This window comes from Luteolibacter rhizosphaerae, from assembly GCF_025950095.1.
Lineage (GTDB): Bacteria > Verrucomicrobiota > Verrucomicrobiia > Verrucomicrobiales > Akkermansiaceae > Haloferula > Haloferula rhizosphaerae.
This window is the reverse complement of record NZ_JAPDDR010000007.1, coordinates 57,153-114,823: the sequence shown is the minus strand read 5'-3', so window position 1 is coordinate 114,823 and position 57,671 is coordinate 57,153. Positions and strand designations below refer to the sequence as shown.

Sequence of the window (57,671 nt, the reverse complement as noted above, 5' to 3'; positions counted from 1 at the left end):
CGCCACCAACTCCTGCAGGTTGCCACCCTTGCAGAACTCCATCGCGTAGTAGAAGTAGCCCTCTTCCGGGCGGTCCTGGTACTCGAACACCACCGCGATCCCGTGGTGATGCATGTTCGCCAAGGCCTTCACCTCGGCGAAGAACCGCGCCGTCTCGCGCTCGGCCCCTTCTCCGGAACCATGGACCAGCGAGTCGCGGATCACCTTCAGCGCGCAGATCCGCCCCAGCTTCTGGTGCTGGACTTTGTAAGTCGTGCCGAAGGATCCTTGGCCCAGGATCCACGGCTCTCCCTTGTCGTTTTGAAGAACCTCGAAGGGGTCGAAATGCAGCGGTCCGGTTGCCATGTTCCTTCCTGAAGAGCAGCTTTCGCTCGCTGTTCATCTTAGAATCCGGGTTTTCGAGGTCAAGGCAACCCTTGGCCCGGGGGGCAGATGCCCGTTGACGGCGGCCCTCCCCACATGTTAGGCCAATGACTCGGGAGTTGTGCCTTTTCCGCCAGTGGCGGCAGGGTGCGACCTCTGCGTCTCCACTAACCACTTCCTCCCTCAAGACCTATGAAAATGACACTCTGCAAATGCACGGCTGCCTCTCTTGGGGTGGCAATCATGCTGCCTTCCTGCGCGGATCCCGCGGTCACATCCCTGATCGGAGCCGGTGCCGGTGCCGTCATCGGCCACCAGATCGGCGGACACCGCGGCGCCGTCATCGGCGGTTTGGTGGGTGCCGGAATCGGCTATGCCATCGGCAAGGCGAATGCCGAACAGAAGCGCCTCGCGGAGCAGCGCGCCGCCGTCGCGCTTAGCAAGCCGAAGGTCCGCCAGCAGGTGAAGACCAGCAAGGCCAAATACGTCGCCGTCCCGGTCCCGAAGGCCAAGGACCAGCAGGGCCCGAGCACCCAGCTCATGAAGGTCAACGCCCAGACTGGCAAGCCGACCGGCGACATCTACGCCCCGCCGTCCTCCGTGAAGGACGGCCAAGAGGTGAAGCTCGGCGGCGATACCGCGGTCTACTGCGGAACCTCCATTAACAAGGCCTGATTCAATTCGAGGATTTCAAAGCGGAGGCGGAACCGGAAACGGTTCCGCCTCTTTGCGTTATATCGCTTGTAACCAGCGATTTAAAAATCCCCATAATTTTCTTCATTGACCTCCTACTCTTAAACCCTACTGATCGGTGCACATTCACCGATGCGCCTTTCGAAGAAAGCCGAATACGCGCTCCGCGCCATCTATCCAACCTGGCATCGCCCCTTCTTTTCCACCGCCCCGAGCGATGAACACCAAAACCAATGAACGGCCTCCCGTGACGCCGCCACCTGAAGCCGATTGGCTCGATGTGGTGCGGCGCAACGTGACGGGTCTCCGCTTCGGCTCCGTCCAGATCATTGTCCACGAAGGACGCGTGACCCAGATCGAGAGCTTGGAGAAGACCCGCTTTCCCGCGAGTCGCGACGACAACGGCGCGCCTCAGAAATAAGAACTTTTAACATCGCGGGTCACCGAGACCCGCTTCGAACCCTCGAAAGAAGAGGCCGACCGGACATCCGGCTTCCTCTCCTTTCGTCCCAACTGCCTACCGCTCCTGCGGGGGCTCCTTTTAAAGCGCTACCGGACCACCCGGAGCAGCACCCAAGAAATGAAAACACCACGAAATCACCGCCGCAGCGGCGCGCTTACCCTCGCGCTTTTCACGGCAACCCCGCTTGCCGCATCTGCATTTGAGTTCGATCCGCTCGACACGCCTTCGGCAGAGGAAACCGCCTCGTTCGAGAAAATCTGGAAAGCTTTCACCCTCTACAAAAACGAAGAGAATCCGATTCTCCAGGAGTTCAAGCTCCGGGGCCGCTATCAGGGCCAGTACTACTGGTTGGATAGCGACCAAGGGGACGAGGACGCTTGGGAAGACCGGCGCTCGCGCCTCGGCTTCGACGCCAAGCTGCTCGACAAGAAAGTGGAAGTGCGTCTCGACTTCCAGAGCAACGACAGCTTCGAGGATACCTACGATCGTCTTGTCGATGCCTACATCCGTTGGAAGCCCACGGATTCATTGTCGATCACGCTTGGCCGCACCAAGCCGCTGATCGGTTACTATGATTTCCTCCAATCCACCAACGCACAACCGACCTTCGAGCGTTCCCAAATTTTCAACCAGCTCCGCGTCGACCGGACCACGGCCCTGACCGTGGAAGGCAAGACCGGTGATTTCACCTGGCAGGCTGGAGCTTACTCGAACGACACCGATCGCGAGTTCGGTACCTTGGGGGGCTCCTACAGCTATGGAGCAGGCATCGGCTATGATGCGAAGGAAGCCTTCGGCTGGACCCGTGCGGACTTCCGCTTGGACTGGCTGCATAGCGGTCACGACCGGGATGACCAGATCCTCGACCGCTATGACGACATTGTTTCCGCGACCTTCTGGGCGCAAGAGGGACCGTGGGGCTTCGTGGCGGAAGGCTACCATGCCAGCGGCGGCGAAGGCCGGGACGAGGATGTGTTCGGCTTCTTCCTCCAACCTACCTACGACCTGATCCCGAAACGTCTCCAACTCGTCGGGCGCTACTCCTTCGCTACCGGCGATGGCCCGGACAGCGTTCGTCGCCAGACTCGCTACGAGAGCGAGGCTCCCAACCTGACTGGAAGCGGTCGCGGCGACGAGTATCACGCCTTCTACCTCGGCACCCAGTACTTCATCCACGGTGACAAACTCAAGCTGCTCGCCGGCGCGGAGTACGCTACCTTGGACGGTGGCGGAAACGGCGGTGACTTCGACGGTGTCACCTGGCTCACCGGCATCCGCTTCTCCTTCTGAACAACAAATTTTCCGAATCTCATCCCAACCAAGTAGTAACCATGAAAGCACGATACCTTATTCCCTTCGCACTCGCCGCCTTGCTCGTGCTGCCGGGATGCAGCGGCAAGAAGTCCGGCTCCGCAGGAGGCGGGATCGAACTTCAGAACGTCTCCTACGATCCCACCCGTGAATTCTACGAGGAGGTGAACGCCGCCTTCGTCAAGAAGTGGGAGGCCGATGGTAAGGGCAAGATCACCATCTCCCAGTCGCACGGCGGATCCGGTAAGCAAGCGCGCGCCGTGATCGACGGACAGCCGGCCGATGTGGTAACCTTGGCCTTGGCAGGTGACATCGATGTCATCGCACGCGAGGCGAAGCTGCTGCCGGACAACTGGCAGGCCCGGCTGCCGGATAATAGCTCGCCCTACACCTCCACGATCGTCTTTGTCGTCCGCAAGGGCAACCCGAAGGGTGTAAAGGACTGGGGTGATCTGGTGAAAGAAGGCACGCAAGTCATCACGCCGAATCCGAAGACTTCCGGTGGCGCGCGTTGGAACTACCTCGCTGCTTGGGCATGGGCCGAGAAGCAGAACGGAGGGGACCAAGCCAAGGTGCTCGACTACATCCGCGCGCTGTTCAAGAACGTGCCGGTGCTTGATACCGGCGCCCGCGGCTCCACCACGACCTTCGCCCAGCGTAAGATCGGGGATGTTTTCCTCTCGTGGGAGAACGAAGCCTACCTGATCGAGAAGGAGTTCTCGGGTGAAACCGAGATCGTCTATCCGTCGCTCAGTATCCTGGCCGAGCCGCCGGTCGCGGTGGTCGACAAGAACGCGGAGAAGGACGGCGTGGCGGAAGCGGCGAAAGCTTACCTCGAATTCCTCTACACCGACGAAGCGCAGGACTATGCGGGCAAGCACTTCTACCGTCCGCGCAAGGCCGAGATCCTGGCAAAGTACAGCTCCAAGCTGAAGGACATCCCGCTCGTCACCGTGGACAAGGACTTTGGTGGTTGGGCCAAGGCCCAGAAGACGCACTTCGACGACGGCGGCACCTTCGACCAAGCTTATCAAGCGAAGTGAGTTGGCATTCACGAGCATTGCGCTTGTGAGGTCCGGGCATCAGACTGGAGCCGTCGGCTCCAGTCTTTCCGCCTTCCTCTCCCACCGACTTTTCTTCCATGGCGAAACAACGAGTCATACCCGGCTACGGGCTGTCCCTCGGAATTACGATCACCTGGCTGAGCCTCATCATCCTCATCCCGCTGGCGGCCCTGTTTATCAAGGCTGCCGGTCTGGGGCCGGGGCAATGGTGGGAAATCCTAACCTCACCGCGTGTGCTGGCGGCGGCGAAGCTGACCTTCGGGGCCAGTGCTGCGGCGGCGGGGGTGAGCATGGTGCTCGGGCTGCTGGTGGCTTGGGTTCTTGTTAGATACGAATTCCCCGGGAAAAAGATCCTCGATGCCATCGTGGATCTGCCCTTCGCGCTGCCCACGGCGGTGGCGGGCATCACGCTCACGGCGATTTATGCCCCTACCGGCTGGCTGGGGCAGTACTTGGCCGCATGGGGGATCAAGGGGGCCTATTCGCCCACCGGGGTATTCATCGCGCTCACCTTCATCGGTTTTCCCTTCGTGGTGCGGACGGTGCAGCCGGTGATGGAAGACCTGGGTGCCGAATTGGAAGAAGCGGCGGCGAGCTTGGGAGCGAACCGCTGGACCACGTTCCGGCGGGTGATCTTCCCGCTGCTCGTGCCCGCGCTGATCACGGGCTTCACCCTGGCCTTCGCTCGAGCGATCGGGGAATACGGCTCGGTGATCTTCATCTCGGGCAACTTGCCGATGAAGACGGAGATCCTGCCCCTGCTGATCGTTTCCCAGCTTGAGCAGTTCAAGTACGAGGCTGCCGCGGTGATCGCCTCCGGCATGCTGATCGTGTCCTTCGCGCTGCTTTTCCTTATCAACCTCCTGCAACGCCGGCTCAACTGGCAGACCCGCTGAAGCGATGGCCTACCGACCTGCAACCACCGAATCGGCGCCGGTGCGATGGATCCTGATCCTCCTCGCCTTCGTTATTCTCACGCTCTTCCTGCTGCTGCCGCTGGCTGCCGTGTTCATCGAGGCCTTCCGGCGGGGGACGGAAGTCTTCGTCGCTTCGTTGGAGGACGATGCCGCCTTGTCGGCGATCAAGCTGACACTGCTCGCCGCGGGGATCGCCGTGCCACTCAATACGGTCTTCGGTCTGGCCGCAGCGTGGCTGATCACGAAGTTCCGCTTCAAGGGGCGCTCCTTCCTGCTGTCGCTGATCGACCTACCCTTCGCCGTTTCACCGGTCATCGCCGGTCTGGTGTTCGTGCTGCTCTTCGGCGCGAAGGGCTGGTTCGGTCCCTGGCTGCTGGAGCATGACATCCGGATCATCTTCGCCCTGCCGGGAATCGTGCTGGCCACGGTTTTCGTCACCTTCCCCTTCGTGGCCCGCGAGCTCATTCCGCTGATGGAGAGCCAAGGCAGCGATCAGGAAGAAGCGGCGGTGACCCTGGGAGCACACGGCTGGCAGATCTTCCGCCGCGTGACCGTGCCCAATATCAAGTGGGGCCTGCTCTACGGCGTGCTGCTCTGCAATGCTCGCGCCATGGGAGAGTTCGGTGCCGTGTCGGTCGTGTCCGGCCACATCCGTGGCAAGACCAACACCCTGCCGCTCCATGTGGAAGTGCTCTACAATGAATACCAGTTCAGCGCCGCCTTCGCGTGTGCCGCACTGCTCGCCCTCCTCGCTCTCGTAACCCTTGGTCTGAAGACCGCTGTCGAACATTTTACCGGCCACTCCGCAAAGGGGCGCCACTGATCCGAAACTTCCATGTCTGTTTCCATCCAGTCCATCCACAAGACTTTCGGCAGCTATACCGCTCTCGACGACGTCTCGCTTGAGGTGCCGAATGGTTCGCTGACGGCGCTGCTCGGCCCCTCCGGTTCGGGCAAGACCACCTTGCTGCGCATCGTCGCGGGTTTGGAGTATGCCGATCCCGGCAGCGGTCGCGTGCTTTTCCACGGCGAGGACGTGACCGACGTGCCCGCCGGCAAGCGGGGCGTGGGATTCGTCTTCCAGCACTACGCGCTCTTCAAGCACATGACCGTGGCGGATAACATCGCCTTCGGCCTGACGGTGCTACCCGGAGCGGCCCGCCCCGCAAAAAGCGAGATCAACGCCCGCGTGAAGGAGCTTTTGCATCTCGTGAAGCTCGACGGCTTGGACAAGCGCCGGCCTCACGAGCTGTCTGGCGGCCAGCGCCAGCGTGTGGCCCTGGCCCGCGCCCTGGCCATCCGTCCCAAGGTCCTGCTGCTCGACGAACCTTTCGGAGCGCTCGATGCCCAGGTGCGCAAGGACCTGCGCCGCTGGCTGCGCCAGTTCCACGACGAGATCGGATTGACCACGCTCTTCGTCACCCATGACCAGGAGGAAGCGCTCGAGCTGGCCGACCAAGTGGTGGTGATGCGGAATGCGCGGATCGAACAGACCGGGGCACCGCAAGGTATCTACGATGAACCTCGGACATCATTCGTCTACGAGTTCCTGGGCGAAGTGAACAAGCTGGACGACGGTCGCTACGTGCGCCCGCACGAAATCGAGCTGCGCTTCGCCGCGGAGGAGGGCGTCCACCTTGCCGGTCGCGTCAGCCACCTCTTCGTGGCCGGTCCGGTCGCCCGTCTCAGCGTGGTGCCGGAGAACGGTTCGCGCCGCGAGATCGAAGTCTGGGCCACGCGAGACCAAGTCGAGGAAATGGCCTTGGCCCACGGTGACATCGTGGGCCTGCGCTTCCCGGATCCCAAACCTTCCCAGCGCCCCAAGAAAACGGAGAAGGAAGCTCCGAAGGATCACTCCATTTGATCACGGTAGTGACGGAAAAGGCCCGGGGTCGCTACGACCCCGGGCCTTCTTCATGCCTTGGCCTCAGGCGAAGATCTCGGTCGCGACCTTGCCGGCGACATCGGTCAGGCGGAAATCGCGTCCGCCGTAGGGATAGGTGAGAGCTTCGTGATCCAATCCCATCAGGGCCAGCAGGGTGGCGTGGAGGTCGTTCGTGTGCATCTGTCCTTCCACCGCTTGGATCCCGAACTCGTCGGTGCCGCCATGGGTGTAGCCCGCCTTCACGCCGGCTCCCGCCAGGAACATGGAGTAGCCGGTGATATTGTGATCCCGGCCATCCCGGCCCTGGGATGTCGGCTGCCGCCCGAACTCCGACCCGAAAAGGACCAAGGTATCTTCCAGCAGGCCACGCTGTTCCAGGTCTGCCAGCAGTGCGGAGGTCGGCTGGTCGACATTGCCGCAACGCTCGATCAGGCCCTTGTGAAGGTTGTTGTGGTGATCCCATCCAGGCTGGCAGATCTCGACGAAGCGCACTCCCGCCTCGCTCAGGCGCCGGGCCATCAAGCACTGCCGCGCGAAGGCTCCTGCGGGGCCATCCTTCACGCCGTAAGCTTCCTTCACGTGTTCCGGCTCCTTCGAGATATTCAGCAGCTCCGGGACCTTGTCCTGCATGCGGAAGCCGAGCTCGTAGGAGGCGATGATGCCGTCGACCGGATCCGGTGCGCCCGGGGATGCGGCGAGATTGCGATTCATCGACTGCACGAGGTCAAGCTGGCGCCGCTGGAGGCCGGCCTCGGACTGTGCCTTGAGATTCGAGAGGAAGCCGGAATCCGTGATCCGGGTGCCTTGGAAGTGTGCGGGAAGGAAAGCGCTTCCATAGTTCACCGTGCCGCCGAAGTTCGGCGAGGGATTGATGGTGATGTAGCCCGGCAAGTCCTGATTGTCGGTGCCGAGACCATAGAGGAGCCATGCTCCCATGCTCGGACGAGTGAGGGCCGCATTCGCGCTGCCGGTGTGGAGCTGAACCACCGCCTGAGGGTGGGCCGGGGTATCGGTATGGAGACCTCTCAGCCAGCAGAACTTGTCCGCATGGGTGGCGATATTCGGCAGTAGCTCGGAGAACCAGGTGCCGGTCTCGCCATACTGCTTGAAGGCGAACTTCGATGCGGTCACGCGGCCGCCTCCGGGCCCGGTCTTGCCGTCGTTCGACTGGACGACCGGCTTGTAGTCGAAGGTGTCGATGCCGGACATCGCGCCCTCCATGAAGATGAAGATGATCTTCTTTGCGCGCGGTTTGAAATGCGGGGGCTTTGGTAACAACGGACTGGCGGCTGCCAAGCGCTGCTGCCCGAGCAAGCCTGCCAGTGCCAGGTAGCCGAAGCCCGCCCCGGCGGATTTGAGGATCGATCGTCGTGAATGAATGCTCATGTCGTGGATGCGTTTTCTACCAGGGATCCCGTAGTTAGCGGATGAAGCGGAACTCCGCGGAGGCGTAGAGTGCTTGGATGAGGCTCATCCAAGCCGCTGTCCGCGCATCCGGCGCTTCGATGGACTTGTCCACCGCCGTCAGGTCATTGCGCGGGATATCATCCGGATTGGCAGCGGCGTCGTCCCCCGTGCCGCCGCCGGTGACATTCACCGCGATGGCGCCCGATCCCTGTCCTGCGGAGGGCAGCGGTGGTTCCCACGAGTGCTCAAACTCCATCAGGAAATCCCGGGCTTGGGCGATATCGCTGGAGCTTGCGTGGCGTCCGAGGATCTTGAGATAGAGGGCATCGATCCGATCCTCCCCGCTCGTCCGGGTATCGGCATTTACATCCTTGGCAAAGACAAGCGCTTGTTCGCGCACGAAGGCGGAGTTGAGGAAGAAGAGAGCCTGGCCCGGGACCGTGGTTGCATCGCGCTGCCCGGTGACGAGTGTTTGGGAAACCGGGTCGAAGGCTTCCAAAGACTTCGGAGTGACCCCGCGCATCAGCGGCAGGTAGATACTCCGTGCCAGTTCCTGATCGGCACGGTCGTGAACGCCCTTGGCTTCGGGGCCGTTGTCCCGCATCTCGACCATGCGCAGGCGCTTCACGGCATGCTCTGCGGCGGGGCGATCGAGTAGTTCTCCATTCGATGCCAATACGGCGTCGCGGATTTCCTCGGCCGCCATCCGCCGTGGCGAGTGCCGCCAGATCCAGCGGTTGTCAGGGTCCTTGAGCCGGTGGCCGTCCGGTGCCTCAGAGCCCAAGCGATAGCTACGGCTCAGGACGATCTCACGCACGAGTTTCTTGGTCGACCAGCCTTGCTCGACAAAGCGCTTCGCGAGGTAGTCGAGGAGCTCAGGATGCGAGGGCGTGTCGCCGGTCACGCCGAAGTTGTCGACGGTGCTGACGAGACCCCGGCCGAAGAGATGATGCCAGGTGCGGTTCACGATCACGCGTGGGGTCAGAGGGTTCTCCGGACTGGTGAGCCAGCGGGCCAGTTCGAGGCGGCCGCTCTGCGATGGATTCACCGCGGGAGTGCCGGGAACTTCGAAGGCGCTCAGGAAGCCACGTGGAACCGCGGGGCCGAGACGCTCGGCTTCGCCGCGGATGCGCACCTGGGTGTCCGCTACCTTGGCCGCATCCCGCACGCCATGAACCGCATATCCGCGTGAGGCCGGATCGGCCAAAGCAAGCAGGTCAGCCTGCGCACGTTCATAGCGGAGGCGATAGGGCCGCTGCGTCGGTTGACCATTGCGTCCCGGTTTCAGGCCTTCAGGCGTGCCGCGGATCTCATCCCATGCCTTCTTCGTCTCCGCGACTTTCGCTTCCAAGGCCGCAACCTGGTCCGCAGGCGGCGGGGGTGGCTGGGTGGAGAGCGGGATCAGATTCTTCGGGTCATAGTAGTCGAGGCCGCCACCGCCCATCTTGTTCCGCACGCCGGCGCCGTCCTCCGTGCTGGTGAAGATGCCGGCCAGGGAATAGTAGTCCGTGATCGGCACGGGATCGAACTTGTGGTCGTGGCAGCGGGCGCAGCTCACGGTAAGCCCGAGGACGGAGCGTGTGACCGTGTCGATCTTCTCGTCCACGTTGTCCATTTGGAAGCGCACCTTGAAGCGCTGGTTCACGTCTTTCACACCAAGGGCGAGGAAGCCGGTCGCAGTCAACAGGCGATCGCGTTCCGGGCCAGCCTCCGCAGGCAAGAGGTCGCCCGCGATCTGCTCCTGGATAAAGCGGTCGAAGGGGATGTCCCTTGCGACCGCGTCCAGCACGTAGTCGCGATACTTCCACGCATGCGGATAGGGAATGTTGCGCGAAGGTCCGGTCGATTCGCCGTAGCGCGCCACATCCAGCCAATGTCTGCCCCAGCGTTCGGCGAAGCCTGGGGACGTGAGCAAGCGATCCACCTCCGCTTCATAGGCGGCGGGCGATGGATCCTTGATGAAGGCCGCAATGCGATCGGGTTCGGGCGGCAGTCCGGTGAGGTCGAAGCTCAGGCGCCGTAGCAGTGTTACGGGATCGGCATCGCTTGCGGGTGGCAGGCTCTCCTCTTCCAGCTTCGCGAGCACGAAGCGATCGATGTCTCCCCGGACCCAGGATTGCTCCCTCACGGCGGGTAGGGCGGGAGATCCGAGAGGCTGCCATGCCCAATGATTCTTACGGAGTTTATCGTACTTCGCCGTCACCTTGCCCAAGTCTTCCGGAATTTTCTCCAAGGGCCATGCGGCACCATTGGCAATCCAGGTTCGCAGATCGGAGATCTGTGATTCCGTGAGAGGATCGCTCTCCTTCGGCATCAGGAGCCGCTCCTGCTTGTGCACCACGCGTTGGATGAGCAGGCTCTTGTCGGGATCGCCCGGCACCACCGCGGGGCCATTGTTGCCGCCGCTGAGCAGGCCGTTCAGATCATCCACGCGCAAGTCGCCCGCGGCCTTGGTATCGGCGGAGTGGCAGGAGTAGCAGTGCTGGCTGAGGATGGGCCGGACCTTCGATTCGAAGAACTCGAGATGGGCCGGATCCGGTGCGGTGGTCTCCGCGGCAGCCGGTAGGATGAATGCGAACGCAAGCGGGATGCGGGAATGCATGATGATGGAAGAGGATCGATAAACGCGAGAGCACGGCAGGTGGGCACGACCCGGGTGGAGATGAATTTTCCCGGACCGTGCCCTTCAACCGCCACCGAGCGGAAAGAGCTATTGGAGTCCTGGACCGGCTCGCGTTGACGCGTGGTCTTCCAGCAGGAGCGGCGATGGCCGTCCCGTAGAGATCAGATCGAGGTAGCAGGAGGGGAGTGAAGGGGGCACGTGAGTGCCCCCTTCAGCCAACCATCCGTGTATGCTAGCTAGAGAACGTTGACCGTGACCTGGCTCACCTTGCCGGTGAATTCACGGTTGCCGTCACGCCCGGTCACTGCGGTACGACCGCCGTGGCCGACCGTGAGGCCTTCGCCGGGACGGCGATCGACTCCTCCCTGGAGTTTGCCCTCGCCCACGGTCTTGCCATCCACTTTCAAGGTCACCTCGCCAGCGGCGCTGACCACGGCTTCCAACTTGTGGGGTCCGGGAGTGAGTGCCTCGGTGGAGGCGATGGTGCTGAGATCACCGCTGGCGCGCACGGAGAAGGCGAGCTTGCCCTCCGTGACGTGGAGAGCATAGCCACGAGCCGCTCCGCCTTGCTCCACCACCACGCCGGCGGGCGCGTCCCCGGCCTCGATCTCCGCTGCCACCGTGAATGCCTTGCCCGCGACATCGGGCGAGTCGGCACTGCTCAGGACATCTCCGGATTTCCACGGGCCGGTGCGAGAGGCATTGCTGGTGACCTCGCTGCCGGAGTTGTTGTTGCGGTTGCCCCGGCGAGGACCGTTCGGGTGCCATTTGGGATCGACCAAGCTGCTGTTCCATTGGTTCCAGAGCTCGGTGAGCTCCTTCACCTTATCCGGGTTAGCGGCAGCGAGATCGTTCTTTTCCCCGATATCGTCCTTCAGGTTGTAGAGCTTCGCTTCCTCGACGCTGGCCTTGCCGGCACCGCCGCGGGCATTGCCATCGGCCACCGATTTGACCAGCTTCCAATCGCCCTTGCGGACGGCGAGCTGCTGGCCGAAGCGCCAGTAGAGCGCATCGTGAGGGGCTTCGGTCTTCTCGCCCTTCAGGTAGGGGAGCAGGTTGACGCCATCCAGCTTCCATGCGGGATCTGCCTCCACGCCGGCCGCGGCCAGGCTGGTGGGCAGCACGTCGAGCTGGATCACCGGGCGATCTTCAGTCTTGCCCGCCGGAATCGTGCCCTTCCACTGCACGGAGAAGGGCACGCGAATGCCGCCTTCAGAGGTCTGTGATTTGTAGCCCTTGAGCGGTCCGTTGCCGGACGTGATCGAGGGTGTCGGGCCGCCATTGTCGCTGAAGAAGTAGATCAGGGTATCCTCCTCCAGATTCAGTTCGCGGACCTTATTCAGGACGGTGCCGACCGAATCATCCAAAGCGGAGAGGAGACCCGCGAACTTCCGGCGCTTCGTGTCCTGGATGGAGCTGAAGCGGCTCTCGTACTTCTCCAGCGTTTCGAGCGGAGCGTGCACGGCATTGAAGGGCAGGTAGACGAACCATTGCTCGTCCTTCTTCCGTTCGATGAAGGATGCCGCTTCGCGGGCGAAGGCCTCGGTCAGATAGCCCGGATCCTTCACCGGCTCCGTGCCCTTCAGCACGGCATTCACGCCTTGGCCCGGATCCACATAGCTGTGCGCGCCGCCGAGGAAGCCGTAGAACTCATCGAAGCCGCGCTTCTGCGGATGGAACTCGGGAGCATTGCCCAGATGCGACTTGCCGAACCATCCCGTGGCATAGCCTGCGGACTTCAGGCGATCCCCGATGGTGGTCTCCTGCAGTGAGAGTCCAACAGCTTGGTTCGCCTCGGTCGGCGGCCCGGGGTTGAACTCATGGCCGAACCGCTGCTGGTAGCGCCCCGTGAGCAGGCCGGCGCGGGTGGGGCTGCAATAGGGGCCGCTCACGTAGCCGTTGGTGAAGCGGATGCCGTTCCGGGAGATGCTATCGATGTTCGGTGTCGGGATATCCTTGGCAATGCCTTGGGAGGTCAGTTCTCCCCAGCCGAGGTCGTCCGCGACGATCACCAGGATGTTCGGCTTGCGTTCCGCATGAGCGGGAATTGCCAAGGAAGCGAGGAGGCCGAGGAGTGCGTAAGAGGTCTTCATGTCAGATCTTGGTTTGAGTAAGGTAGTGGGATCATTCGGCCAGCGCGGCGGTCGTGACCGGAGGCGGCGTCGGCCGGATCTCCCGGTCGGGAATGCTGCGGAGGTTCATGCGCTGTGTCACCGGATCCTCGTGCACGAGCACCAGCCAGCGGCGGTCACGGCGCACCGCGGCGCGGGTCTCGGTCAGCCGGTTCCACTTGCCTCCTTCATGGAACTCGAACTTCACGCCTTGGGTTGCGCCTTCATCGCCCTGAAGTTCGATGTCGGCGGTATCGCCCGATTTCACTTCGGCATAGCTCTTCCCGATCGCGCCGCGCACGGCTTTCTTCGAGATATTCACCATGCGGTAGGTGCCCGGGCGGAAACGGTCCCTGCCGAAGTCGATGGCAAAGGCGCGATACTTCTCGGCGCTGCCGGAAGGTGCAGGCACGAGCACGACAAGGGCCTTGTTGAAGCGCTTCGGGATCTTCACCCGGGCAGCGGGGGATGCCTTGTCGCCACCTTGGATGACGGCTTCATCGTCCTTCACTTTCAGCGGGACCGCGCCGATGATGTTCGCCGTGGAGAGGCGCAGGGCCTTCTCGCTCTGGCCATCCGTGACCTGGATGGTTTCCGCGCCCGGCGCATACTTGAAGCAGTAGAAGGAAGCTTCCACCGTTCTTTCTTCCGCCATGGCCGCGAAGGGCGTGGCAAGGGCAAGGATCGCTGTCAGTGTCTTCATCTTCATGTGTGTGGTTGGGAAAATTGCTGTTAGTGAGGCAGGTCTCAGAGCTCGCTCTCCTTGAGCCAGCGGAAGGAAACGACTTCGAAGCGGCGGCCGAAGCGCTGATTCACGGCGGATTCCAGTTCGGCGGCCTCCGGCTTGTCGGTGCCATCGATGAACTCGGGTTCGCGTTGCACCACGGCCTCCGCCCAAACCTTTGCCGCGCGGTCCTCGGATTCGCCGTAGGCGCGCACGCGGAAGGTATCGCCACGGGCGACCAACTGAGGGGCCAGCGGGGTGAGGAGGTCGGCTTGGTTGATGACGCCGGGAGCGCCGTCGGCGGTATTGCTGCCATCGGCCAAGGCGTGGTTGGAATCGAGCACCGATCCGTTGAGGCCGGAGCGTTCGATCGCGGCTTCCAAGGCGCCCTTCTTGCCAAGTTCGGAGTCACCGGGGCGGCGGTTCACGAACTCCGCGACGGACTGGAAGGGGCCGCGCTTCTTCACCTCGGCCACGATCTCCTCCGCCAGTTGCTCGATCTGGGAGGCGCTCAGACGGCGGTAGCCATTCCACTTTGCGTGATCGGTGCCCATCGGGCCGCTACCGGATTCGAAGTCGCCGGCGACCACGTGGGACTGGCGCAGCACCGGCACGCCGTCGCCCTCATGGGCCTTGAGCGAGCCGTTCTCCAATAGGGGAGCGGGGGCTCCGAAGTTCGAGGCAAGGAAGGCCTGCCAGGCGGCCACCCGGGTGGAATTGACGTTGAAGGGCGCGTCGATGAGAAGGTGAGCACCGATCTCGCGGTAGGCATCCGCGGAAGACTCGAGATGCTTGGCCAGTTCCCCGGCATCCTGCCCGCCGGTGTGGGGGATGAAGCGGCTGTTAGGCAGGGCCTTGCCCTCGGTGAAGAAGTCTTCCAAGAGGTCCTTCGCCTTGCGCTCCTGCTTTCCCGGCAGGGAGGGGTGATCCGCGGCGCTGGAGAGGAAGTAACGGTCGAAGAGGGCGTTGTTCGCGAGGTAGGAGTGATCGAGGTAGACACGACTGCCCGCATCCGCGCGGACCTTGTCGGTGCCGAGCAAGGGGGGCTCGAATGAGTTTGCCAGCACCTGGGCGGTGAGAGGGAGCTGTCCGCCAGCATTCAAGGGTGCATGGCGGAGCTGTGCGAGCGAGTGAGCCGGAGCGAGCGGGATGCTGGCGAAAGTGGCGAGCTCCGCGCCACTCTGGGCGTAGATGCCGGGGCCGCCGTAGCCGCGGTTGTTGGTATTGCTGATCTCGATGGTCGGGCTGTTAGGCGGCCAGTCGATCATCGGTTCCCACTTGAACTCGTACTGGTGATTCTCGAAGCCCTCGGTCTGGTCGAGGCCCGCGCTAGAGTAGTGGTTCACCGGGGCATTGCCGATCCAGGAGCGGGACGGGAAGCGGGAATCGCGCTCGGTCTTCTCCTGGAAGGTGGCGATCAGGAAAGGCTCCTTGAAGCGCAAGGCATGGCGGGCGGCGTTCAGTCCTCCGGTGCTTCCCTTTGGGATGTCCGAACTGACCACGATGGTGGGAAGGTCCTCCGGCGGGTAGTGTGGCAGGAGTTCCTTCTCGCGATCACCGTAGTCGAGTTCGATGCCGCCGAGCAGGCGGGTCACATTGCCACCGCCGAGATAGTACTTCATGAAGCCGGTGATCTCCTTGCCGCCCGCTTCCTTGAAGTCGTCGATACCGGCGCGTTCCGGCTTCACCTCGATCTGGATCTGGTCGCCGGCTTTCACCGCGATGGTGCGCACGGTCTTGCCGTAGTCCTTGCCGGAAGAGACACCGTTCGAATTGACGAAGATGTTCTGGGTGGTGACGCCGCCGACGGCCTCGTCGCTGGCATTGCCTGCGGGCGGATGGAAGCCCGGGCGCATGTCCACGCCGTTGATGTTGTAGCCGTGGCTGCCGTGCATGCGGTGGTTGTGCGCGGTGAAGACGACATGTTCACCCGGGGCCAGCACGCGATCGGTGGCGCCATCCTCCGGCAGCATGTTGAGGCGGTAGAAGCGTGCTTCGCGGGTCTTGAAGTCCTCCACCGTGTGGGCGTTGGTGAGCTTGGTATACTCCGCGTTGATAAGCTGGCCGTTCTTGTAGATGCGGTAGGCGAGCGGGATGCGGTAGAGCTCCACACGGGCTCCGGTGAAGCGGAGCGGCACGTTGTAGGGATTCCAGAGCGTGATGACGGGATCAATGACGAGCCAGGTGATGTACTCGTCGCGGATCTGCTGCGGTTCCTTGCGGGCACTGCCCTCGGACCACATGTTCGGCAAGGTGTCCGGCTGATAGCCGAAGGCCAGGCTGAAGACGAACTGGGCCTTCGCGACAACGGGTGCGAGTTGCTGCTCGGTGAAGGCCTTGTGGCGGAGGAGCTGGCTTCCTGCGGTGGCGGCAGTGGGACGCGCCGTCACCGAGGTGACCGTGGCATCGAGATAGGGCGAGCTGCCACCGACGAGCTTGCTGTAGGAGCGGTAGTGCGAGTGGAGGAGCGCCCAGGCGGGATCGGGGCTGGGGAGTGGGTTCGCACCGCTGAAGCGGGAGGGCAGGCCGACCAGCGGCGAGTTCGTGTCCGAGTAGAGGAAGCGCGTGGAGAAGTCGGTCGGCAAGGCGGTGTTCGCGAAGAGGCGCGAGAGATCGCTGGCGAGGCCGCCCTCGGCGGCATTGCTAAGGACGGCGCGGCTGTTGCTGGTGAGGTCGTGGAAGTTCAGATTTTCCGGAGTGAGTCCCGCGAGGCGTGCCTGGCCGGTGCTCAGCAGTTTCTCGTGCTCGGTCTTTTCATCTGCCAGCGCGCTCCAGTCGGCTGCTTTCACTGCCTCGAAGCCGTAGGTTCCGGCTGCCCCCGAGCGATCGTAGGCGGTCGCAAAGGTCTCAGGCTTCTCGTTGCCGACCGAGATGGAGGCTTTCTGGGATTCATCGAATACCGCCCAAGCGAAGCGTCCTTGCTTATTCCTGCTGGGAACCGCGGCGGCTTGCACGGCCTTGTCGTCCTGCTTGGTGGCATCCACCAACTTGATCGGGGCACCATTGCCTTCACCCGCGGCGAACTCTTCTTTGCGTGTATTCCGGGGGTCGGGGTTCGAGACTAGCCAGCCCTTGAAGCGGTCGGACTTTTCCTTGTCCCAGTTCGGCGTGCTGCCTTCGCCGTTCCATCGCCAACCTTCCCATACTCCCGTGAGGCGATTCTGCCCTGCTTCGCTGCGGATCGCTGCCGGGGCGGTCACGCGTTGATCGGGTCCCGCCAGCGACTGCAGCTCGCCGATCGCAAGCTGCAGGGCGAGCCTGGCGTTGGACTTCGCCTGTTGCAGCGAGGCGTCCCGCGAGCTGGACCTCAAGCTCACGGCGGAGAGAGAAAGCAAACCGAACGCAAGCACCAGCAGCAGCACCAGCAGGCTCAGTGCGACCACCAGCGCAAAGCCTGCCGGGTGCCGCTGCCGCCGCTTGATTGTTCTTACGTCTTTCATCTTTCGATTGGGGCGGGCATCGCTGCCCGCCGCGCTTGAATTACTAGAGATCTGGTATTCGGGATCTGCAGTTGCTGGGTCGTCCGCATCGCCGGGGCGGGAGGGGTGAATCCTGCCGCCCCGGCCTTGAGGGGATTACTGGTCCTGGATCCTGAAGAACTTCTTCGGGCTGCCCTGCGGAACGGCGATTGTCGCGGTGCCGATGCCGTTGGCATCCGTGGTGACAGTGCCGAAGGGCTCGCTGAAGCCGGTGGATGGATCGGAGGTGCCTCTCACATCGAAAGTCGTGGAGGGAGCACCGCTGAAACTGATTACCAGGTTGCCGCCTTGCAGCAGGGTGCCACTCACGACCAGGGGTTGGGTCGCCACGGTGATCGTGATGGTCCGGGTGAAGGTGCCGCCGGGACCGGTCAAGGTGATCGTGTAGGTCGTCGTGACCGTTGGATTCAGGGTGATCAAGGCGTTGCCGTTCACCAGCGGGACGTTGCCGATGCCGTTGTCGATGCTGACCGAGGTGATGTCCGGTCCGACTTTGATGGTCAGCTCGGTCGATTCGCCTTGGGCGATCGTGGATGCCGCGCTGCTGAGCTGGATCACGCCGGAGGTCTGGCTCCACCAGGCCGAGCGGTGAGCGGGGATGCGGGAGTCCGCGGTGTCTCCGTCGGCATCGGGATCGTCGAGCAGGGTGTTGTAGATCACCACTTCGTCGATCTCGCCGCGCCAGCGGTCGTTGGTCAGGGTCTTCTGGGCACCGATGTTCCAGACACCTTCGGAGGCTTCGAAGATGAAGTTCGGGTCGAAGGTTGAGCCGTCGGGATTCAATCCGTCTTCGGTCGTGCCGATCAGCTCGCCATCCAGATACCAGCGCACTTCAGTGTTGAGAGCGTCGACCACCACCACGAGGTGGGCCCAGACTTCAGCACCGAGTCCCACGTCGGCATCCTTGTGGGTGCCTCCGAGGTAGGTGCGCGGAATGCCCTTGTCATCGGATACTCCGAGGAGCACGCGGCCGGTGCCGTTCAGGTCGCCCTGGCTGACGATCGCGCGGTTCGCGGCATTGATCGCCACGTCCTTGCGCACCACGCTTTCGATGGTGAAGCCGGGATCGAGTTGGGCGGGGTTGAGGATGTGATCGCTCACCACTGCACCGTTCGCGTCGAGGGAGATCGCGCCGTCCACCACGCCCTCCACGCCGCTGACGGGCGAGCCGCTCTTGTTCCCGTTGTGGGGCGCGACGTTGTCCGCGGAGTCCACGAACAGTTCCACACCGGCAGCATCGTTGAAGCGGAACCACGCGATCGGAGCGTCTTGACGCACGGCAGCCGAGAAGTCGTTCTCCGCATCCAGGTCGTCGGTCACCTCGGTGGTGCCCGTGGCATTGGTCGAGCTTAGCGTGAAGCTGGTCGCAGTGCCCGCATCCACATCGGCGAAGCCTTGGAGCGTGGTTGTCGTATGAAGCTCCGTCGTTCCGGCCTTGAAGACCAGGCTGGTCGGGTTCGGGGCTTCGCCTTCGGAGACTTTCCAGTGGACCCGGACCTGACCTGGCGTGCCGAGCTTGGTCACTTGGAAGCCCTTCACGATCGGCGCTTGGTATTGCAGCGCGGTGATCGCGATGCTGCGGGTGCTATTGCCACCCGGGCCGGTCGCCGTGACCTGATAGGTGGCGCTGACCGAGGGGTTGATCGTGACGGAGGCGCGGCCATTGACGATCGGCACGCTTCCCACCCCGTTATCGATGCTCACGGCGGTGATGTCGCTGCCCACCCGGGCCAGCAGGTTCACCGGGTCTCCGGAACTGACCGTGGTCTTGGATGCGTTGAACTCCAGCAGGCCGGAGGTTTCATCCCACCACGCGTTGCGGTGCGCGGGAATGCGCGAGTCGGCCTTGTCGTTGTCACCATTCGGATCATCCAGGACGCTGCGGTAGATCGCGATCTCGTCGATGTGGCCTTTCCAGTGGTTGCCGGCGAGCGCCTTGCCCACGCCGATGATCCAATCGCCGGTGGCCGATTCGAGGACCAGGTTGGGATCGAAGGTCGTGCCGTCCGGGTTGAGGCCATCGGCGCTGGTGCCGACTTGCACGCCGTCCACATACCAGCGGATCTCCGTGTGCAGGGCATCCACCACGACCGCAAGGTGAGCCCATGAGTCGTCGTTCAAGGTGCCGTCGGCGACCTTGTTCTGGCCGCCGGCGAGGTCGGTGAGGATCCTGCCATCGGCAGTCGAGGCAAGGTGAATGCGGCCCGTGCTGCCGCGTTGGCCGACGATGACGGGATTCCCGCCCACCACGCCGGGAGCCCGCCTCACGATCGCCTCGATCGTGAAGCCGGAGTCCAGCGTGCCGGGGTCGAGAATGGAAGGCGTCAGGATCACGCCGCTGCCGCCATCGAAGAGAGCGGCGCCATCGAGGAAGCCGGTGCTGCCGCTGACGGATTGGCCGAAGGTCTGGCCGGTGTGCGGCGCGACGTTCTCGGCGGAGTCCGCGATCAGGAGCGAACCGCTCGCATCATTGAAGCGATACCAAGCTTCCGGAAGATCCGCGCGAACGGCCGCGGTGAAGGCGGATTCAGCCGCCAGATTGCGGCTTTGCTCGGTGGTACCCGTGGCGTTGGTCGCGCTCAGGGTGAACGCGGTCTCGGAACCGGCCGGGAGATCAAAGAACCCTTGAAGGGTGGTAGGGCTATGGATTGTCGTTCCGCCCGCTTTGATCTCGATCGTGGTTGCGGCCGGAGCTCCACCCTCCGTCACCCGCCAGTGCAAGCGGAGCTGACCGGTGGATGGCAGCGTGGTCACCTCGAAGCCCAGGACCTCCGGTGCGGAATGCACTGGCGGCGTGACCGCGGAGGCATTCCAGAACAGTGCCTGGCTCACGTTGCCCGTGAAGCTGAAGGCGTTGTGAACGTCGAAGGGTGCACCCAGTTGGTTGGCCGCGTCATTGCCGGCGAGACCGCCCACCGAGCCGGTGTTGCTGATGGTCTTCACCGACAGGGTATCGTTGCCCGACCAGTTGCCCGGTGTGCCGGAGATCAGGTGGCGCGATGTGATCGAAGATCCGCCCTGAGGTTGGACCTTGATCTCGATGGTGTTGATGTGGTCCCAAGAGGCCGATATGGAATAGGTGGAGCCCGCATTCAGCTTGCCGATCGGGCTCTGCACGGCGATCGCCGGGAGCGTGGTGTCGCTTAGCGATGCCGGAATGGTGACATCGTTCGAACCCTGCTTCGAGAGCAAGGTCGGCACGCCATCGATCAGGTAGAGGCCGATGCCGTTGGAGGTGCCGCCGACCTCGATCAGCAGAACCGACCGCGCCGTATTGGGGTTCACCCGTTCGAGGTCGGCGGAAGTCGGGGTGAAAGTGATGTTGAAGGTGGCTCCAAGGGCGTGCTCGGTGGTACCCAGCACGGGGATCCCCGACTTGCTGCCGGCGGTGCCGCCGTCGTCGACGATGCCCTTCACGTCGCTGTTATAGAGCGCGGTTTCAGGACCGAGCCCGATGAGGATCGCGGCTTGGGACGAAGCCGAGGCAATGGCCGCCGCCATGATGAAACGAGCGACGTAATGGGAGGCGCGACGCCGGCGCGGGGGCAATTCCCCACTACGATGTAGATCAATCAGAGCGTCGTTCAAACGAAGCGTTCGTCGTGTAGCCTTCTCCGGCTCAATCAAATGAAGTTTGTGTAGCAACATGGTAAGGTATTGGATCAAAATGAAATCCCCTAGGGAGGGAAGGTGTAGGAAGCAGGGGTCCGGAGAGTGACCACGGCGGGCTCGGGAAAACCCAAAATCCCGCGCCCGCCGTGGCATTTTCAGGCTGCCGGCCGGTGAAACCCAAGACACCGGAGCACTGGCAGCGAGACCATCCGTTTAACCACCGGAAACGAGCGAGAGCGAGGCCCAGAGACATTCGCGCAAGATGAACTCACACGGTCTTTCAGGCCCGCTGGTCGCCATCGGACGGCATCGACACGAAGGTCGAGCCGCGGGCGGCTTGGAGAAAGGTTTGCGTAACATGTGCAGGGGATCGGTTTGATTCGCCGCCACGGTGGGGAGGTAAGCCCCGTCCCGTGCTCTTGCGGCACCATGCCAACTTTTTGCTCCCCTGCGCGGGGTGGCTCATCGCGAGACGACCCACCAAGGCCGTCTTGAAGGAAACCAGCAGCACAGGCGGCTTGTTAGACATGCCGGATAAGGGATGGCGTTGGAATCAGGGAAACTGGCCCCAGACTTCCGGGGACTTGAAGCCCGCGGGCTGCGGCCTGGACCTGGGTGGCACGGCGGCAGCGGTGAGGCGTTCGTAGCGTTCCTTCAACTGCTTGACCTTGTCCGGGTTCGCCGCGGCGAGATCCTGCTTCTCGGAGGGATCCGAGGAGAGATTGTAGAGTTCCGCTCCGCCCTTGCCAGCGAGCACGAGCTTCCAATCGCCAGAGCGGATGGCACCGCCCGTAGGAGTGGCATTGAGGATGATCTCCCGCTCCGCGGCCGCATCGCTGCCGGTGAGAACGGGGAGGATGTCCCTGCCATCGACGGCGAGTTTTTGCTCCTGCGGTGCGCCGGTGAGCTTCAGCAAGGTGGGATACCAGTCCGAGATGTGAAGCGGTGCTTGGATGGCGGAGCCGGGCTTGATCCTGGCGGGCCAAGTAGCGAACGCAGCGACGCGCACGCCGCCCTCATAGATGGTGCCCTTCCCGGCGCGGAGCGAGCCATTGTCCGAGAGCTTGCCGGGATTCGGTCCACCATTGTCGCTGGAGAAAACGATCAAAGTGTTCTCCGCGAGCTTCTCGCTTTCCAGCGCTTCCACGATCTTGCCGACGGCATCGTCCAAGGCGGTGATCATGGCGGCGTAGGTCCGGCGATTGCCTTTCAGATCCGGATACTTTTCGAGATAGCTCTCCGGGACCTGGTGAGGCGAGTGGACGCCATTGAAGGGAACGTAGAGGAAGAGTGGCTTGGCCTTGTCGCGCTCGCGGATGACGCGGGCGGCTTCGTTTCCGATCAAGGTGGTGGAGTAGCCTTCGTCGCGGGAGATCTTGTCATTGCGGTGCCAATCGAAGCCGCCGTCACGGACGTGGGTGAAGTAGTCCAAGGCGCCATTGTAGTGCCCGTACTGCTGGTCGAAGCCGCGCTTGGTCGGCAGGTAGTCCGCACTGATGTGGCCGAGATGCCACTTGCCGGAGATGGCGGTCTGGTAGCCGGCTTCCTTCAGGGCCTGCGGGAGCAAGCGCTCCTCAAGAGGAAGACCATACTGTGCCCATGGCCGGACGACGCCAGTCTGGAAACCATAGCGATAGGGATAGCGGCCGGTGAGAAAGGCGGCACGCGTGGGCGAGCAGACCGGCTGCACGTAGTATTGCTCCAGCGTGGCACCGCGCTTGGCGAGCTGGTCGAGATGCGGGGTCTTGATCGCGGGATTTCTCCAGCCGACATCCCGGCTGCCGAGGTCATCGGCGAGGAGGTAGATGATGTTCGGCTTGGAGGACGGCGTGTCCTTGGCGTGCAGGGTGGATGCGAGAACCGCAGTGAGTAGAAAGAGATGGAGCTTCATCAGGATCGAACGCTGAGCCGCGGCGTGACCGATCATGAAAAATCAGAGCGGCGGCAGATGATGCCGAAGATCCAGAAGTCTGGTCTGCTCCGTGCCTGTAAGAATGCAATGTCCGGGTGGTCCCCGGACGAACACCACGAATGCGGTGAACGGGCGGACGCTAGAACGTGGGACGCGTCTGGCAATCCTAATTCCTACAAAATCGTATACTGGTTGCGTTCGGCTCCCTTGGATCGCTTTATGGCTCCGGAGATCCTGAGGCGGCGGGAGAATCCGCGGATGTGAGCAAGATCAGCGCGGCGAGGTCCGCCAGATTTTGTCTATCCGAGCGTTGGAAAGCCTCCATCCGGATGCTGATCGCCTGGTTTGTGGACCGCTCATCCGGGGGAAGGGTGTCCAAGGTAGCCAGTGCTTCCGAGATCTCGCCTTTCTTCAGAAGGGTTCTAGCCGCGGTGATGATGCTCACCCGGGAATCCAAGGGCTGCGGCTCTCACTCCGCCAGACCAGAGTCTCCGCATTTCGCTGACTTCGGGAATGCTGCGGAGTTCAGGGTGTGATGGAAACGCGGCGGCCGGGACGGTCGTTGGCGGCCTCGAAAGCACTCGTGATTTCGGCGAGGGGAAAAGCGCCGCCATCAAGGGAAGCGAAGGGGAAAAGCCCCTCGGCTCGGGTGAGGAAGTCCACGGCCGCCAGGAGATCCTCCGGCGCGTAGTTGTGCAATCCGCGGATGGTGAGCATGCGACGAACAAGATCATTGGGGTCCATCTCCACTTTGCCCCCGGGCGTCGTGGTTCCCGCGATCACTGATATCCCGCCGGTGCGCGTGGCGGTCAGGGCTGCGGAAACTGCCGAGGCGGAGCCGGAGAACTCCATGGTCAGGTCGGCTCCGCGCCCGGCCGTGAGATCCCGCGTGTCCGGGAGGAAGCCGGCCGGTTCGCAAAAGCGCCCCGAGCCGAATTGCAGGGCTGCATTCCGGCGGCTTGCATCGAGATCGCAGGAGATCACCTCCGCTGCGCCGAGCTCGCGCGCCATGGCTGCGGCCGTGAGACCGAGCACGCCACAGCCGAGAATGGCGACCGTGGCGCCCTCGACCGGACCGGCCAGCCGGAAGGCCGCGGCCACGGTAGCCACCGCACAGTTTGCCGGGGCGGCCATGGCGTCCGACAAGGTGTCGGGAAGTTTGACAATGCCGGTGCCAGGAGTGAGCAGGCAGCATTCGGCGAAGCCTCCGCTAAATTCCCGGCCGGGGGCGATCGCGCTGTGGCCGTACTTGAAGAGGCTCTCGCACTTCTGCGGCAGGCCGCGGTGGCAGAAGAAGCATTCTCCGCACGAAGCCGCCAGGGTCCATGTGATCCGATCTCCCTCTAACAAGGGCTCGCCACGAAGATCGATTTGCGGTGCTCCGGGGCCAAACGCCACGATCCGGCCGACAATCTCGTGCCCGAGTACGCAAGGCACCGGCTCCTGCCTGCGGCCATGCCAGGTGTGAAGGTCGCTGCCGCAGATGGTGCTGCAGGTGATGTCCACCAGAACCTCTCCCCGGCCTGGAGAAGGAATGGGGAACTGCTGCAGATGGAAGGGATGACGATGACCGGAAAAGACGGCTGCGAGGGCGCGGCCGCCGGTGCGTTCGGTGTTCATGCAGTTTTGCGGATGAAGGACATCAGAATAGCGCCGAGGGCGCAGGCGACCGCCACCACGGGGAAGACCATATGGGTGGAGTGATTCGATTCGATCAGGTGGCCGATCAATGGCTCGCCCAAGCCGGCGAAAAGGTAGGCGAAGAAGTTCATCATGCCGGTGCCGGTGCCGGCCAAGTGCTTGCCGAGCAGGTCGGGACACAAGGCCCAGAACGCCGACTGGGGTCCGTAGACGAAGAAGCCCGTGAGGAAGAGCAGCGGCAAGGCGAGCAGCGAGGTGCGGTCGAGCATGGCCATGCCGGTGGCGCATACTGCGGCAATGCTCAGGAAGATGACCACGGGAAGCGCCCGCTTCCCGCCGAAGACGCGGTCTGAAATCCATCCCGCCGAGACCGCGCCGATGGCCATGCCGATGGGGAGTGCGACGGAAACCCACTTCTGCGGGGAGTCCTTCCAGTTGTCACCCAGGAAGTGCACCGGCACCCAGACCAGGAGTCCATAGCGGGCGAGATTCTGGAAACCGATCGCAGCGCAACCGAAGAGGAATGGGACGCAGGCGAAGCCACATTGATAGCGCTCCCACCAAGTCAGATGGCGCTCGGGGTGGAGCTTGTCCCGGGCCGTATCCGGCTCGTCCGGTAGATCCTCATAGCCCGCTTGAGAGGGCCGCTCCCGCACAAGAAACCAGAAAACGATGCAACCCAGCAGCATGAGCACTACCGGGCCACGGAAGATCCAGCGCCAGCCGTGCCCCACGACCGTAGCCGCCATGACGTAGGTCACGACCGAGGACATGCCAGCGGCAAAGGTGTAGAAGCCGAAAACGCGGCCGCGATAGCGGCGGTCCCACCAATTCGAGAGAATGCGGCTTCCCGGAGCCCAGCCCATCGATTGCACGAAGCCGTTGCCCGCCCAAGGGATCATCACTCCCGCGAGGCCGCCGGCGAAGCTGGTGATCCAGTTCATCACGAACGAGAGCATGCCGCCCAGGGTCATCAGGCTCTTGCCGCCGAAGCGATCGGCAAGCTGGCCGTTGATTGCCTGGCCAATCGCATAGGACCAGAGCAGTGCGGTGCTGCACCAGCCTAGCTGGGACTTGGAGAGCCCGAGTTCCTGGGAGATCCCGGGAATCGCGAAGCCGAAGTTCTGCCGCCCCGTGTAGTAGAAGAGGTAACAAAACATCACGGCGACGAGGGTTCTCACCCGCGCATCCGCAAAACCCCGATCGTGATGAGTTTCAGTCATGAGCAATGGACCGGCGCCTCACCGGAAGCCCTAGCTGCGGCGATCGGGAGGACCAAGACAAAAGTTTCCCTGAAACGATTTTGTTGCATTATGGGAAACTTGGCGATATCGCTGCTTTTAGAAGCTACCGCCATGTCGATCGGAACCTGCCGGATGATGATGATGACCCTGCCGCTGGCTCTGGCGGCAGATGGCTCGGCAGCGGACGAGAAGGAGCAGGCGACCCTGTCACTTGTGGGAAAGGAAGTGTTCCTAGACTCCACCCTGTCCAATCCATCCGGAATTTCATGCATGAGCTGCCATCAGCCGGAAGCGGCGTTCGCCGATCCCCGTGCAGTTTCGCCGGGGGCGGTATTGGGAAGGAATGGCCGCCGGAACGCGACCAGCCTGATGTATGCCGCGCTGATTCCCAACATGGACCAGGAGGACATGCTGGAAGACGACGGCTCGCAGAACTGGGTGTGGCAAGGCGGGCTATTTCAGGATGGCAGCGCCCGCACCCTGCATGAACAGGTGCAGCGACCGTTCTTCGATCACGCGGAGATGAATGTGGGTAGCGAGGCGGAGCTTGCCTCAAAGCTGCGCAGGGCGAGCTATGCCGCGACCTTGAAAACGGGCCTCAGCGAAGCGGAATGGGGAGACGATGCCAAGGTGGCGAACCGTGCCTACCGGGCCCTCGTGGAGTTTCTCAAGGAACCGGTGTTCCGGCCCTTCGATGCGCGGATCGACGACTACCTCGCTGGCGACGGGCAGGCTCTGACGATGCAGGAGAAGCGCGGGCTGGAGGTCTTCAAGAACAAAGGCAAGTGCGCCGATTGCCATTTCCTGCATGCGACCTCGTGGCCGGAGCCTTTGCTGAGCGATTTCGGCTATGACAATCTCGGCGTCCCTTCGCGCGGGGACAAGGATCCCGGGCTCGGCGGCCATACGCTGGCCGGGGAAGAGGTGGGCCAATTCCGCGCGCCATCGCTGCGCAATGTGGCCCTGACCGCACCCTATTTCCACAATGGATCGATCGCTTCCTTGCGCGAGGTGATCGAGTTCTACAACCGCCGTGACTTGGAACCGGAACGCTGGGGGCCGACCGATTATCCGGAAACGGTGAACAAGGCCGATCTCGGCAATCTCGGTCTGAGCGAGGAAGAGGTCACGGACCTCACCGCGCTGATGGAAGCTTTCACCGACCGCAGCCTGTTGCGGATGCGCGAGCGCGGAGAGCGCTTTCCGGAGCTGGTGGCAGGCACTCCGGCCTCCTGGAAGATGCGTTCCTACTTTCCCGATTGGAATCACTCGGCGCCTCCGCTGCCACCTCATCCGCCCTATCGCGGGCAGCTGCTTGAGACCAAGACCCTTCCGACTTCGCAATGAAACCGTTCCGCAATGATCCCATGTCCGCGTTGTTGCCGCTGCTTGTGGCGATGACCTTGCCAGCGCTAGCCCAGACCGGACCCATGGTCGGCACGGTGAAGACCACCGAAGCATGGTTCCTTTATCGTCCCGGCGCGGTTGAGAAACCGCTGCGTCTGAGCGTGCTCGATGCCGACCAGCAAATCGTGGCGACCAGCGAGTCCGGAAGCGACGACGCGAATGATTACGTGGCGAAGTTTCACGTGACCGGCCTGCAGCCGGCAACAGCCTACACCTATAAGATCGACGACCTGTCCGGGGGCACGCCGGTGCCGCTCGCGGGGCCGGCCGACGGATTGAAGTTTGCCACCCGGGTGAAGACGGGGGCCAAGGGTGTGGTGACGGTGGCGATTGCTTCTTGTGCCAACAGTACCTCCGAGCCGGTGTGGGAGAGAATCGGCGCGCTCCACCCCGACCAGGTGATTTTGGGCGGGGATACTCCCTATGTCGACGTGGCGGACTTGGCCACGAGCCGGGACAAGCACAGGGCTTTCCTGGAAACCCCGTTCATGAAATCGCTGATCCGCGGCACGTCTGCGGTGGGAACTTGGGATGATCATGACTTCGGTCTGAACAATGGCAACGGCGTGAACGCCGCGGACCGCCGGGAGAATACGCGCAAGGCCTTCGTCGAGTATCGTGCCCACGACCAGTTCGGCACCGGACCCGAGGGGGTTTTCCACAAGGTGGATCTTGGACTCATGGAGATCTTTCTGCTCGATCCGCGCTGGTGGTCGCAGACCGCGGCCTCCCCGGTGGATCCTTCCAAGAAGACGGCTTTCGGTCCCGAGCAGTGGACTTGGATCCAGCAGGCATTGGAGGCTTCGAATGCTCCGTTCAAGGTCCTTGCGATGGGAGAGGTGTGGGAAGACAAGAAGAACGGCGAGAACGATGATCTCTTCACCTACTGGTATGAGCGCGATGCGCTTTACGACTTCATCCGCTCCAAGAAGATCTCCGGAGTCGTTCTGGCAGGGGGGGATATCCATGTTTCCAGACATCTGATCCATCGGCAGCGGGTCGGTTATGACTTGCATGATTTCGTTGCCTCGCCGGCCCATACCTCGGTGATTCCGAGTCTTGACGTGACTCACCCGGACCTTGAGTGGTCGTCCCAGCAGCCGCGGCAGTTCATGACGCTTACCGCGGATACGCGGGTGAATCCCGCGCTGCTCACCGCGCGTTTCCACCTCGCCGACGGCACGATCCAACGCGAGGTGACGATCCCTTACGATCAACTGACTCCCAAGGAAGGAGAGGGGCTCGGGCGCGACCTGAGGGCGTACTGGTCCTTTGATGGCGACTTTAACAACCGGAGTGTCCTTGGAAGCCGCTTCGACGCGACTCCTGTCAATGGAGCCCCGGTGGTGGCCGACGGCGGTATTCGCGGCGGCGCGGTATCGTTCTCCCGGGGCCAGCAGCAATACCTCCGTATCGGGCGCCAGACGCTCGATGACTCGCCAGCCTTGCCCGAGCGCGCCGGGCGGAACCCGCTGGATGACAACGGTGCGGGGCACACCTACTCGCTCTGGTGCAAGCCAGCCTCTTTACCGGCTCACGGCAGCGACGACCGCTACTTCCTGCTCGAAAGCGCGCTGGGCGGCTCCAGTGCCGCGGGTTATGTTTTGTCCGCCGGTTTCCGCAGCGCTTCCGACGATGCGTCGAAGATCAATCTGGAGCTTCATACGGTCACTCTCCAAGCGGCAGGCAGCGCAAGCACTGCGCAACCCACCCCGCTTGCGCGAGGACCATTCGCATGCGAGCTGAGCCGCGAGCTGTTTACGAACCGCTGGGCTCACGTGGCGGTGACTTTCGATAGCAATCGCCTGAGGCTTTACGTGGACGGGAACGAGGTCGCGGACCACGAATTTCCCGCTCCTGGTCCTGCCGCTGAAACGGCCGGTCTTATCATCGGCGGCCATCGCAGCGGCACCGGGAGGAATTTTGACGGCTTGATCGATGAAGTCGCCCTGTGGTCAAGAGCACTCGGGCAATCGGAAATCGCCGGGATCTATCAGGGAGGTTCTCCTTCCGCGTTGCCTACCGGGGTATCCGCCGCGGATACGGACGGAGACACGCTCGAAGACTGGTGGGAACTCTTGCACAGCCTCAATCCGGCCGATGCCGAGGATGCGCTTGCGGATGCCGATCTGGACTCTGTCCCGGCGTGGCTGGAAAGGTCGGCCGGCACTCATCCCCAGTCGAATGACTCGGTCCTGTATGACTACATCCGCGAGCTTGTTTCTCCAGGATCATTGGCGACACCACTTGCATTTTCGCATCCCTCGCTGGGCTCGCTGAGCCTCCGCATATCCGCAGAGCATTCACATGATCTGTCCAACTGGTCCGAGCTGGCACCTTCTACGGGAATTGCTGCCGATGTGTTCTCAGGCGACTTTATCTTCTCTGTTTCATCTCCCCCATCCGCCCCCTCCTTTTATCGCTTCAGGGTGAATCCTTGAGGCCATTCCGCCCCGGCATTGCTGATCGGCGGAAGATTGCTTCACAATTCGTCAACTTGGGTCACGAAGTTGCCATAAGGAAACTTTATAATTGATCCAGAAACAATTCTGATTCAAATTTTCCACAGTTAAAGGGGCACCAAGTTGGGGTCCCGCTACTCCCCTTCCGCCGATAGCTCTCCCTGCTCACGACGGGGGACCAGCCAAGATCGAGGTTTTGATCCCCTTTCCTGTCTATCGTCACGATCGTATCGGGAGGTTTCTCTAAAGCGAAAAAAAGACAAAACCTAGCAACATCTTGTTTTCTTATGAAGAATCTCTCTTCACTTCTGACGATCTCCATAGCGGGATCCATGTTAGCGCCAGCGGCGATTACCGACAGTTTGGTCGCTTACTGGGACTTTGAAGGCGGAACTGCAAATCATGCGTCGGCCAGCGGCGGAACCGCCTACAACGGGGTGCTTCAAGGGAACGCTGCGATTGCCGGAGGGGCCGTGAAGGTGGGGACCGGCTCGTTGGTTCTCGACGGTGCGGGCGACTACCTGGATGTAACCAGCATCGTCGATCCCAACCAGCCTTGGTCGGTGAGTGCATGGTATCGGGCTGACCTTGCCCCGACCGGTCGCTTCATGGTCTTTGAAACTTCGGGTAGCTTTCCGATCTCGTTCGGCCTGCGCGAGGCAAGTAACACCGCGAACACGAATCATCAGGCCTTCGCCGATGTAGTCCCGGGCACGGATACTTCGGCGGATTTCCAGCTCGCCGACACCGCGACCGCCAACACTTGGCATCAAGTGGTGCTTGCCTCGATTCCCGCCACCGCCGAGGCGGCCGGTTCGATCACCATCTACATCGACGGTGTTTTGCGAAACACCATGGTGATTCCAGCCGGAAATACATTGGGCTCCGCCAACGGCTTTCACATCGGAACCTACCGGACGGCGAATGACCGTTGGTTCGACGGCGCGATCGACGAGGTCGCAATCTGGAACCGGACCTTGAGTGGAGCAGAGGCGCTCGAGACCTTCCAACGTGGCGAGCAGGGAGAGACCTTGACCTCCGTCAAATATCACATCGCCCTCAGTGCAAGTCCAACGACCGGAGGAACAGTGAGCGGGAGCGGGCTCTACAGTGCAGGTGTCAGCGTGCCGATTGTCGCTTCGGCCGGGCCGGGCTACGTTTTCACAGGTTGGAGCGATGGCTTCACCGGGCAGCCAGCTTCCTTCACTTACGTTGCGAGCGCGAGTGTAACTGCGAGCGCCACTTTCAGCGAGGACACGGCTGATTCCGATGGAGACGGTCTGACCAACTATGAGGAGGCTGTCGTCTATCAAACCGAACCCAACAATGCGGATAGCGACGGCGACGAGATTCCCGACGGCGACGAAGTGACGATCACGGGAACAAGTCCCACAAGCAGCGACGCCTTGCTGGTCAGTTTCGTGCGAAGCAATCTCTCGCCGAATCAAGCCGGTGTGATCGCGCTCTCTTCTCCCCGGGTCGAGCGAAATCCCGCGAACGGCGAGATCGGTCTCTTCCTGTCCTTGAGCGGCACGGCGGGTCAGGGGCCGCTTCAACCGATCAATCTGAGCTCGCCATCCGCCTCGATCACTCCTTCCGGGGACGGGTGGAACCTGAGCTTCCCTGCGCCCTCGAACACGGTGAACAGCTACATCCTGCGCACTACGAATCGCTGAAAACAGACATCTCCCAATCATGAACCAGCTCTTTTGTATCGGTGCCTTCGCGGCGCTTGTCAGCAGCAGCCAAGCTGCGCTCACCACCGGTTTGATCGCCTACTACAACTTCGATCAGACCGGCACGGCAGGTATTGCAAACCAAGTGGGTGGCGGAGCCACCCACAACGGCAGCTACGGCAGCGGGACGACCTTCGGGGTCACTCCAGCTGCTGGAACCGGTGCCGGATTCTCCGGTAGCTCGTCTTACGCAGGCGCGGAACCAGCCAATTCCACCGACCGCTCCGACCTGCTGGTCGGTAATGCGCTGAATGTGGCAAAGAATGATGCGAGCTCCACTGCCGGAAGCGGCTGGTTCAATGTCTCCAGCTTGAACAGCACGGCTCTCGGTGGGAACTTCTCGATATCCGCCTGGTTCATGCTGGCTCCGGATGCCGACAACACCGGCACGAGCAGCGACATCCTGCGGGACTACGTCTTCGAGGGCGGCAATAACTTCGATGCTTCTTTCGGCACGAATGCCGCTGCCGGAAGCACCTTCGTTTCTTGGGTTGGCGAAGGTGCTTCCACCTCGACCTCCAGCCTCACCACCGGGCAGTGGCACAATGTGGTCCATACTTTCACGCAGAACGGTTCCAATACCGAGCTGAGGGTCTTCATCGACGGAAGCCAAGTCGGCACGACGATAACCGCGCCGACTGCCAACATGAACCTCAGCTCGCTGAACTTCGGTGCCGCGCGCAATGGAATCCGGGTCTTCGATGGCATGCTCGACGAAATCGCGGTCTGGGACCGTGCGCTTACAGCGGACGAAATCAATGGACCGGACCCGGACAGTGTCTATCAGCGCGGACTTTCAGGTCTACCCGTTCCCGAACCTTCCAGCGCCTTGATCGGTGGCATCGGATTGCTAGCCCTCCTACGCCGCAGAAGGAACTGAGCCCGATATCTGAGAACCCTATAAACCTTAATCTTCCTATGAACTCCATGCGACTTTATCCGATCGTCTTCGGAGCTATCGCCGCTCTTTCCCCTGCCCGGGCCGATCTTGCGAGCAACCTCATCGCCTACTACGACTTTGAAGCGAGCGGCACGGCGGGCATCACGAACCAAGTGGGCGGCGGAGCCACCCACAACGGCAGCTACGGCAACGGCACTACCTATGGTGTAACTCCGGCGGAGGGGACCGGGGCCGGTTTTGCGGGTAGTGCCACCTTCGCCGGTGCCGAAGTTGCCAGCACGACTGATCGCTCCGATCTGCTGGTGGGCAATGCTCTCAACCTCGCCAAGAACGATGCGTCCGGTACTGCGGGTAGCGGGTGGTTCAATATTCCTACCTTGGACTCTGCCACACTAGGAGCGAACTTCACGATCTCAGCCTGGTTCTTTCTCGCTCCGGATGCCGACAATACCGGGACGGCGGCGGATGTCCTGCGCGACTACGTCTTCGAAGGCGCTACCAACTTCGACGTGTCCTTCGGGACCGGGACGGCGGATGGCGATGCTTACAATTCGTGGATCGGCGAGAATGCCACCAGTTCATACACCGGCGTGAGCAACGGACAGTGGCATCACGTGGCCCATGTTTTCTCGCAGAACGGATCGAACACCGAACTGAACGTATTCATCGATGGGGTGAAGGCAGGGAGCACACTCTCCAGCCCGAGCACGAACATGAATCTAGCATCGCTCAACATCGGAGCAGCTCGCGGTGGTATCCGCGTTTTCGATGGCATGATCGACGAGGTGGGTATTTGGACCCGGGCGCTCAAGACCAACGAGGTGATCGAGCTCTACCAGCGCGGTCAGAGTTCCCTAGCGCTGGATGACAATCTGGCGGCAGCAGGGAAGGCCTTCGTGAGCGTGGAATCTTCCGATCCCGCCGGGGGACAAGCATTCGGGACCGGGCTCTACAATTTGAACGAGCAGATCACCGTCGAGGCGGTACCGGGGCTTGGGTATATCTTTACGGGCTGGGCGGCACCTTTCAACAGCCAGCCGGAAGGATTCACGCATACCGTCGCTGCCTCGGTCACCATCACCGCCAATCTGGTGCAGGATAGTGCCGATGACGACCAGGACGGACTTACCAATTACCAGGAGCTGGTGGTCTATCTGACCGTTCCCGACGATCCGGATACCGATGGCGACCAGATCAAAGACGGCGAGGAGGTGCAGCAGACCTTCACCGATCCTTTGGCAAGTCAGGCGGCTGCGGTGGACTACATCCTGACAAATCTCTCGGGCCCTCAGCCCGGCGATACGGTGCTCGCCCGAAACCAAGCCGACAACACGCTCACTCTCAAACTGAAGCCTGCCACTTCAGCCACGCTGCTCGGTGGTAGCTGGAGCGGGCTGACACCGGCGAGTCCCGGTGCCTCTGCGGCTGCCAGCGCCGGTGAGTTCCGGCTTTTATTGTCCGGGACTTCGGCGCCGAAACGCTTTTTCCGCTTCGACGCAGTTTCTCCGTGAGACGAGATCCCTCGCCTGGTCTCGGGCCGGTCTTGACCCTGCCCGAGGCTCCGGCGAGGGTTTCCTGAAATGAACCTTGTTGAATTGGCTTCCCGGATCAGATCCGCCCGGATGTCGAAGGGCTACACTCTCGATCGCGTCGCGGAGATCTCGGGGCTTGGCAAGGGCCTTCTCTCGAAGGTTGAGAACTTCCGGGTAACTCCTTCCTTACCCACTCTCGCGAAGGTGTGCGAGGCCCTCGGCATGAGCATGTCCGAGCTCTTCGAAGGGCTCGATGACAAGCCGAAGCTGAGCATCGTGCGCTCCGGGGAGCGGAAGGAGATCGAGCGCGACCGGGATCAGTCGGACATCCGCTATCACGCGCTTGCCCATGGCCGCCCGGACCGGAACATGGATCCTTTCGTTCTTGATGTCCCCGCAGGCGGTGGACGCCGCGAAGCCATGCCCCACGAAGGCGAGGAGTTCCTCATCGTGCTGAAAGGCGGTGTCTCTTTCGAATACAACGGCGAGAGCCATGTCTTGAAAGAAGGTGATGCCGCCTACTTTGACGCCGAGGTGGATCACCGCGTTTTCAACCCCGGCTCGAAGGACGCGAAAATCCTGTGTGTCTTCCTCGGCCGACCCATGTGATCGCATCCGCCAGGGATCCGGGAGCGAATCGACGACTTGCCGCCGACGGCATCGAGAGCGACAGCATCACCGAGTGTACCGGGACAGTGCACCGCCACGAAAAAGGCATCCCTTGGTGGGGATGCCTCTTTTCGTCGGAACCCTCTCGGAGAGGGGATGGTGGGCAGGGCTGGATTCGAACTAGCGAAGTCATACAGCTGCGCAAAAATACGGATTATCGTTAGATAAGGGGAAGTGAAATCAGACATTTCTCCGGCGGCGTATTTACACTTCGCGCAAATTTCCGTGATATCAGATGATGGCCGACGATAGCGGTTGACCGATTGATGCAGTTTTACGTAACGCATGCATAGTTATGAAGCGATCCTCTCCATGCCGCTTCGGACTAGCGTCCGTGGCCAATGCTGCTCGAACCGTTGCAATCTCATGCGTGGTAGTGCTCGGGGCAATCACCGCCCAGCCGGTATCGGCGGCCGGGGAGATCGAAGATTCCGATGCTGACAGTCTTCCCGATGATTGGGAGAGGCAGCATTTCGGCAATCTCCGCGACCAATCTCATTCGGATGATCCTGATGGTGATGGGGTTAGCAACCTTGCTGAAATGCAGGTAGGAACCAATCCAAACGATCCCGCGGATCACTAATTTTTCGTTTGCGAACCATGACTTCCTCATTGTTGGGCTTCAATCTAGCGGCGATTGGTCTCGTCGCGTCTTTCACCATTGCCTCCGCATCAGCGGCGGAGCAGAAGGTCATCTCCGGCGGCATCTACCACAGCGTGATGCTGAAAGAAGACGGCACCGTCTGGGCATGGGGTAACAATTCCGCCGGGCAATTGGGCAATAACAGCACCACCCATAGCAGCGCTCCGGTCCAAGTCTCGACGTCGAGCGGCCCTCTAACCGGAATCTTGAAGATTGACGCTGGCGGCAACCATTGCCTTGCCTTGAAGGATGATGGCACCCTCTGGGCTTGGGGAGCAGGCTACTACGGGCAGCTAGGGGTGGGCAGCAATACCAACAGCTCCTTGGCCGTACAGGTTAAGGACGCGGCTGGATCCTCCTATTTGACAGGGGTTGTTGATATTGATGCGGCAACGGAATTTTCGACAGCGCTGCTAGGCAGTGGGGTCATGTATGCCTGGGGTCGCAACAACACCTACCAACTGGGTGATGGCACTGCGACGGATTCGAATCTTCCTAAACTCGTTTCTCTCGGACAGAGCGCTGTGGGTATTTCCGCGGGAGGTTCCCACACTTTCGCGATACTTTCAGACGGGTCGGTGAAAGCCTGGGGCTCCGGGGGGGTCGGAGAGCTAGGACTTGGGGTGATTGGTCATAAATCTACCCCTACTACGGTCCCGGGGCTAACAGGCGTTGCCCAAATCTCATCCGGTGTTCATCACACCTTGGCGCGGATGACCGACGGCACGGTGAAAGCGTGGGGCTGGCATGCCTTGGGTAATGGTACCTACGGAAGCAGCTCCAGCCCGGTAAACGTGTCAAATCTTACCGGAGTGACTGAGATCAGTGCCGGGTATTTCACTTCCATGGCGATTCGTGGTTCCGACAAGTCTGCTTGGGCGTGGGGAAGTAACAACGACGGACGGCTCGGAATTGGTTCCTTGGACAGCCCCGACATTCCCCAGAAGCTCACGGCGATATCGAATGTGGAGGGTCTCTCGGCTCCCCTCGGTGCATTCTCTCTCGTCGTAACTGAAGACGGGACCGTTTGGGCTGCAGGCGTCAACGATTTCGGTCAGCTTGGTGACGGGGTGCCCCAAGACCGGAAGGTGCCGGAGCAAGTTCCGGCGCTCGGTCCTGTGCGTGCCATTTCCTCGCGATATGAGCATGTCCTCGCATTGCGGCAGGACGGCGGAGTCTGGGCATGGGGAGCCAATGGAGGAAAGCTCGGGGATGGTAATATGGGAGCCAGTTCTTTCCCGGTGCCCGTTTCCAATCTCACGGATGCGGTGGAAGTCAGCGCGGGAGACTTCTTCTCGCTCGCGCGGCGGTCTAACGGAAGCGTGGCTGCTTGGGGCGAGGGCTGGGAGGGAATGCTTGGAAGCGGTAACGATAACGGTTCGGCAGTCCCCGTCGCAGTCAGCGGGATCAACAACGCCATCAAGGTGAGCGCCGGAAGTGTCCACAGTCTCGCCCTCCTTGCCGATGGATCCGTGAAAAGCTGGGGCTATGGATACGACGGACAGCTCGGCAATGGGGCTGCGGTATCCTCCAATACCCCGGTAAATGTCTCAACTCTCACCTCGGGGGTGAGTGATGTCAGCGCTGGCGACTATTTCGGCCTCGCACTGAAGAGTGGCGAAGTTTGGGCTTGGGGAGGAAACTACGCCGGAGAGGTGGGGGATGGCACCACGACCACCCGCCTCTCACCTGTGAAAGTCACCGGTCTGAGCAATGTCACCGCCATCAGTGCGGGTGTCTCATATGCCTTGGCGGTGAATAACGGAGAGGTCCGGGCATGGGGAATCAACTCTTACGGTAATCTAGGAAATGGAACCGTGAGCAGCAGCAGCACTCCGGTGCGCGCAGGGACTCTGACAGATGTTGTGGCGGTAAAGGCCGGGTATTCTCACTCCATGGCATTGAAGAGCGATGGAACGGTGTGGGCATGGGGCTACAATGGCGCGGGTCAGATAGGAAACGACGGCGTTACCAATCAGCTCACTCCGGTGCAAGTCACCCGGCTTGATGGTGCGAAAGCGATCACCAACGGCAGCGGCACGAGCTTCGCGCTAAAGGAAGATGGCCGGATCTCCGCATGGGGGCGGAACCCCTTCGGTGCATTGGCCGATAACGTCGCTCCAATCCCGGGCCTGCCGATTGTCGTGCCCGGTGTGAACCGGAAGCATGCCTCTCCCGTCCTCACCATGTCCCCGGCGGATGCCACGGTGGTCCCCATGGGCAGCGATGTGATCATCTCCGGATCCTATGCCCTCGGTGATGCTGCGATGGATTCCTCTTTCTTCTACTCCAGAGGCATCGAGATGAATGTGGATGCGATGGCGCCCTTTGCGTGGAGCTTCAGGCCGGACAGCTACGGGGACATCGAGATCAACCAGATCGGCTTGGACTTCAATAGCGCCACTTCCGTTCCGAAATCGATCCGACTGCGTGTGCCATACGATCACGACAGCGATGGAATGCCGGACTGGTGGGAGGTGGAACACTTCGGAACAATCTCTGCGACTCCGAGCGGAGATGCGGATGGCGATGGCCTGAGCAACGAAGACGAGTTCGATCTGGGGACGAGTCCGATGGATTCGGATACCGACGGCGATGGTATACCCGACGCCTCCGATACCAATCCCCTTGAGCCGGAGACCATTCCGCTGCCCTCGGCCACGGGGCAGATCTTCGTGTGGGCTCCTCTGGAGAAGTGAATCCCCGGCCCGAACTCGCCCAGCTCATGATTGGTCTCCTGATCCGCGGGATTGCTGCCGAGGCAGCGAAAGTCCTTCGCCCGGCCTGGCTCGCATCATCGTGCGTGGCTTCAATGTTTTTTGGAGCGATCGCTCCGGTTGAGGCCGGGTCCTTCGAGGTGGGGCAGAAGCAGTTTCTTCTCGATGGCAAGCCCTTCCAGATCCGCTCGGGTGAGATCCACTACAGCCGGGTGCCGGCAGCAGAGTGGCGGAACCGGATCCGGATGGCGAAGGCCATGGGCCTGAACACGATCTGCACCTATGTGTTCTGGAACTACCACGAGGCGAAACCCGGCGAGTTCCATTTCAGTGGCGAGAAGGATGTGGCGCAGTTCATCCGGATCTGCGGCGAGGAGGGCATGAAGGCCATTGTTAGGCCCGGCCCCTATGTCTGTGCCGAATGGGATCTCGGTGGCATCCCCGCGTGGATCCTTGCCGAGAAGGGAGTGAAGCTTCGCAGCACCGACGCCAGGTACCTCGCGCCGGCCAAGGAGTGGCTCAAGCGCATGGCGGTGATGATCGAGCCTCTTTCGATCTCAAAGGGAGGGCCGGTGATCATGGTCCAACTGGAGAACGAGTACGCGAACTTCGCCGCGGACCAGGCTTATCTCCAGGAGCTTCAATCGGCCCTCAGGGGCGGTGGATATAGCGGGATGCTCTTCACCTGCGACATGGCAATGTCGGAGGCTTTGGAGAAGGGCGGGATGCAGGGAATGGTGAAGGCGGTGAACTTCGGGCGGGATGCCGGCGATGCCTTCCGCCAGTTGGAGAAGGTAGCCCCGGACCAACCTCTCTTCACCGCGGAGTTCTGGGTCGGTTGGTTCGACCAATGGCAGCGTCCTCACCATCGGGTAAACCTCCAGGAAAAGTCCGAGGCTTTGGCCTGGATGATGGAGAGAAAGGCTTCGTTCAACCTCTATATGTTCCATGGCGGCACCACCCGGGGAATGTGGACCGGTGCCAATTTGGAAGGGAGCCGCTATCGGCCCACCACCTGTGGGTACGACTACGATGCACCTCTGGACGAATCAGGCCGTCCCACCGAGAAGTACCATGCTTTCCGCCAGATCATTGCAAAGCATCTGAAGGACGAAACCTTGCCCGAGGTCCCTGCTTCCGTGCCTGCCGGTGGGATCGGTGCCATCGAGTTCAAGCAGCGCGGGGATCTCTTCGCGGCCCTTGCTCCCGAAGCCGCGGAATCACCCTTGCCATCCATGGAGGATGCGGGTCTGGCCAACGGATTCATCCTCTATCGTGCCGCGATGTCCGGACCCTTCGAGACGAGCTTGGATCTTTCGCTCGTCAAGGACCGGGTGTCGGTCCTGATGGATGGATCGCTTTTGGGCACGGGTGGTCGGTCGGCCGAGGGCCAGCCGATCGCGATCAAGGCGGGCGAGGGTGCCCATCGGATCGATTTCCTGGTGGAGAACATGGGCAGGGCGAACTTCGGCGTCATGGATGGCGAGCGGAAGGGGCTGGAAAGCCTGCCTGAGATCGCGGGTGCCAAGCCGGACTATCTGGGGCACCGCGTGATTCCCGCAGACCGCCCTCCCGAGGTGGACTACCGGGTGATTGCAGAGAGCGAGGCCGCCCCCTCCGGCATTTCTCTGCTGAAGGGAGGCTTCCGCTGTGACACGCCGGTCGATACCTGGCTCGATATGCGGGGCTTCGGGCGTGGCGTGGTGTGGCTGAACGGCAGGAACCTGGGCCGCTACTGGAGCGCCGGTCCCAGCAACACGATCTTCGTGCCGGCGGCATGGCTTTCAAAGGACGGCGAGAACGAGGTGGTTCTCCTCGAATTGGAGCTTCCCTCCCCGCAACTCCGGATCCCGACGGTCGGCCACCAGATCTGGGCAGGCCGTGCCGACAGACCAAAGCCAAAGCGACGCTAAGAATCGCGAATCTATCCCTTTTCAGAATTCAAGAATTTAATCCCATGACCCTTCCCAAGTCACTCGCTCGCGTCTGGGGCTTACCAGCAGTCGCATTCTTCCTCTTGATGGGGAATACTGCCGCCACTTTTGCCCAGTGCGGCGGATCCTCTTGCACGGATGCCGGGCTGGTAGAGATCGAGTTCCGCGCTTCCGCCGCGATCAAGAATGGCAGTCTTGCCGTCTCCCTCACCGGAGGTGCAACCCAATCAGTCCCCGGGCCGGATCCGGGCGATGTGGTTTCCACGCCGCCGGATGTCGTGGCGAAGGCGAGGAAGAGTTCGAAGATCTCCGGAGTAGCGACGGCGAATTCGGATATGCTCCCTTCGGGTTGTGAGAGTTCGATGAGAATCACCCTGACGCCGGTAGGCTGCAGCTCCGGAGTTAAGCTGGAGGTCCGGAGCAGACGCGCCGATGAACCGGAATTCGGGCCGTGGACGAGATCCAATACGATCAACAAGGGCTTGAACTTCGCGCTCTCCAACGGGAAATCCGTGGATTACGAGGTCCGCATCGTCGAAGAGACCAGCGAGGAAGAGACCGAGGAACCGGATGATGACGGATCCGGCGGCACCTCGGTCGGAGGCGGCACTCCCGGTATTCCTGCCGGTTCACAGGACGTGGCACCGGGAACAGGCGGCCAGCCCGCTTCGATCAATCCGGTTTCATTCTATTCCACCACCAATCTGGGCACGGGCGGACAGGGCACCCAAGTCGGAGCAATCGGTCTCTCCGGTCCGATTGCGCCGAGTCTGGCGTCTGCCTCGAACCTCTATCTCTTGAATCCCGAGGTGGATAGCACTCTGGCAGAAGTCGAGGATGGCGGAGGCGCGTTGCAGCAGATCGCATCTGCCGCTGGATTGGTCGATATTCATCCGGTCTCCGGAGGAGGGACGGAACTCCGCTATTACAAGATAAACGATTTCGCGGCACCGGTTCACCCGTCCACCCTGTATACGATCAATTCCGGAGCGCTGCCCTACAAGACGGTAAAGTATCTTCCGATTGCGGCGGTCTCGGGAGATCATCTGGGCGGTGTCCGCACCATCACCATGGGGATGCGCGGCACGACCTACACCCGCGATATGGTCTCGACCGGGAGCGACGGACAGAGCTACCGGATCATCGAAGAGAATGGCCTGCGGACGACCGAAGTTACCTCCGTTTTCGCTTGGATCGAAGAAGACGAGGTTTGGCACCGGATTGATACCGTGGTCGAGAACCGCGACGGCGTGCTCTATTCCAAGTCGATAAAGACTTACCTTTATCAGGTCCGGAGGGAGGCAGGGGTTGTCACGGGTTCGCGTGAGTTTCTGCTGAGTAACAACGAATTTATCGATGCCGAGACCTCACTGCAGACCACATATATTCCCCATCAGTATTTCTTCGGGAAAGTCCAAACGATCATCAAACCGGATGAATCGTGGGTTCATTATCATTATTACACCGGGAACGAGAGCGAGGCGGAGCCGGACTGGAAAGGTCTGCAAAAGCAGATCCTTCGCCCATGGGAGAATAGCCCCACCACACCCGGCCCCGAGGAACCTTGGCTCCCGGACAACGCGAACGCTCTCAATTCCGAGAGCACCACAATCCTCTACTCCGAGGACTTCGGCCCCAACGGGTATGAGGAGGAGAGTCGGATCACGACCCTACCTGGCACCTCGAAGCTGATTACCATTCGGAAGTCCACCGCCACGGAACCCTTTCCGGTGATCGCTCTAACCGATATCCTGTCGGATGCGGGGATACCTACTTCATGGTTGCCGGATTCATCCGAGCTGGATGGAACGGCGGAAGACACCTATGCGGCTGCCAGTGACGCAGGTTACACCAGCTACTACACCTACAAGGTCCCCGGTTTTCCTTGGTCCGGCTCCACGTGCGCATCGGTGGACGACTTGGGCTCCGGTACAATCAGTGGTTACGAGATGGGAGCCTATAACGCTGGCACGGGTAGCTTTACCGTGGACACTACCGGCACGGGTACCTCGGCGAATCATGTCCGGCGAACGGATGTCGAGATTCTTGAAGGCGGCCTGACCCCCTTGGAATCGACCAAGCTGGTCTCGATCTCCGATCTCAAGGGCCGGTTACATCGGCGCGAGCTATGGATCTACGACGCCAGTTCCAATTGGTCTTTGGCCACCACCAGCACTTACGAGTATCCCACGCTTTGGCTGGATGGTTCCGTGAGGGAATCCATCGAGAAGAAAGACGGCCGGACCGTCCGCCACATCTACCAGACCTCGGGGACGGAAACCCATGAGTGGGACGAGCACGGGATTGAAACCGTTACTCTCACCGATCTGATCGGGCGGGTGAGTTCCGTAACCACGATTGGAATCACGGGGACCTACGCCCAGCCGGACCGGGTCTCTTCGTATATCTACTCCGGCAGAAACACCGTTCTCACCCAGTCCGGAGGAGGACTCGCGATCAGCACTTCACAGACCTACGATTTGGCCGGGAGGCTCGTCACCAGTGTTGCCCCAAATGGTGCGAGGACCACCTACACCTATCCCAATGGAGGCCGGAACGAGTCAGTGGTGCTGCCGGGAGGGCTTACCCGAGTCGAAACCAGACGCTTCGATGGAAGACTGATCGCGATCTCCGGCACTTCGGTGGTGGATGAAGCCTATGAGTACGCAGTGCTCTCGACAGGAAACATGACGACCAAGGTTTCCATCGGTGATCTCGTGAGTTCCCCCCGCTATCGGATTACCGAGAAGGATTGGGCGGGACGAACGGTCAAGATCACCACTCCCAGCCCTACAGGGACCGGAGAGGTCTTTACCTCACATGCCTACGAACCCGGACTCTCGCTGCTCACCTCGGTGGCCGCCCCGGATGGAACCACATTATATCAATACGGCATAGGCTCCTCGCTGGTTCTTGCGGGTCGCGATGATCCTGCCGACTCCGGCACCAGCCTTACCACGAACAGCATGGACCGGGTCGCCGAGACGCAACGCTACTATTCCTACGAAGGTGGCTTCTGGTGGTCGGTATCGAGTTCGAAGCAGTATGATGGGGCAAACTCTTCGGCGACGGCGGTGACGACGATCTCAAAGGAGTGCTTGCACGGGGAACCCGAAGGAAACGCCGCCAAGTCGGTTCGGATCGCTCCCAACGGCAAAACCACCACGATCGTGGTCACCATCAACCGGGCAAACAAAAGTCGTGTGGCTACTGAGACGATCACCGGAGTTACCAACACGCAGGTCGCCACCAACATCAACGGCTTGACGGTTTCGAGCCGGGGTAGGGATGCCACCAATGCCACCACCTACTTCTACGACGGGCTCGGCCGCTTGGTGAAATCGGTTTCCCCGCGCGGGGAGATCACCGTCCAAGGCTACCACGCTGATGGTTCCCTGGCGTCCGTGACCGACCACGGCAACAAGACGAGCTCCTACCGCTACTACCCGGCGTCCCACGTGGCTTCCGGGAAGATCCAGAGCATCACCGATCCCCAGGGCGGCACCAGAACTTTCGCCTATTCTCCTCGCGGGGAAGTGACCGAAGAAGCCGGAACAGCCACTTACAAGGTCACCTACGAGTACGACGTCTACGGTGCGAAGAAGAAGATGTTCACTTGGCGGGATTCCACGACCTCCGACCCGACCGAGTGGATCTATCAGGATGGTACCGGTCTGCTCCTGTCGAAGAAGGATGCGGCCAATCAGGCCGTGACCTACACCTACTACTCCTCCGGCAAGATCGAACGCAGGACCTGGGCACGCGGGGTCACGACCGATTACACTTATAATGGTTTTGGGGACCTCACGGGGATCAACTACTCCGATAGCACGCCCGATGTCACCTTGGGCGCCTACGACCGCCTGGGCCGACCCGGGAATGTTACCCAGACCGGCCTTGGCTCGGAGGTGATGACCTACATGCCCGGCAAGCAGGATCTGCGCTCCCGTTACTACAGCGGCGCCACCGGCTCCGGTCTCACCATCCACAAGTATCTTCCCGGTCGCGGCATCCACTACACGGATCTCGATAGTGCCGGTCGCTCCCCCGGCTTCCGGGAGACCGGAGCGACGACCAGCTCGGGCTACACCTACCTCAGGCAGATTACCTACGAGTTCGATGCTGCCGGGCGCTTGGGAAATGTTCAGGACGGTCTCGTGGGGAACGGGGTGCAAAGCGCGATCTATACCTATCACCCGGACTCCTCCCTGATCGCGACGGTGGAGAACAAGACGGGCATCCCCACGACCGGGACCTCGTGGTTCCGTGAATCCCGCAGCCATGACATCCGGAACCGCTTGACCGGCATCCGCAGCCAGCGCCTCGGGAGTAGCACCGCGCAACTCACGACCCACGCCTACCGCTACGACAGCCTCGGGCGGAGGGTGAAGAACACCTTCCAGGACGGATCGAGCTGGGAATATGGCTACAACGACCGCTCCGAGGTGGTCTCGTCCACGCGGAAGACCTCCACCGGCACCCTGGTGCCGCCTCTCGGCACGAGTTACAGCTACGATGGAATCGGCAACCGTCTTAGCTCTGCTTCCGGAGTGCTGGGCGATCACACCTACACTCCGAATTCCCTCAATCAATACGGCACCGTCACGACTGGCGGCAGCCGCACCGCCATAGGCCGGGCTGATGCTGCTTGGGATATCTTGGTGAACAATGAGCCGACCAGCGAGATCGGGGATATCTACTACAGTGAGCTCTCGCCCGTATCGAATGCCGCAGCACCGGTTTGGAAGGAGGTCGTGACCAAGCGGAGCACCAACATACCTTCATCGAGCGACCGGTTCTGGTTTGCGAAGGCGAGTACGACACCGACCTACGACGCCGATGGCAACCTCTTGAGCGACGGTCATGACACTTCGACCTCGACCCACGAGGGAAGATGGGTATATACTTGGGACGCGGAGAACCGTTTGATCAAGATGGAGACGAGCGCGAAGGCCGTTACCGCGGGCATGAGCTTCACCAGGCTGGTCTTTGAATACGACTGGCAGGGTCACCGCATCGCTCGCCACCTCTGGAAAGGTGGCACCTCGGGCAGCCCGACCTTCGTGAACAGCCGCCGCTGGCTCTACGATGGCTGGAATCCGGTCACGGAGTTCTCCGGAACTTCCTCAAGCGCGGCCACCGGTTCCACCGCCGCGGCGCTGACCCGCTACACCTGGGGAACGGATCTCTCCGGCTCCTTGCAAGGAGCCGGGGGCGTGGGCGGACTTCTGCTTCAGACCACGATGTCCGGACTGGTGTATGAACGCCCGTCCTACGACGGCAATGGGAACATCGTGGCGTGGACCAAGAGCAACGCTACAGCCCCGACAGCTCGTCGCGAATACGACGCTTTCGGCAATGTGGTGATGAGCGAAGGGGTGTGGCCAAGTGAGTATGGATTTTCGACGAAGAATAGGGATCCTGAGAGCGGGTTGTTTTATTATGGCTATCGCTATTATCAATCTGAACAGGGAAGATGGCTGTCTAAGGATCCCATTGAGGAAAATGGAGGGGTCAATCTCTATGGGGTAGCGGAAAATGATTTAACCAATCGGTATGACTATATAGGGTTATCGGGAACTAATGAGTCGAGGCCTCAAGGAGTAGGTCCGGGTGGGGATCCGATCAGTCGGTTATTTGAACCTCTAGTTGGGGCTTACGATGGGGATTATCTTCTCCGGGCATTTCTTCGTCATTATCTTGAGGGTCGTGGCGTTACTTATACTCTTTCTTACGGTGATGTTATTCATGTTACCAGGTCAGAAGACGATGAGCTGCCAATTTGGTCCGTCAGGGAATTCGCTGGAATGCCTGCCATTTTGATGGACATTACAAGGAATGGGGGATGTCAGAATTTCAATATCGAGAAAACTTTTTTCTCTCATCGGGCAAATAATTCTGTTGGTCATTTTAATATCAAAGCGCGCGGGGTTGTATGTTGTCGCACCGAGACGTCAGGCCAGAAGGAGTGGACCGCAAGCGGCTCATTCGACGTGGGAGATAAGTTTGATTTTGACTTTGATCTTTCTAAGAATCGAGGATTGGTGGGACATGCTAAAACTTTTGCAGGATGGTTGATGTTCTATGGTGACCCATTCAACATTGATAGTGAGGAAATTAGCTTCACCGAAAAGAGTGACTCAGACGATGGGAGGCCTGTTTACTGAGATTCTATGACTATTCAGTTTTTCGGATGGTTTTCCTTGATTGGATGGATCGCATGCTGTGTTATCCTCATTGTTAAGAGGCGTTGCAGAACGGCCCGGCTTTGCTTTAAGCTTCTGCTGGGAGTTGTTTTTGGTATGGTAATATCGGCCTTTTTCGGCTATCCTGAAGAATCTGGATTGATAAATATTTGGAATTATATTTTTTATTTTTTCTTATCGTTTCCGTGGGTTTTGTTTGTTATCGTTACGCTTTCGACGAAGCGAAAGCAGAGGGAGGGATGAACTCAATCTCCACGTCACCGCAGTTTTTCTAAATATCTGCCCTTGGCCGAAGTGAACTTCACGCGCCAACCAATGGCATTGGTCGTGCCAACCCATTTTGACGAACGGAATACGAACGGCTGCTCGTTGGCAGAACACCCTGTGGCTTGCGGTTTCCTAAAGCGCCGTCCCGTACTCCATGGCCTCGTTTACCGTGGAAGACGCTTTCAAGAACTCGAAGACGCTTTCAAGAACTCGTTGCGCCTCCTTTCACGGGCAAAGGTGTTACGGGCCGAGCTGACATCGAGTCGGTTTTCCAAACTGACATCGGGAGATTTTGATCCGATGGCCGGGCTGACATCGTACTATGCGGCCCAGGTGATCGTACTGGTCCGCGCGAGGTACGACGCTGGCGGTCGTGCGGGCTTGGATTTTTTGAGGCATGGGCCTCGGGCTCTGGGCTTTGGGCTGAAGCGGGCCTTTTACGACATGAAGGGCCGGGTCGCGAGGTGCGCGATCCCGGCCCTTGTTGTGTTGCGACGCGGATTGCCCTGCGCCGTCGGCCCCGGCTATCCCTTGGCGCGGTTGCGTCCCCGCAGAGCCGGCCTCCGTTTCACCGGAAAGTTTTAGTCTGGAGGAGGGCGTTGTTAGAGGCTCTGGGAAAAGGGGCGGCTGGTTGGTGAAGACGATGCCTTGGGGAGCGGGTTCGTTCTGCTGGTTGTGCCGCCAGTGGGGCTGGAGGAGGACAGCGTTGACCTGTTTGAGGTCGACGGTTTTGGTGCGGTCGCGCACGGCTTCGATGAGTGCGCCGATGCAGAGGTTTTTGACCGCGTGGAGCGTCCCCTTCGGAGCTGCGGATGATGAGGTTGGCCGCGGCTGCGGTGAAGGTGTGGTGCGGGAGGCCGACGCGGTCGAGCTGGCTGTGGATGAAGTCGGTGATGGTGTGCGGGGCGAGTGAATCGATCTTAGCCGAGTAGGTGATGCGCGAGCGCATGTCGTGGTTGATGCAGAGCTGGAGGGTGGTGTTGAGAGCGGATTGTCCGAAGAGGATGAGGTTATGGTTCTTTGGAAAGTCCTCCAGGAGCAGGCGGAGCTTGCGCAGTGCGTCGATGGGCAGGAGGTGGGCGTCGTCGATGATCGGGACGATGAGTTTTCCCTTGGCGTTGAGGTGTTTGGCTTCGTGGATGAGGCGTTCCTCGCACTTGTGGTCGGAACCGTCGGTTTCGAGCTGGAAGGCATGGCACAGGAGCCGGAGCATGTTGTGCCAGGTGTGGAGCGAGCGGTTGATGACGGGGTGATCCAGTGTTTGGGATCGTGGTGGATGATGGCGTTCTTGAGGACGGATTTGCCGGTGCCGGGTTCGCTGAGGATGAGGCAGAGGCCGCCTTGCTGGGTGTGGACTTTGACGATGTCGAAGTGGCGCTGCTGGTGTTCGAGGAGCGGGTCTCCCTGTTCAATGATGAAGGGGTTCTTGCTGAGTCCGACGTAGGTGCGGATCATGGTCGGAATGGTGGAATGTCAGAATGATGGGAACGGGCGGCGGTCGTTGGCGACGGCGTCTAGGGCTTCGGCGCTGCCGAGTCGCTGGCCCTCGTGATAGATGACGGGTGCGGAAGCCGGTTTGTAGCGGTCGTAACGGATGGAGATGGTCATGCCGCGGAGATCGCGGGGAGCTTCGCAGCGGACGTTGTTGAAGAGGAAGCTATTCCAGCGGGTGGGCAACGGTAGGCAGTACTGAGGGAGATCCAAATGGAGGAGCCGGCCCAAGCTCCATGCACGGTGTCGCCTGCGTCAATCGCGCTCAGGAATTCGAGCAGGTGGAGTGTCGGCAGCGAGCAGCGCGGAATCACGGTCGCCCAATGCACGGACAAGGTGCGTCCGCAGCCCTGATGCGAATAGCGGTTGGAACAAAAAACGCAGACCGCGGGTATCGGTGCCGACGCCGGAGACCGAGATGCCCTTCAAAAAGCCGTGTGCAGTCATGGCGGACCGGCAACCGCAATGACGGCAGGCTTCCGAGATGATCGATTGGCGCAAGTTGAGCAACTCCAACGAGTCGGGGGCATGGCGGGCGGTGAACTTCACGGCCCGAGCCTAACAGCCCCGGCAACTCCGGATTAGATCGCGTTGCCATAAGACACGCGTCTCAACAGGAAAAGGGCAATCGCACAGATCGCATCTATCAGATTACCATCCCAATCTCTTCCGAACGGGTGTGTGGGGAGGCCATTCAGCAAGCGGCCTCATCGGTGGCAGAGGCACTCCGTAACGACAATCTGGAAAGTAGAGGGGGGACTGAGCGCGGAAAGTCTTGGCGTAGCCGAGTTGTGGCGCAGATCCTCTCTGTGCTCCCTGACGAGCTTTGGCTAGGTCTGGACGATAGCATGAAGTCGAATCAGTTTGGCACTGATCCATAGAGCTCAGGCAGGGGCTAGCACATGCCCTTCCTCTCGCAGCCGCGCGTGGGAGTAAGTAGCATGGACTGAAACTCACCGCAAAGCAGCGCGCGTTCTGATTGGAATACCTCGTTGATCCTGCCGCCATCGACTGCGGGAGGATCAGCAGCCCGGAGGATATCGAGAAGCTCCCCGAAACTATCCAGCGCGCATGGCGGGGTGGGGTTGGGAAAAAGCCGGGAGATTTACTCTCAAGCTTGCGGACAAGCTCCGCGCTTTGGAGATGGTCGGAGAGCACTTGGGGATGTCTTCCGATGAGGTCGAGCATAGCGGCCCGGGAGGCGGGCCTGTGATGGTCGCCGCGACCACACTTCCGCCGCAGTGAATGGCACAGATCGAGAGGATCCGTGGCCGGCTGGAAGCGGTGATGGCGCAGAAGGGAGCAGGATCGCCGAGAGCCAGTCTTCTCAGAAGATCACTTTGAAAACGTTATCCTTGTTGTCCTTGGCTGTTCCGTAGCCGCTGGCGGTTCCGCTTCCCACCAAAAACGCACACTCGATGACCGAACCGCGATCCCCTACAAGCATGGCTTGGCCTTTGTTCACCCCTGGCCGCGCCACGTTGATGAACGAGGAGCCATGCATCGAGATGAACGCGCTGTCCAATCCGCTCGAGATCGAGCCGGAAGCGGTTGTTGAGGCGGTGCCCACCATACGGGGTGCTGCAACGCTCCAATGTCCTTTGCAGATTTCGCCAGACGGCAGAACCATGTCCACCGTTCCGCTGTTTCTCTCGACGTTGTGAATCTTGAGAGGAATCACCGGAACGGGGACCGTCTTCGAGAGCTGACCGTCGACCGGATACAGGTTGCCGGTGATCGTGATACTACAGGACGCGAGAACCAGCGCGGCAAATGCGGGGAGGAGCTTCATGGTGAGGCTAGTTGGCCACTTGGGCGTCCCGTTGCAAGACCGTGTTTCCGATCAAGCGCCACCGCTCGACAGGTGAAGGAGAGGAGTGCACCGCTAGTGCACCGCCACGAAAAAGGCATCCCGTTGCGGGGATGCCCTTTTTTCGTCGTAACCCTCTCAGAGCGAGGATGGTGGGCAGGGCTGGATTCGAACCAGCGAAGTCGTAAGACAGCAGATTTACAGTCTGCCCCGTTTGGCCGCTCCGGAACCTACCCTTTGTTTCGGCGGGGACGGAGAACTAGGGGGCAGCCCGGTTTTTGGCAAGGGAAAATCCTTCCCTGTTAGAAAAGGTTTTTCCGGGGTTCACCATGGGGTGCGGCCGCCGCTGACGATGAGGGTTTGGCCGGTGACGAAGCCGGCTTCTTCAGAGGCGAAGTAGGCGACGGCATTGGCGACGTCGGAGGGCTTGCCCCAGCGGCCGAGCGGGATGGTGGCGAGGTAGCCGGCCTTGTCCTCCTCCGGCACTTTGTCGTGGCGCTCCACGGGGATCCAGCCGGGGGCGACGGTGTTCACGGTGATGCCGTCCGGGGCGAGCTCGTTCGACATCGAGCGGCTCCAGCCGATCTGGCCGCCCTTGGCGGCGACGTAGGCGCTGAAGGCGGGCATGCTGATGTGGTAGACCTCGCTGGTGATATTGATGATCCGGCCGCGCTTGCGGGCCTTCATGGAGGGGGCGAGGCGCTTGGTGAGGATGAAGGGGCTCTTGATGAAGGCTTCGAGCATCGACTCGTGCTCGGCCCAGGTGTATTCCTCCAGCTTCTTCATGGGCTGGAAGGGGGTGGCATTCGCGACGAGGATATCGACGGGGCCGAAGACGGCTTCGATCTCGGTGGCCATGCGGTCCACCTCCGCCTCATCGGTGGCATCGCCTGCGACCAGCATGGCTTCCCCACCGGCGGCCTTGATGGCGGCGACGACGGCTTCCCCCTGCTCGCGGCTGGCGAAGCAATTCACGACGGTCTTCGCACCGGCAGCGGCGAGGGTTTCGGCGATCGCCCGACCGAGACCGCGGCTGGATCCGGTGACCCAGGCGACGCGGCCGTCGAGACGGAAAGGAGGAAGGGTGGAAGACATGGCGGGGATGTAACGGGCTGCTCTTACGCGGCCAAGAGCCAACCGCGTTTCAAAATGCCGCAGATAGCCATTTGAATGCAAATTCTGTCATGCTGCGGGGGTCGACCCACCCGGCTGGGGTAGCAGAAATGCGGCCCTTTTTGAGGGCGGGTGCCAAGGGGAGGGATTTTTGTCGGGGTCGCGCATTCATGCGACTTCCCCGGGAATGGCGGAGATCCTCGGGTTTCCGGTTCTTTTGCGGGGAGATGGTCATGGGTGGCGAAAGGCGAAAAAACCCGGTAAAACGGTGGTTTTCTGGTTTTCACGTCCGGGGCTTGCCTCCTAGCGTGCGGCCCATGGCCATTGATGTGTCCTTGCTCTCCCGTGTGTGCGAAGCCCCCGGTGCGCCGGGATTTGAGAAACTGATCCGCGAACTCGTCCTGAAGGAAATCGAAGGCCTAGCCGACGAGATCCGGGTGGACAACATGGGGAACGTGGTGGCGCTGAAGAAGGGCAAGTCCTCCGCGAAGCGGGCGATGGCCGCGGCGCACATGGACGAGATCGGCTTCATCGTGACGCATGTGGATGACAAGGGCTTCATCCGCTTCAATCCGCTGGGCGGGTTCGACCCGAAGACGCTGACTTCCCAGCGCGTGATCGTTCACGGCAAGAAAGACCTGCTGGGTGTGATGGGCTCCAAGCCGACGCACATCATGCAGCCGGAGGACCGCAACAAGCCGGCGAAGATCACGGACTACTTCATCGATACCGGCCTGCCGAAGAAGGAGGTGGCGAAATACATCGAGGTGGGCAACCCGGTGACGCGCTGGAGCCCGCTGCTGGAGCTGGGCGAGTGCGTGAACGTGAAGTCGCTCGACAACCGGGTGTGCGTCTTCCTGCTGATCGAGGCGCTGCGCGCGTTGAGCAAGTCGCGCAAGAAGCCTGCCTACGATTTCTACGCCGTCTTCACCGTGCAGGAGGAAGTGGGCCTGCGCGGCGCGAATGTCTCCGCGCTGGAGATCAAGCCGGACTTCGGTTTCGGGCTTGATACCACGATCGCCTACGATGTTCCCGGCTCGACCCCGCAGGAGCGTTGCACCGCGCTGGGCGAGGGTGCGGGGATCAAGATCATGGATAGCTCGGTGATCTGCGACTACCGCATGGTGGCCTTTATGAAGAAGACCGCGGACAAGTACAAGATCAAGTGGCAGCCGGAGATCCTGGCGGCGGGCGGCACGGATACCGCGGGCCTGCAGCGGATGGTGCCCGGTGGCTCGATCGCGGGTGCGGTCTCGGTGCCGACGCGGCACATTCACCAGACGATCGAGACGGTGAACAAGAAGGACCTGGAGGCTTCGATCAATCTCCTCGTGGCCTGTGTCTGCGAGCTGGACAAGGGCGACTGGAAATTCTGATGCCGTAACAAGTTTTGCGAAGGCCCCGGTGCGATTGGCGTGCCGGGGCCTTTTGCGTTTCAAGGAGCGGGGAAGAGTTCGTCGAGCGCGTCGGCAAAGAGGGTCATGCCCTGGGCATTCGGGTGGTTGATCGAGTTCACCATGAGCGAGGTGAAGGGGATGCCCTGGCGCCAGAGGCGGCCGTAGCGAGCGGAGGCATCGGCGATGAGCACGGGGTGTGCGGCGGGCAGGTTTCTGAGGAAGGCGACGTAGGGGCGCGGGTCGGTGTCGATGTCGCGCTCCTTCTCCAAGCCCATCCACGAGGGCCGGATGTAGTGGGGGGTGAGGATGATCCAATCCGCGCCGATGCTACGGAAGTCATCGTAGATCTTGCGGTAATTGTTCGTCCAATGCTCGGGAGGGAGACCGGCGTCGTTGACGAACTCGGCGATCACCAGGTCGGGTTTGGTGGCGAGGACCTTCTCCGCGTAGTTGTGCTCGGAGCCGGGAGGCTCGTTTAGGTAGGCGGTGGTGGTGCGGCCGCCCCATGCCTCGGTGATCAGCTCGATCTTCGTCTGCGGGAACTTCGTGCGAAGGCGGGCGACGAATTGCTCCTGCCAGCGCTCGGCCGGAGGCAGGTAGACGGCGGCGGTCACGCTATCGCCCCAGGCGAGGATGCGGACCGGTGCGCCGGTGCGGAGCTTTTCCAGCAGACGGGGGAATCGATCGGCCGCGGTGATGGCGGGAGGCTTGGCAGGGTAACGGGCTTCGAGGATGGGGAAGAGGTGGTCCTCAGTGAGCTTGGGGATCGGGCCGGGGATCCAGATCTGGCCGAGCAGGTGTGAGCCGTCCGGCAGGGAAGGGGGCGTCGGTGCAGCGGCAGTGCCCTTGCCTTGGATCACGGAGATGGTGCCGTCCGGCGCTTGCGCGATGGAGTCGATCCGCAGGAAGCTGTGCCGATAGCTGGCGTAGACCGGGGTGTTCACATGGATGGCTCCGCCTTCCATCCTGCCGAAGGTTCCCCAGACCGGTTCGATCTCCCAATCCTTGCCGCGCTGGAAGGCCGTAGCATCCGCGTTCTCCGAGGAACGTAGTACCACGCTGGCAGTATCGACGAGATGCGGGGTGGAGCAGGCTTCGGCGAGGTTGCCGGCGAACTTCGCGCCATTGTTCCATCCTCCGCCTTCGGGGTTGTAGACCGGCAGCGAGGCGAAGTTCTCGGAGCTCACCTCCCGATGCTGCGGTGGTGCGATTTCCAAGGTGGTCGTGCCGCCGCTGGCCGGTGTCACTTCGATCTTCCAGTCGCCGGCGAGGGTGAAGCGGGCGGGTGTGGCTTCGTTCGCGGCGTTCTTATCCATCAGCCAGGCGATGAGGTCGCGGACTTGCTCGCGTGGCAGGGTATTGATCAGGCCCTCCGGCATGAGGGAGTTCGGGAGGGTTTCGATCTTGGCGATGCCGGAGGTGGGGAGGGTGGTCTTTTCTGTCAGGGTTTGGAGCGTCGTGCTGCGTTCGTCGCGGGAGCGGATCATGCCGCTGAGCACGCGGCCGTCCTTCAGCGTGACGATGGAGAGTTGATTTTCCTTCGCCACGACCGCGCTTGGATCGAGGATATTGGTCAGCAAGTAATCGAGGTTGTCACGGCCGCTGCCGGTGAGCTCCGGTCCTGCCATGCCGCCTTCGCCATACATCTTGTGGCATGCGGCACAGAGCTGACTGAAGACTTCCTTGCCCTTCTGTTTATCGGCTTGGCCGAGGGTCTTCGGTGTCAGGTAGGTCTTCCATTCCTGCAGGGCGGCTGCCTTCTCCGCGCTCAGGTCGCGCATGTCTCCCCATAGCGCGGTGATTCTGTTAGAAAGTGCGGGGTCATCCAGCGAGCGGAGCTGCCGGACTTGGAAGGAGGAGAGCAGGGATGCGGGCAGGGAGCCGGTCTCGATGGCATCCAGCAGCAGAGTCGCCCAAGGCTTGCGGGAGATCAGGGCTGCGATGGCATGAGGCTTGTCGTTGGTGGAGAGGGTGGGCAGCCGCCCGATGAGCAGGGCGGCGTCCGTGATGTGGCTGTCCAAGCTGAGGCGTTCGATCGCGATCGGTGTGAGGCCGGGCTTGCCCACCAAGGTGCGGGCGAGTTCGAGCGAGTTTGGTTCACGAATGGTGGCGAGGGCGCGCAGGGCGATCACGCGGGATTCGGTGTTGGCGTGCTCATCTGCAGCGACCGAGAGATTTGCCGCGATTGCCGCGGGGTCGCGGTAGAGGGCTCCGATCGAACGATAGAGTTGCTGGAGCCCGGAATGGCTTGTGGTGGCCAAGACTCCGGCGAGCTGGGGCCACGAAGCCGGAGCTGCGGGATTGCTCGCGCCTTCCAGTGACTTCGCGAGGCCGGAAAGAAGGTCGAGCCTCCATTCATCGGGGGCTGACACCGCGTGTTTGATCAGAGAGTCGAAGGCTCCTTGGGGATCCGCAGGGGCCATCGCGAGGCGTCGGGCGATGTGGTTGCGGACAAGCGGGATGGCACAGGATTTTGCGAGATCGGCGAGTTCCAAGCGGTGATCCACGGCCATGGGCTCGATGCCATACCAGAGCATGAGCGAGAGGTTGTGATCGGTGGCGTCTTCCGCATGGCGCAGCAAGGGAGTGGCGAGCGGGGCGCGGGAGGAGAGGGGCATGCGCTGTAGGCCGCTGGCGAGCGCGAGCCGCACGGTGGGGTTGGTCTCCTTCAGGGAGAGGTCGGCGAGAACGGCGGCCAAGGCGGGATCAACCTGCGACGCATCGTCGAGTAGCAAGCGGATGGCCCAGATGCGGAGCGGAGATTCGGGATGATTCAGGAGACCCATGAGCAAAGCTCGATCAGCCTTGCCAATCGCATGGAGGGCCCAGAGGGCGCGGAGCTTGATGGCCGGGGTGGCGCCGGCTTCGAGTTGCTGAAGAAGCGCGGCGACGATGGCTTCCGTCGCTCCTTCCTTTGCGGCGAGGTGCTGCAAGGCCAGTCGGGCGTGTCGGGCAAACCACTCGTTGGAATGAGAGAGTAGAGGAACCAATTGCTCCGGCAACAGGGCGGCCACATCCGCTACGGCGGGTGGAGGGGGATTGCCGTGGGTAATCTTGTAGATGCGCCCGGACTGGCGGTGGATGCCATCGTCATCATGGCATTCGCCGGTATCCGACCAGTCCGCGATGAAGACGCCGCCATCCGGGCCGTAGAGCAGATCGATGCCCCGGAACCAAGGGTCTGCGGAGAAGGCCAGATCGGGCTGGTGCTTGCCGGTGAAACCGCTGCCTGTTGCTTCCAAGTATTCCCGGTTCAGACGACGACCATGGAAGTTGATCGTGAAGAGATTGCCCCGGTATTCCTCCGGCCAGTTGTCGCCTTGGTAGATCATCAGCCCGGTGTGGGCATGCCCGCCGCCGGCGGAGGAAGATTCCGCACTGATGCCCTGCCGGATCTCATCCCACTTCTCCGCCGTGTCCCAGTGCACGTGATCCGCGTGCTGATCGATCTGCTCGAAGATGTAGGGATTGTAGTCATCGCCGAACATCCGCTTGTAGTGTGCTCCCGGAATCACGTGCCAGAGGTGGCCGATCACCGTGTTGATCATGAAGGCCTCGCCATGTTGGTCCCAGTCCATGCCCCAAGGGTTGGTCGTGCCCTCCGCCACCACTTCCACGGTCTTCCTGCCGGGGTGATAGCGCCACACGCCGCCGTTCATCTTCTTCCGCGCCCCTGCCTCCGTGCCCGGTGTGCCTAACAGCGAATGGGCGAGGATTCCTTGGCGTCCGTAGAGCCAGCCATCCGGTCCCCACTTCAGGCCGTTCGCCATCGTGTGGGCGGAGCCTTTCACATCGAAGCCGTCGAGCAGCGGCAGCGCGGGGCCATCGGGAGAGTCATCGCGGTTTTGATCCGGGATGAAGACGAGCTTCGGCAGGGTCAAGGCCCATACCCCGCCCAAGCCGGTCTGAATGCTGGTGAGCCGTTCCAGACCATCCGCGAAGACCGAGCGCTTGTCGTGGATCCCGTCGTGGTCCGTGTCCTCCAGGATGACGATGCGGTCGCGCAGCTTCGGCTCATAGTAGCCGCCACTGTGGCCCGCATACATGTAGCTCTCCGCGACCCAGAGCCGGCCGCGGTCGTCCATGCACATCGCGATCGGTTGGCGGACATCCGGTTCCGCTGCGAAGACGGTGGCGCGGAAGCCCGGCGGCAATTTCCAGTCCGCGGCAGCTTGGGCGGCGGACAAGGGGCTGGTCTCCGATTTCTCGGTGTTGAAAGGCTCCTCCGCTCCGTGGGCGGCGCCGATGGCGAGAGCGCCGAGAAGGATGCGGGGAAACGGGTTCTTGGGCATGAAGCATCACTACGGACCATAAGTAAGGATTCTTGAATCTTTTCTTGCATGCTCTCCCCGGCGGGGCTGTCCCCGCATTGGGGACGTGCGACGAGTGAAAGGCGGCACTGCTCGCTACCGTTCCCCGGGAACGATTCATGAGGTTCCACTCGATGCTGCTGGCCCTGCTGCCGTTCCTTTCCGCTTCCGGCCTGGGTGCTGCCGAGGCCCCGCCGGACTATCGCTTCAAGGTGGAGTCGCTGCTGGAAGGTATCCCGCAGCCGATGCAGTTCCACTTCGCGCCGGACGGCCGCGTCTATTTCATCGAGATCGGCGGGAAGCTGAAGATCTTCGACCCGAAGACGCGGGTGGTAACGGAGGCGGGCGGCGTGGCGGTGACCAATGCGATGGAGAACGGCCTGCTCGGCATGGCGCTCGATCCCGCCTTCGCGAGCAATCGCCGGATTTACCTCTACTACTCGCCGCCTGACTTCGAGGGTCAGGTGCTGAGCCGTTTCGAGATCAAGGACGACCTGCTCGACATGGGCAGCCGCAAGGACCTGCTCACGGTGCCCGAACAACGGAAGGAATGCTGCCATCATGGCGGCACCTTGCGCTTTGGTCCGGATGGCTCGCTTTATGTTTCCACCGGGGATAATACGAACCCCTTTGGCTCGGAAGGTTACTCACCGCTTGATGAGCGGGACGGCCGCGACCCTTGGGACGCGCAGAAGTCCTCCGCGAACACGAATGACCTGCGCGGGAAGATCCTGCGGATCCGACCGAAGGAGGACGGCAGTTACGAAGTGCCGGAGGAAAATCTCTTTCCGAAAGGTATGCCGCAAACCCGACCGGAGATTTATGCCATGGGCTTCCGGAATCCATGGCGCTTTAGCATCGATCCGCGGAGCGGCGTGCTCTATGTCGGCGATGTCGGCCCCGATTCCGGCGGCGATAGCGAGGATCGCGGGCCGAGCGGCTTCGACACGCTCAACCGCATCGCGAAGCCGGGGAACTACGGCTGGCCTTACTCACGGGGCAAGCGGCTCTACCGCGACTTCGATTTCGTAAGCAATGCACCGGGCGAGGAGTTCGATCCTGCCAAGCCGCGGAACGAGAGCCCAAACAACACCGGTCTGAAAGAGTTGCCCGCCGTGCAGCCGCCGCTGCTGTGGTATCCCGGTAGCCAGAGCAAGGAGTTCCCGCTGCTGGGAGGAGGCGGGCGGACGGCCTGCGGCGGTCCGGTCTTCCACCATGATCCCAAGTTCGAGTCCAGCGGGGGATTCCCGGAGTACTATGACCGCAGTATCATTTTCTACGACTGGCAGCGTCCCGCGATGCTGTGGTTGAGGCTGGACGAGCAGGGTGCCTTGAAAAGCATGGAGCCCTTCAGTGCCACGCTACGGCTGGCCCAAGGAGATCCGGATGGCAGCGAGCGTTTCCAAGTGAAGCGTCCGGTGGACATGTGCTTCGGCCCCGATGGCGCGCTGTACGTGATGGACTACGGCGAGACCTGGGGCGCGAACAAAGACTCGCGCTTGATCCGCATTTCCTATCAGTCGGGCAATCTCGATCCCGTGGCCCGGATCAAGGCGGAGAACACCCGCGGCGCGGAACCCTTGGCCGTGAAGCTTTCCGCGGCGGACTCCTTCGATCACGAGAGCCA

36 protein-coding genes and 1 tRNA gene (2 of these 37 cut by a window edge) are annotated in these 57,671 nt (G+C 61.5%); 20 read left to right on the top strand and 17 right to left on the bottom strand.

The annotated features are described in order from the left end of the window. A protein-coding gene (locus tag OJ996_RS14415) for a protein kinase domain-containing protein (protein ID WP_264514313.1) crosses the window boundary here: on the bottom strand, positions 1–345 show its 5' end (the start). It extends 2,718 nt beyond the left edge of the window; only the first 345 of its 3,063 coding nucleotides appear in the window; its start codon is at positions 343–345; its stop codon lies beyond the left edge, outside the window. 210 nt (positions 346–555) lie between these two features. On the opposite strand from OJ996_RS14415, the gene OJ996_RS14410 reads away from it, so the two are divergent. The 7 genes from OJ996_RS14410 (at position 556) to OJ996_RS14380 (ending at position 6,675) form a co-directional block, all read left to right on the top strand. Further along, the gene (locus OJ996_RS14410; protein ID WP_264514312.1) at positions 556–1,038 is read left to right on the top strand and encodes a glycine zipper domain-containing protein; all 483 of its coding nucleotides are present in this window, start codon (positions 556–558) and stop codon (positions 1,036–1,038) included. 235 nt (positions 1,039–1,273) lie between these two features. Further along, positions 1,274–1,477 (top strand): YezD family protein, encoded by a 204-nt coding sequence (locus OJ996_RS14405; RefSeq protein ID WP_264514311.1) that lies wholly within the window; start codon positions 1,274–1,276, stop codon positions 1,475–1,477. Between the two features lie 159 nt (positions 1,478–1,636). Further along, a complete protein-coding gene (locus tag OJ996_RS14400) occupies positions 1,637–2,809 on the top strand; it encodes a porin (RefSeq protein ID WP_264514310.1) in 1,173 nt (390 codons plus the stop codon). A gap of 41 nt (positions 2,810–2,850) precedes the next feature. Further along, positions 2,851–3,873 carry a sulfate ABC transporter substrate-binding protein gene (locus OJ996_RS14395; protein ID WP_319800692.1) on the top strand — a complete coding sequence of 341 codons (1,023 nt, stop codon included), beginning with the start codon at positions 2,851–2,853 and terminating at the stop codon, positions 3,871–3,873. A gap of 98 nt (positions 3,874–3,971) precedes the next feature. Continuing rightward, a complete protein-coding gene (cysT, locus tag OJ996_RS14390; RefSeq protein ID WP_264514309.1) occupies positions 3,972–4,790 on the top strand; it encodes a sulfate ABC transporter permease subunit CysT in 819 nt (272 codons plus the stop codon). A gap of 4 nt (positions 4,791–4,794) precedes the next feature. Beyond that, positions 4,795–5,634, top strand: coding sequence for a sulfate ABC transporter permease subunit CysW (gene cysW / locus OJ996_RS14385; RefSeq protein ID WP_264514308.1), 840 nt, complete (start codon positions 4,795–4,797; stop codon positions 5,632–5,634). A 12-nt stretch (positions 5,635–5,646) separates the two neighbouring features. Continuing rightward, complete coding sequence (locus OJ996_RS14380) at positions 5,647–6,675, top strand: sulfate/molybdate ABC transporter ATP-binding protein (RefSeq protein ID WP_264514307.1); 1,029 nt, start codon at positions 5,647–5,649, stop codon at positions 6,673–6,675. Positions 6,676–6,738: 63 nt separating this feature from the next. Here the strand turns inward: OJ996_RS14380 and OJ996_RS14375 are convergent, their stop codons facing one another. The 9 genes from OJ996_RS14375 to OJ996_RS14335 all read right to left on the bottom strand — a co-directional run bounded on the left by OJ996_RS14375 (position 6,739) and on the right by OJ996_RS14335 (position 25,428). Beyond that, positions 6,739–8,082 (bottom strand): DUF1501 domain-containing protein, encoded by a 1,344-nt coding sequence (locus tag OJ996_RS14375; protein ID WP_264514306.1) that lies wholly within the window; start codon positions 8,080–8,082, stop codon positions 6,739–6,741. Between the two features lie 34 nt (positions 8,083–8,116). Further along, positions 8,117–10,705, bottom strand: coding sequence for a PSD1 and planctomycete cytochrome C domain-containing protein (locus OJ996_RS14370; protein ID WP_264514305.1), 2,589 nt, complete (start codon positions 10,703–10,705; stop codon positions 8,117–8,119). Positions 10,706–10,962: 257 nt separating this feature from the next. Beyond that, positions 10,963–12,819, bottom strand: coding sequence for a sulfatase-like hydrolase/transferase (locus OJ996_RS14365; RefSeq protein ID WP_264514304.1), 1,857 nt, complete (start codon positions 12,817–12,819; stop codon positions 10,963–10,965). A gap of 31 nt (positions 12,820–12,850) precedes the next feature. Further along, positions 12,851–13,540, bottom strand: coding sequence for a hypothetical protein (locus OJ996_RS14360; RefSeq protein ID WP_264514303.1), 690 nt, complete (start codon positions 13,538–13,540; stop codon positions 12,851–12,853). Between the two features lie 44 nt (positions 13,541–13,584). Then, a complete protein-coding gene (locus OJ996_RS14355; RefSeq protein ID WP_264514302.1) occupies positions 13,585–17,001 on the bottom strand; it encodes a hypothetical protein in 3,417 nt (1,138 codons plus the stop codon). Positions 17,002–17,136: 135 nt separating this feature from the next. After that, positions 17,137–20,541 (bottom strand): LamG domain-containing protein, encoded by a 3,405-nt coding sequence (locus OJ996_RS14350; protein ID WP_264514301.1) that lies wholly within the window; start codon positions 20,539–20,541, stop codon positions 17,137–17,139. A gap of 664 nt (positions 20,542–21,205) precedes the next feature. After that, positions 21,206–22,579 carry an arylsulfatase B gene (locus tag OJ996_RS14345; RefSeq protein WP_264514300.1) on the bottom strand — a complete coding sequence of 458 codons (1,374 nt, stop codon included), beginning with the start codon at positions 22,577–22,579 and terminating at the stop codon, positions 21,206–21,208. Between the two features lie 510 nt (positions 22,580–23,089). Further along, positions 23,090–24,184 (bottom strand): zinc-binding dehydrogenase, encoded by a 1,095-nt coding sequence (locus OJ996_RS14340; RefSeq protein ID WP_264514299.1) that lies wholly within the window; start codon positions 24,182–24,184, stop codon positions 23,090–23,092. After that, entirely contained in the window at positions 24,181–25,428 is a 1,248-nt protein-coding gene (locus OJ996_RS14335; protein WP_264514298.1) for an MFS transporter, read from the bottom strand. Before OJ996_RS14335 ends, OJ996_RS14340 begins: the two co-directional genes overlap by 4 nt. A gap of 132 nt (positions 25,429–25,560) precedes the next feature. Here OJ996_RS14335 and OJ996_RS14330 point away from each other — a divergent pair, with 132 nt between their 5' ends. The 10 genes from OJ996_RS14330 (at position 25,561) to OJ996_RS14285 (ending at position 45,617) form a co-directional block, all read left to right on the top strand. After that, positions 25,561–26,796 carry a cytochrome-c peroxidase gene (locus OJ996_RS14330; protein WP_264514297.1) on the top strand — a complete coding sequence of 412 codons (1,236 nt, stop codon included), beginning with the start codon at positions 25,561–25,563 and terminating at the stop codon, positions 26,794–26,796. Positions 26,797–26,816: 20 nt separating this feature from the next. Next, positions 26,817–29,297, top strand: coding sequence for a LamG-like jellyroll fold domain-containing protein (locus tag OJ996_RS14325; protein ID WP_264514296.1), 2,481 nt, complete (start codon positions 26,817–26,819; stop codon positions 29,295–29,297). A 353-nt stretch (positions 29,298–29,650) separates the two neighbouring features. Continuing rightward, positions 29,651–30,994, top strand: coding sequence for a LamG-like jellyroll fold domain-containing protein (locus OJ996_RS14320; RefSeq protein ID WP_264514295.1), 1,344 nt, complete (start codon positions 29,651–29,653; stop codon positions 30,992–30,994). 19 nt (positions 30,995–31,013) lie between these two features. Continuing rightward, positions 31,014–31,934: a LamG domain-containing protein gene (locus tag OJ996_RS14315; RefSeq protein ID WP_264514294.1), complete on the top strand. Its 921-nt coding sequence runs from the start codon at positions 31,014–31,016 to the stop codon at positions 31,932–31,934. 38 nt (positions 31,935–31,972) lie between these two features. Further along, positions 31,973–33,466 carry a LamG domain-containing protein gene (locus tag OJ996_RS14310; protein ID WP_264514293.1) on the top strand — a complete coding sequence of 498 codons (1,494 nt, stop codon included), beginning with the start codon at positions 31,973–31,975 and terminating at the stop codon, positions 33,464–33,466. A 69-nt stretch (positions 33,467–33,535) separates the two neighbouring features. Further along, positions 33,536–34,096 (top strand): cupin domain-containing protein, encoded by a 561-nt coding sequence (locus tag OJ996_RS14305; RefSeq protein WP_264514292.1) that lies wholly within the window; start codon positions 33,536–33,538, stop codon positions 34,094–34,096. A gap of 394 nt (positions 34,097–34,490) precedes the next feature. After that, on the top strand, positions 34,491–34,739 hold the full coding sequence (locus OJ996_RS14300) for a thrombospondin type 3 repeat-containing protein (protein ID WP_264514291.1): 249 nt from the start codon (positions 34,491–34,493) through the stop codon (positions 34,737–34,739). A gap of 17 nt (positions 34,740–34,756) precedes the next feature. Beyond that, positions 34,757–37,498 (top strand): RCC1 domain-containing protein, encoded by a 2,742-nt coding sequence (locus OJ996_RS14295; RefSeq protein WP_264514290.1) that lies wholly within the window; start codon positions 34,757–34,759, stop codon positions 37,496–37,498. A gap of 113 nt (positions 37,499–37,611) precedes the next feature. Continuing rightward, positions 37,612–39,429: a glycoside hydrolase family 35 protein gene (locus OJ996_RS14290; RefSeq protein WP_264514289.1), complete on the top strand. Its 1,818-nt coding sequence runs from the start codon at positions 37,612–37,614 to the stop codon at positions 39,427–39,429. 44 nt (positions 39,430–39,473) lie between these two features. Then, a complete protein-coding gene (locus OJ996_RS14285) occupies positions 39,474–45,617 on the top strand; it encodes an RHS repeat-associated core domain-containing protein (protein WP_264514288.1) in 6,144 nt (2,047 codons plus the stop codon). Positions 45,618–46,491: 874 nt separating this feature from the next. On the opposite strand, the gene OJ996_RS14280 is transcribed toward OJ996_RS14285, so the two are convergent. After that, entirely contained in the window at positions 46,492–47,166 is a 675-nt protein-coding gene (locus tag OJ996_RS14280) for an ATP-binding protein (RefSeq protein ID WP_264514523.1), read from the bottom strand. Between the two features lie 14 nt (positions 47,167–47,180). On the opposite strand from OJ996_RS14280, the gene OJ996_RS14275 reads away from it, so the two are divergent. Then, positions 47,181–47,405, top strand: a complete 225-nt coding sequence (locus OJ996_RS14275) for a hypothetical protein (protein ID WP_264514287.1) — start codon at positions 47,181–47,183, stop codon at positions 47,403–47,405. Here OJ996_RS14275 and OJ996_RS14270 read toward each other — a convergent pair. The 5 genes from OJ996_RS14270 to OJ996_RS14250 form a co-directional block, all read right to left on the bottom strand. Further along, a complete protein-coding gene (locus tag OJ996_RS14270; protein WP_264514286.1) occupies positions 47,397–47,600 on the bottom strand; it encodes a hypothetical protein in 204 nt (67 codons plus the stop codon). The two genes, OJ996_RS14275 and OJ996_RS14270, sit on opposite strands and share 9 nt — an antisense overlap. A 69-nt stretch (positions 47,601–47,669) precedes the next feature. Further along, positions 47,670–47,963, bottom strand: a complete 294-nt coding sequence (locus OJ996_RS14265; RefSeq protein WP_264514285.1) for a hypothetical protein — start codon at positions 47,961–47,963, stop codon at positions 47,670–47,672. A gap of 778 nt (positions 47,964–48,741) precedes the next feature. Next, complete coding sequence (locus tag OJ996_RS14260) at positions 48,742–49,206, bottom strand: hypothetical protein (RefSeq protein WP_264514284.1); 465 nt, start codon at positions 49,204–49,206, stop codon at positions 48,742–48,744. A 168-nt stretch (positions 49,207–49,374) separates the two neighbouring features. Continuing rightward, positions 49,375–49,460, bottom strand: a tRNA-Tyr gene (locus tag OJ996_RS14255). Positions 49,461–49,548: 88 nt separating this feature from the next. Beyond that, entirely contained in the window at positions 49,549–50,319 is a 771-nt protein-coding gene (locus OJ996_RS14250; protein WP_264514283.1) for an SDR family NAD(P)-dependent oxidoreductase, read from the bottom strand. A gap of 335 nt (positions 50,320–50,654) precedes the next feature. Here OJ996_RS14250 and OJ996_RS14245 point away from each other — a divergent pair, with 335 nt between their 5' ends. Then, a complete protein-coding gene (locus tag OJ996_RS14245) occupies positions 50,655–51,713 on the top strand; it encodes a M42 family metallopeptidase (RefSeq protein WP_264514282.1) in 1,059 nt (352 codons plus the stop codon). Positions 51,714–51,772: 59 nt separating this feature from the next. Here the strand turns inward: OJ996_RS14245 and OJ996_RS14240 are convergent, their stop codons facing one another. Beyond that, the gene (locus tag OJ996_RS14240) at positions 51,773–56,026 is read right to left on the bottom strand and encodes a PVC-type heme-binding CxxCH protein (protein ID WP_264514281.1); all 4,254 of its coding nucleotides are present in this window, start codon (positions 56,024–56,026) and stop codon (positions 51,773–51,775) included. A gap of 137 nt (positions 56,027–56,163) precedes the next feature. Here OJ996_RS14240 and OJ996_RS14235 point away from each other — a divergent pair, with 137 nt between their 5' ends. After that, on the top strand, positions 56,164–57,671 hold the 5' portion of the coding sequence (locus OJ996_RS14235; RefSeq protein ID WP_264514280.1) for a PQQ-dependent sugar dehydrogenase. It continues 1,138 nt past the right edge of the window; the window shows 1,508 of its 2,646 coding nt (coding positions 1–1,508); the start codon lies at positions 56,164–56,166; its stop codon lies beyond the right edge, outside the window.

Excerpts from the sequence above, each read along its gene's own strand:
- OJ996_RS14240 (WP_264514281.1), bottom strand. The coding sequence starts at position 56,026 with ATGCCCAAGAACCCGTTTCCCCGCATCCTTCTCGGCGCTCTCGCCATC.
- OJ996_RS14400 (WP_264514310.1), top strand. The coding sequence starts at position 1,637 with ATGAAAACACCACGAAATCACCGCCGCAGCGGCGCGCTTACCCTCGCG.
- OJ996_RS14305 (WP_264514292.1), top strand. The coding sequence starts at position 33,536 with ATGAACCTTGTTGAATTGGCTTCCCGGATCAGATCCGCCCGGATGTCG.
- OJ996_RS14355 (WP_264514302.1), bottom strand. The coding sequence starts at position 17,001 with ATGAAAGACGTAAGAACAATCAAGCGGCGGCAGCGGCACCCGGCAGGC.
- cysW (WP_264514308.1), top strand. The coding sequence starts at position 4,795 with ATGGCCTACCGACCTGCAACCACCGAATCGGCGCCGGTGCGATGGATC.
- OJ996_RS14315 (WP_264514294.1), top strand. The coding sequence starts at position 31,014 with ATGAACCAGCTCTTTTGTATCGGTGCCTTCGCGGCGCTTGTCAGCAGC.
- OJ996_RS14335 (WP_264514298.1), bottom strand. The coding sequence starts at position 25,428 with ATGACTGAAACTCATCACGATCGGGGTTTTGCGGATGCGCGGGTGAGA.
- OJ996_RS14290 (WP_264514289.1), top strand. The coding sequence starts at position 37,612 with ATGTTTTTTGGAGCGATCGCTCCGGTTGAGGCCGGGTCCTTCGAGGTG.
- OJ996_RS14250 (WP_264514283.1), bottom strand. The coding sequence starts at position 50,319 with ATGTCTTCCACCCTTCCTCCTTTCCGTCTCGACGGCCGCGTCGCCTGG.
- OJ996_RS14380 (WP_264514307.1), top strand. The coding sequence starts at position 5,647 with ATGTCTGTTTCCATCCAGTCCATCCACAAGACTTTCGGCAGCTATACC.
- OJ996_RS14350 (WP_264514301.1), bottom strand. The coding sequence starts at position 20,541 with ATGGCGGCGGCCATTGCCTCGGCTTCGTCCCAAGCCGCGATCCTCATC.
- OJ996_RS14370 (WP_264514305.1), bottom strand. The coding sequence starts at position 10,705 with ATGCATTCCCGCATCCCGCTTGCGTTCGCATTCATCCTACCGGCTGCC.
- OJ996_RS14405 (WP_264514311.1), top strand. The coding sequence starts at position 1,274 with ATGAACACCAAAACCAATGAACGGCCTCCCGTGACGCCGCCACCTGAA.
- OJ996_RS14310 (WP_264514293.1), top strand. The coding sequence starts at position 31,973 with ATGAACTCCATGCGACTTTATCCGATCGTCTTCGGAGCTATCGCCGCT.
- OJ996_RS14325 (WP_264514296.1), top strand. The coding sequence starts at position 26,817 with ATGTCCGCGTTGTTGCCGCTGCTTGTGGCGATGACCTTGCCAGCGCTA.
- OJ996_RS14340 (WP_264514299.1), bottom strand. The coding sequence starts at position 24,184 with ATGAACACCGAACGCACCGGCGGCCGCGCCCTCGCAGCCGTCTTTTCC.
- OJ996_RS14260 (WP_264514284.1), bottom strand. The coding sequence starts at position 49,206 with ATGAAGCTCCTCCCCGCATTTGCCGCGCTGGTTCTCGCGTCCTGTAGT.
- OJ996_RS14285 (WP_264514288.1), top strand. The coding sequence starts at position 39,474 with ATGACCCTTCCCAAGTCACTCGCTCGCGTCTGGGGCTTACCAGCAGTC.
- OJ996_RS14295 (WP_264514290.1), top strand. The coding sequence starts at position 34,757 with ATGACTTCCTCATTGTTGGGCTTCAATCTAGCGGCGATTGGTCTCGTC.
- OJ996_RS14330 (WP_264514297.1), top strand. The coding sequence starts at position 25,561 with ATGTCGATCGGAACCTGCCGGATGATGATGATGACCCTGCCGCTGGCT.
- OJ996_RS14410 (WP_264514312.1), top strand. The coding sequence starts at position 556 with ATGAAAATGACACTCTGCAAATGCACGGCTGCCTCTCTTGGGGTGGCA.
- OJ996_RS14365 (WP_264514304.1), bottom strand. The coding sequence starts at position 12,819 with ATGAAGACCTCTTACGCACTCCTCGGCCTCCTCGCTTCCTTGGCAATT.
- cysT (WP_264514309.1), top strand. The coding sequence starts at position 3,972 with ATGGCGAAACAACGAGTCATACCCGGCTACGGGCTGTCCCTCGGAATT.
- OJ996_RS14345 (WP_264514300.1), bottom strand. The coding sequence starts at position 22,579 with ATGATCGGTCACGCCGCGGCTCAGCGTTCGATCCTGATGAAGCTCCAT.
- OJ996_RS14360 (WP_264514303.1), bottom strand. The coding sequence starts at position 13,540 with ATGAAGACACTGACAGCGATCCTTGCCCTTGCCACGCCCTTCGCGGCC.
- OJ996_RS14395 (WP_319800692.1), top strand. The coding sequence starts at position 2,851 with ATGAAAGCACGATACCTTATTCCCTTCGCACTCGCCGCCTTGCTCGTG.
- OJ996_RS14245 (WP_264514282.1), top strand. The coding sequence starts at position 50,655 with ATGGCCATTGATGTGTCCTTGCTCTCCCGTGTGTGCGAAGCCCCCGGT.
- OJ996_RS14375 (WP_264514306.1), bottom strand. The coding sequence starts at position 8,082 with ATGAGCATTCATTCACGACGATCGATCCTCAAATCCGCCGGGGCGGGC.
- OJ996_RS14320 (WP_264514295.1), top strand. The coding sequence starts at position 29,651 with ATGTTAGCGCCAGCGGCGATTACCGACAGTTTGGTCGCTTACTGGGAC.